Raw genomic sequence first — 52,292 nt, forward strand, 5'->3', positions numbered from 1 at the left:
GCACGCTCGGCACCATCTCGGCCACCAACCAGTCGAAGATGCGCGACGGGTTCGAGCCACTGCTGCCCGGCTTCAAATATGCCGAGTTCAACGATCTCGACGGCGCGCTGGCGCTGATCGACGACAGCACGGCGGGCTTTCTGGTCGAACCGATTCAGGGTGAGGGGGGCCTGCGCACCGCCACGCCCGAATTCCTGACGGGATTGCGCAAGGCATGCGACGAGCATGGCCTGATGCTGGTGCTCGACGAGGTCCAGTGCGGCTATGGCCGCACCGGCACGTTCTTCGCGCACGAACACTATGGCGTGAAGCCCGACATCGTCTCGGCGGCCAAGGGCATCGGCGGCGGTTTCCCGTTCGGCGCCTGCCTCGCGACCGAGGAAGCGGCCAAGGGCATGGTGTTCGGCACCCACGGCTCGACCTATGGCGGCAACCCGCTGGCGATGGCGGCGGGGCAGGCGGTGCTCGACGTGATGCTCGAACCCGATTTCTTCCCCCATGTGAAGGCGATGGGCGACCGGCTGCGTGGCGCCCTCGAACAGATGATCCCGAACCACGACCATCTGTTTCAGGAAGTGCGCGGCATGGGGCTGATGCTCGGCGTCAAGCTGAAGTCGGACAGTCGCCGGTTCGTCGCGCACCTGCGTGACCAGCATCAGTTGCTGACGGTGGCGGCGGGCGACAATGTCGTCCGCATCCTGCCGCCGCTGGTGATCGACGAGAGTCATATCACGCAGGCGATCGAAAAGCTGTCGGCCGCCGCCCGGGTCTATGTGCCCGTCGCCGACGATTGATCTGAACGACCCTCCCCGCCTGTGCGGGGAGGGAGAGGACCTATTCCCATGCGCCATTTCCTCGACCTCGCCTCGGCCGGTGCCGACGGCATCGCCGCCATTTTGAACGACGCGCTCGACGCCAAGGCGGCGCGCAAGGGCTGGCCCAAGGGCCGCACCGATGCCGCCGCCCCGCTTGTCGGCCATACGCTGGCCTGCGTGTTCGAAAAATCATCCACCCGCACCCGCGTGTCGTTCGACATGGCAATGCGCCAGTTGGGCGGCAGCGCGCTGGTGCTCGACGCCGGCACGACGCAGCTCGGGCGCGGCGAGACGGTCGCCGATACCGCGCGTGTCCTGTCGGGCTATTGCGACGCGATCATGGTGCGGACCGACGATCCGGCGAAGCTCGACGAAATGGCGCGCTATGCTTCGGTCCCGGTCATCAACGGCCTTACCGATCATTCGCATCCGTGCCAGATCGTCGCCGATTTGCTGACCGTGATCGAAGCGGGCAAGTCGCTGCCGGGGCTGAAATGGGCGTGGCTGGGCGACGGCAACAACGTGTTGCACTCGATCGTCGAGGCCGCCGCGCTGCTGCACTTCGACGTCGTCGCCGCCTGTCCCGAAGGCTATGATCCGGCGCGCGACGTGATCGAGGCGGCGGGCGGACGCGCCACGATCACCCGCGATCCGGTCGAGGCGGTCCGGGGCGCCGACGTCGTCGTCACCGACACCTGGGTGTCGATGGGGCAGGCGCATGCCGAGGCGAAGCTGGCGGCGATGACCCCCTATCAGGTCAGTCCGGCGCTGATGGCGCATGCCAAGCCCGACGCGGTATTCCTCCACTGCCTGCCCGCGCATCGCGGCGAGGAAGTGACGGCGGACGTGATCGACGGCCCGCAATCGCTGATCTGGGCCGAGGCGGAAAACCGCCTCCACGCGCAAAAGGCGATCCTGCGCTGGTGTTTCGGCCAGATCGGCTGACACACGTTGCTCCCCTCCCTGACAAGGGAGGGGAGTAATCCTCTTTCCCCATCGCAAAACGCTTGCGAAACCACTTGCAGCTTCCCATGTGAGCGATCGATCACAGTTTGCCCGGTCAGCGGGCAAGGGGAGCTTCTCGTTTTGACCGATACCGTCCGCCTGCCCGATCTCGATCGTGCGATCGGGTTCACCCTGCCCGACCATCATGCGCGCGGACGAGTCGTCCGGCTGGGGCCGGCGGCGCAGGCGATCCTCGACGCCCATGCCTATCCCGCACCGATCGAGCGGTTGCTGGCGGAGTCGCTCGCGCTGACCGCGCTGCTCGGCTCGACGCTGAAGGATGCCGAAGGGCAGTTGACGCTGCAGGCGCAGACGCAGGGCGGGATCGTCCGGCTGATGGTGTGCGACTACAAGAACGGCGAGCTGCGCGGCTATGTCGATTTCGATCGCGAACGGCTGGCCCAACTGGGAAAGAAACCGTCGTTGTTCGCACTGTTCGGCAAAGGGTATTTGGCGATCACCTTCGATCAGGTGACGTCGGGCGAGCGCTATCAGGGCATCGTGCCGCTGGACGGCGATTCGATCGCGGCGGCGGCGGAAAGCTATTTCCTCCAGTCGGAGCAGATCCCGTCGCTCGTCCGGCTCGGCCTCGGCTTCGACGACAATGGCGCCCGGATCGCCGGCGGCATTTTCCTCCAGCATCTGCCCGAAGGGGAGGAGGGGCGCGAACGGCTCCACACCCGGCTCGACCATCCCGAATGGCATCATGTCGAGGCGCTGGGCGCGACGATGGGCGCCGACGAACTGGCCGACCCGATGGTGCCGCTCGAAACCATCGTCTGGCGGCTGTTCAACGAGGAACGCGAGGTGCGCGTCCTCGCCAGCACGCCGCTGGTGCGCGGCTGCCGCTGCGACCGCGACTATATCGCCGGGGTCATCGCCAAGTTCCCCGTCGAGGAACGCGCCGACATGGCCGACGAGAACGGCATCATCACCGTCGACTGCGCGTTCTGCGCGACCAAATTTCCGTTGGCGCTGGCCGATGTAACGGCCTGATCCGGGTCGAAGGGGGAAGGCCATGGGGGGTCGTTGGGGTTGGCGGCGCTGGATCGTCACCGTGTCGCTGGCGGTGACGGGTGTCGCGACCGCGCAGGGCACGCGCGCGCCGACGTTGCAGGCGATGCAGGGGGTGACGCCCGGCCGCTGGGAATTGCGCATGCCCGGCTCCACCGTACCGCCGCGGGTGAGCTGCGTCGCCGATCCGGCGATCCTGTTGCGCCTCCATCACCGCGCCGCGACATGCAGCCGCTTCGTGATCGACGATTCGGCGAAGGGTGCTACGGTGCATTACACCTGCCCCGGTGCCGGCCACGTCCGCAGCCGCCTGCGGATCGACACCCCGCGCGTCCTGTTCATCGAAAGCGAGGGGATCGCCGACGGCATGCCCTTTTCCGACGCGATCGAGGCGCGGCGGCTGGGCACGTGCTGAGCGCGACGCCGGCGGTTTTTCGCAAATCGCCCGTTAAGCGGTGGTTTAGCTTAATTATGCCATATCCGTCCGGTATCCCCATGGATGCGCATGTTTCCCTAAGACATGAAACCTCATCCGGGCCGCTTTGCAGCGGCCCGTTCTTTGGGAGCGGTTGCGCCTTTGCCCCGCCCGGCCTAGCTGGCCCGTCATGACTGAAGCACCCCTAAGCGTCGTCCTCGTCTCGGGCGGCCTCGACTCGATGGTTTCGGCGGCACTCGCGCGCGAGGCGGGGCATCGCCTGCTCGCGCTGTCGATCGACTATAACCAGCGCCACCATATCGAACTGGCCGCCGCGCGCCGGATTTCGCACATGCTAGGGGCGGAGCGGCATATCGTTCTGCCGCTCGACCTGCGAGCATTCGGCGGATCGGCGCTGACCGACGATGCGCTGGCGGTGCCCAAGGAGGGCGTCGGTGCCGATATTCCAATCACTTATGTCCCCGCGCGCAACACGATCTTCCTCAGCCTCGCGCTCGGCTGGGCCGAGGCGGCGGGCGCGCGCGACCTGTGGATCGGGGTCAACGCGCTCGATTATTCGGGCTATCCCGACTGCCGCCCCGAATTCATCGCCGGGTTCGAGACGCTGGCCGAACTCGCCACCCGCGCGGGCACCGAGGGCGATCGCTTCCGCATCCACGCCCCGCTCCAGCACATGACCAAGGCGCAGATCGCCGCCGAAGCCGCGCGGCTGGGGATCGACGCGGGGCTGAGCTGGTCGTGCTACGATCCGGTCGGCGCGCGCCATTGCGGCCGCTGCGACAGTTGCCGCCTGCGCGCCAAGGGCTTCGCCGAGGCCGGCCTGCCCGATCCGACCGACTATGCGCAGACGCCCCTCGAGGCGGCATGACCTATTCGGTGAAGGAAATGTTCCTCACCCTGCAGGGGGAGGGGGTCCACGCCGGCCGACGCGCGGTGTTCGTACGTTTCGCCGGCTGCAACCTGTGGACCGGGCGTGAGGTCGATCGGCCACGGGCGATCTGCCGCTTCTGCGACACCGATTTCGTCGGGACCGATGGCGTCGGCGGCGGCAAGTTCGTCGACGCCAATGCACTGGCGCAGGCGGTGGTCGGCCATTGGGACGGCGATGCGGCGCGTCGCTTCGTCGTGCTGACCGGCGGCGAACCGATGTTGCAGGTCGACGATGCGCTGGTTGACGCGCTGCACGCCGCCGGCTTCACCATCGCGATCGAAAGCAACGGTACGATCGCGGTGCATCCCGGCATCGACTGGGTCTGCATCAGCCCCAAGGCCGGCAGCGACGTCGTCCAGCGGCACGGCGACGAACTGAAACTGGTCTGGCCGCAGGCGGGGATCGATCCGGTCGCGCTGGAAGACTGGGATTTCGCCAACCACCTGATCCAGCCGATGGACGCGGTGGGGCAGGAGGTCGCCAACCGCGACGCGGCAGTCGCGCTGGCGATGGCGCGGCCACGCTGGCGGCTATCGCTTCAGACGCACAAGCTGCTCGGCCTGCGGTAAACGTCAGCCCGGCTTGGCCGCGATCGTGATCTCATAGGCGCCAGTCAGCGGATCATGGTGCAGCGGCGCGCGCAACTGCCGCGACAGGCCGAGGATGATCCGCCCGTAGCGCTGCTTGACCAGCGTTTCGAGCGCATCGCTCTCGACCAGCGCGGGGGATACCGCGCGCAGCAGCGCGGTGTCGCTGTCCGCCACCTGCCGCACCGACACGCCGATCGGCGCCTGCGGATTGACCGATCCGGCAAGCTCGATCAGCTCGGTCAGCAGGAACGAGACGGCGACCGCCACGTCCTGCGTCACCAGCACCGGTTCGACGTTGAGGGTGATGCCGATGCTCCGTGATCCGTCGGGCGCGGTGGCGCGGATGTTCGACGCCAGCTCGCCGACCACCGCCTTCAGTTCCAGCCCGCGATTTTCCTCCATCTCGGCATAATGATGGCGATGCACCGCCGCCAGCGCGTCGACCCGGCGCTGGATCGTCGCATAGGCGTCCGACGCCGCCTCGCCATGCGCGCTGCGGGCATGGAAGTTGATGAGGCTGGCGATGACCTGCAGGTTGTTCTTGACGCGGTGGTGCACCTCGCGCGTCAGCTTGGTCTGGCGCACCAGCCCGTCGGCCATCGATTGTTCGTGCCGTTCGACCGTGCGGGTGAGTTCGAGGAACGTCTCGCCCAGGTCGGCGATCTCCTGCGCGGGAATGCTGCCCAGATCGACCGGGGCGAGCGGCTCGCCGGGGCGATAGCGGCCGACGTCGTCGCGGAACCGACGCAACGGCCGGATCAGCATCCGGTCGACGACCAGCCAGCCGATGCCGGTGGCGGCGATCCACATCACCAGCGGCAGCAGCATCGCGACGATGGCCGAGGAGGTGATCGGTGCCTTGCGCACCACCATTTCCAGTTCGAGATCGTCGAGCCCCAGCGGAATGTCGATCCGTTCGAGCCGCTGGAACCCGGATTCGACCGGCATCGTCTCCAGCGGCAGCGCGCCATCGCCGTCGCCGTCCTGCCGGAGCAGCGCCGAGAAGGGCGCGGCATAGCCACTGGGCTGCGCCAGATCGCGCAACATCGCGGCCGGGAAAAAGGCGACGGCACGCGACCGGCCGCCCGGTCCCGCAATATCGACCAGCAACCCCTTGTCGCCCAACTGGGCGCGCAGGCCGTTGGCGTCGGGCTTGCCGCGCTGCGGTGTCGGAATGTCGGTGCCGCAGACCAGCCGCCCGTCGAGGCCCCGGATCGCGAACCGCGCGCCGCTGGTCGATTGCTGGGCGAACACCCCTTCGACGCGCGCGCAGCCCGGCGTATTGGCCGGATCGAGCGCCAGCGCATTGGTCGCGACGCGCAGCGCGGTCATGTCGCCGACCAGTTCGATCGCGATCGCCCGCGACGCCTCGGTCGCGGCGACGCGCAGGCGCGCGCGCGTGTCGAGATCGGCGGTCCGCGCGGTCTGGAACGTGGCATATAGCGCGATCAGCGCCAGCGGCAGCAACGCACCGCTGAGGATCAGCACCAGCTTCGCGCCCGTCGCCATGCGGCGAAGGGCGACGGCCGGGCTGGCGCGATGTCGGCGAACGGAGGGGGAGGTCGTCACGCGGACGACGGCTATTTCAGCTTGCTGAGCAGGTCCAGCATCTCATCGGGTACAGATTCCCCGATCGCGTCCTGATAGACCGCACGCAACGCATTTCCCAAAACGGAAGAGTCTTTCCGGTCGGTCTTGTCGGCCTGCGACGCGACCGTCGATGTCGCGCTGGGCTGCTTCGCCGCCTTTTCACCATCCTGCACGAATGTAAGCCTTCCCCCGGTGCCCGGCCCGATGCCGGCTGAAACCAAACCCGCTCCCCGCAGAGGTCAAGACAGGCTTGGACAAGCTGGTCGGGCGCCCATGGAAACAAAAGACGTGCTCGATGGTTCCATGGGTCGATGCGTTTCGGGGGAGGCGTCCTTCCCGGTCCCGTATCGATCTGTTTTTGCACGCTCGCCATTTGGCCGATACGTCGGACCGGTGGTGGGACGAAGGAGAATTGACTGACCATGTCGCTCGGACAGCAGCTTGCGCCGCACCTCCCTTTCCTGCGGCGCTACGGCCGTGCGCTCACCGGCAGCCAGAGCGAGGGCGATCAATATGTCCGCGCGACGCTGGAGGCGATCGTCGCCGCACCGGAAGAGTTCCCGCGCGACGTCGATCCCCGGCTGGGCCTGTATCGCACCTTCCAGGCGATCTGGGGTTCGTCGCAGCCCGAGGCGTTCGGCGACGGCAGCCTTGGCGGATCGGACAATGAAGTGATCGCGCAGGCGCGCCTGTCGCGCATTGCGCCGCTGTCGCGCCAGGCGCTGCTGCTGACCGCGATGGAAGGCTTCACCAACGAAGATACCGCCTATCTGATCGATTCGACCCATGACGAGGTCGAGGAACTGGTCGCCGAGGCGCTGCGCGAGATCGAGCAGCAGACCCGCTCGCGGGTGATGATTATCGAGGATGAGCCGCTGATCGCGATGGACCTCGAACAGATCGTCCGTGATCTCGGCCATGAAGTCACCGGCGTCGCCGTGACGCGCGACGAGGCGGTCGCGTTGGCGATGCAGGACCGGCCGGGCCTCGTCCTCGCCGACATCCAGCTCGCCGACGACAGCTCGGGCATCGACGCGGTGAAGGACATCCTGTCCGAATTCAACGTGCCGGTGATCTTCATCACCGCCTTCCCGGAACGGCTGTTGACCGGCGAGCGTCCCGAGCCGACGTTCCTCATCACCAAGCCGTTCCAGCGTTCGACGGTGAAGGCGGCGATCAGCCAGGCGCTGTTCTTCGACGAAGCGACGGTGCCCGGTCAGGCATAACGATTACGGACCCAAAACGAAACTCGGGGGTTGGAGCAGGCATGGCAAACGACAATGAACGCATCCATGTCAGCAAGACCGACGCCCGCGCCGGGTCGACCCCCGGCGTCACGCGCTATGTGCTGGCGGTATCGCTGACCGCGGTGATTATCGTCATGGCCTATATCCTGCTGTCCTGACCGGACCGATGTCCCGGCCGCCGCTTTCAATCGGCGGCGGCCGACCCTATGTTCGGGTCGGGCCGTTGGCCGACCGCGTATCGAACGGATAAGAATGACCGAACCCGATAGTGCCGAGAACGCGGATGTCGAGGTGCATGAGCACGTCGCCCTCTCCGACCCGGAATTCAAGAAACAACTGGCACAGGTGATCCCGCATCTGCGCGCCTTTGGCCGGTCGCTGTCGGGCAGCCGCGATCTGGCCGACGATCTGGTGCAGGAAACGCTGCTGAAGGCATGGGCCGCGCGCCAGCGGTTTCAGGCCGGCACCAACATGCGTGCGTGGACCTTCATCATCCTGCGCAACCTGTATCTGTCGCAGATGCGTCGCGCCCGCTTCAAGGGCGAGTGGGACGATCTGGTCGCCGACCGGATTCTCGCCGCGCCCGCCAGCCAGGATCGCCATGTCGAACTGGCTGACATGCAGCGCGCCCTCCTCCATCTGCCGCAACCGCAGCGCGAGGCGCTGATCCTCGTAGGCGCAGGCGGCTTCGCCTATGAAGAGGCGGCGGAAATCTGCAACGTGGCGGTCGGCACGATCAAGAGCCGCGTGGCCCGTGGCCGCGTCGCGCTAGAAGCGTTGATGACCGAGGGTCAGTTGCCGTCGCGCGCATCGCAGCCGGACAATGGCGGACAGACCGTGCTCGACACGATCATGGGCGAGGTCGACGATCTGAGCAGGGATCGCTGATCCGGGCGAGCGATCGTGTCAGGCCGTCGGGCGAAACCGACGACATGATGCTCAGTGGTGCGCGGTACGACCCAACCGCCGCAGACAGTCCTGCCATTCCTCGGGCAAATCCCCCTTCGGATCGAAACTGCGCCGCAGCGCATGGCCGATCCCGTCGGCGCGTGTCGGCCCACGGACGATCTGGTCCGCAATCGCGGATTTGTGCAGGGATGGATCGTTCGGTGCCATAACGGTTTCAACGTCCGCTGTTGCGAATCGTTGCTTGCCGGATCGCAAGACGAAATCATGGTGCCGTGCCATAGCGGGTCCCGGTGGCGCAGGAGACGGCGACGATGCACTTCCCCGCTGAACTGATCGACCGGGTCCGGGCCGGATCGTCGTTCCTTTCGACGCTGCTCGACCGCGAGGCCGCTTTTCTCGACGGGCTTGCCGGATTCGATGTCGATCCGCTGGCGGCGGTCGCGGTGGACGACCCCGCGATGGCGATCGGCCAGCGGCTGCGGATCGAGCGGCGGCGGCTGGCGCTGCTGGTCGCGCTGGGCGACCTTGCCGGGGTCTATGATCTTGCCGCCGTCACCCATGCGCTGAGCGACTTCGCCGACCATGCGCTGACCCGCGCGATCCATGCCGCGATCGAGGAGCGCACGCCGGGCGCCGCGCCGACCGGCTTCGCCGCGATCGCGCTCGGCAAGCAGGGCAGCCGCGAACTCAACTATTCGTCCGACATCGATCCGATCCTGCTCTACGATCCGGCGACGTTGCCCCGGCGCGAGCGCGACGACCCGGCCGAGGCGGCGGTGCGCATCGCCCGTCGCGCAACCGAACTGCTCCAGACGCGCGACGGCGATGGCTATGTCCTGCGCGTCGACCTGCGGCTGCGGCCCTCGCCCGAAGCGACGCCGATCGCGCTGCCGGTCGATGCCGCCGTCTCCTATTATGAATCCGCCGCGCTGCCATGGGAACGCGCCGCCTTCATCCGCGCGCGGGCGGCGGCGGGCGATACCGCGCTCGGCCGCCGGTTTCTGGAGGCGATCCGTCCGTTCGTATGGCGACGCGCGCTCGATTACGGCGCGATCGGCGAGATCCGCGACATCACCCGCCGCATCCGCGACCATTATGCCCAGGGGCAGGCGTTCGGCCCCGGCTTCGACCTGAAGCGCGGCCGCGGCGGCATCCGCGAGACGGAGTTCTTCGCGCAGGTTCACCAACTGGTCCACGGTGGGCGCGACCCGGCGCTCCGCGCGCCTGCGACGCTCGACGCGCTGGCGGCGCTGGCGCAGGCGGGCCGGATCGCCCCCGACGAAGCGACGACGATGGCGCAGGGCTACACGCTGTTCCGCACGATCGAACACCGCCTGCAAATGGTCGACGATCGCCAGACGCACAGCCTGCCCGCGCAAGGCGCAGCGCTCGACAATGTCGCCCGGCTCCACGGCCTGGCCGATGGCGCGGCGCTGCTCGACCTGCTCCGCCCGCACGTCACGGCGGTCGCCTTGGTCTATGACCGGCTCGACGGGGCGGGGAGCACGACGCTCCCCGCCGAGCCCGCCTCGCTCGCCCGGCGGCTGGCGGCGGCGGGGTTCGCCGATGGCGAGGCGGCGGCGCGGCGGATCGGCGACTGGCGCGGCGGGGCCTATCCCGCGCTGCGCAGTCCCGCCGCGCGCGCCGCGCTGGAGGACAGTCTGCCGCAACTGGTCGACGGTCTCGCCACCGCCGCCGATCCGCATGCCGCGCTGTTGCGGCTCGACGCGATGCTGGCGCGGTTGCCGAGCGCCATCAACCTGTTCCGCCTGCTCGAAGCGCAACCGGCGCTCGCCCGCCTGCTCAGCACCATCCTGTGCCACGCCCCAACGCTGGCCGATGCGCTGGCCAGGCGGGCGACGTTGCTCGACGCGCTGATCGATGCCCGCGCGCTCGACCCCGTCGGCAGCGTCGCCGAACTGGTGGCGATGATGCAAACGCGCGCGGGCGAGGGCTATGAACGGTTGCTCGACCATGTCCGTGACGTGGTGAACGAACAGCGCTTCATGCTGGGCGTGCAGGTGGTGGCGGGCACCGGCGATCCGCTGGCGGTGGCGGGCGGCTATGCCCGCGTCGCGCAAGCGGCGGTGGAGGTGCTGACGCAGGCGACCGTGGCCGACTTCACCCGCCGCCACGGGCGCGTTCCCGAGAGCGAACTGGTGGTGCTGGCGCTCGGCCGGCTGGGTGGCGGCGCGCTGACCCATGCCTCCGATCTCGACCTCGTCTATTGCTTCACCGGCGATTTCTCCGCCGAATCGGATGGGGCCAAGCCGCTCGGCGCGGTCCTCTACTACAATCGCCTCGCCCAGCGGCTGACCGCCGCGCTGTCGGTCCAGACCGCCGCCGGGCCGCTGTACGAGGTCGATACCCGCCTGCGTCCCTCGGGCGCGCAGGGGCCGCTGGTCGTCTCGCTCGCCGGGTTCGAACGCTATCAGCGCGAGGATGCGTGGACATGGGAGCATATGGCGCTCGCCCGCGCCCGGCCGATCGCCGGATCGGTGGCGGCGCGGGGGCAGGCGGCGGCGATCATCGACCGGGTGCTGCGTGGCGACCGCCCGCTGCGCGACGTGACCGCCGAAGCGGCGGCGATGCGCGAGGAGATGGCCCGCCACAAGCCGCCCGCCGGCCCGCTTGATGCGAAGCTCGGGGAGGGCGGCCTCGTCGACCTCGAATTCACGGTCCACGTTCTGCAACTGCGCCACCACATCGGCCTCACCCCCGATCTGGGCGCGGCGATCGACGCGCTGGTCGCCGCCGGGCTGCTACCGCGCACGATGCGGCAGGCGCACGACTTCCTCACCCGACTGATCGTCGCGATGCGCCTCGTCGCGCCCGACGCGCAGCCGCCCGCGCCCGCCACCCGCCCGATCCTTGCGGCGGCGCTGGGCGAGCCCGACTGGGCGGCAAGCCTTGCCACGCTCGATGCCACGCGGCAGGCGGTGTCCGCCGCATGGGCCGCGGTACGACAGGGGAGCGACGGACAATGAACATCGGCGACATGGCACCTTCGGTCCGCCTGACCGGCAGCGACGGCACGCCCTTTGCCCTCCACGACAGGATCGGTAGCGGTCTCATCGTCTATTTCTATCCCAAGGCGGACACGACCGGTTGCACCCGCGAAGCGCAGGACTTTTCCGTGGCTGAGGGCGAGTTCGCCGCCGCCGGTTTCACGATCCTCGGCGTCTCGCGCGACACCCCGGCCAAGCTCGCGCGCTTCGCCGCCAAACATGATCTCACCGTCCCGCTGGCGTCGGACGAGGACGGATCGGTTTGCGAAGCCTTTGGCACATGGGGCGAAAAGCAGATGTACGGTCGCACCTATATGGGTATCGAACGCGCGACCTTCGCTGTCGCCGCCGATGGTCGCCTCACCCATGTCTGGCGCAAGGTGAAGGTCCCCGGCCACGCCGCCGCCGTGCTCGCTGCGGTGCGCCACGCGGGTTGATCCGAATCGATTGCGATACCGCTACCAACCGCGCCGTGATGCGGATGACCCGTCCACGCATTGCATCGTTAACGCTTCGCCGCGCGATGGCGGCGGTTGGCCGCGCGCGAACCCCCTGCCCAGTTGCATAAAGGGCACAGAGTCGGTCATTCCCTCGTTCCGTCGAGGCGCGGAGGGGCTGCTGTCGAGACAAGGGTTCACCGAACGTGTCGGGCTACCGGCATGATCGCAACGCTGGGTCGCGAAACCATAATGCCGAATACGTCTGTATCGAACACGAACACCGCGATCGTCAGCCGGTTCCGTGATTTCTTCCGTACCCGCGACTTTCTGTTGCACGACGGCCGCCGCCTGCGCCGCCTGTCGATCCCCGGCCGGGCTCAGGCACTCGCCGCCGGTTTCGCCGCCATCACCGTCGCCTTCTCGGGCTATGGCATGGGCCATGCCGCGCTCGGCACCGCCGCCGCCGCCGGGCTGGTCGATGGCCCCAGCGCCGAAACCCGCGTCGCCGCGATGCAGCAGCAGGTCAAGGCAATGCGCGCCGACGTCGTCCGCCTGCGCGCCGATGCCCGCGCCCATGCCGCCCGGATCGATCGCCGCCAGCAGGCGCTCGCGGCCGTGCTCACCGGATCGGACGACGCCGACCAGCTCGTCCTCGCCGCGCTTGCCCAGCCGTCGGTCGATGCCGCGCCGATCGTCACCCGCCCGTTCGATCGCGTCGCCCGCCGTCAGGCGACGATGGCGGCACAGGCGAAGGCGATGGCCGACGCCCGCTATGCCGATACCGCGCGTTCGATGAAGCGCCTCGGCCTCAATCCGCGCCGCGTCGCCCCGGCGATGGGCGGTCCCTATGAACCTGTCGATGCCGCGACGGCCGCGGCGGCCACCGCCAATGCGCCGACCGCCGATGCCGCCGCCGACGCCCAGTTCCGCGCGCTGTTCCTGAGCTGGAAGAAGCTCGACGGCATCGAACAGGCGGCGATCTCGATCCCCTCGTTCCAGCCGGTGGCACACATGGCGTTCACCAGCAACTTCGGCGTCCGCTCCGACCCGTTCCGCGGCACCGCTGCGATGCACGCCGGGGTCGACATCCCCGGCCCGATCGGCACCCCGGTCTATGCCACCGCCGACGGTATCGTCGCCCGCGCCGAACGCGCCGGCGGCTATGGCAACCTCATCGAAGTGAACCACGGCAAGGGCATTGCCACCCGCTACGGCCATCTCTCCAAGATCCTCGTGTCCGACCATGCCCGGGTGAAGCGCGGCCAGTTGATCGGCCTGATGGGCTCGACCGGCCGCTCGACCGGCAGCCACCTCCATTACGAAGTCCGCATTGACGGCTCGGCGGTGAACCCCGCCCCCTATCTGCAGGCCGGCGAACTGGCGATGGCCGCCGACCGCGCCCAGCGTCAACGGCTGGGGATGGGCGGCCCGGCGAACTGATACCGGCCGATGTCGTTCTTCCCGCGAAGGCGGGATTACAGCCTGCCCGCGTCGCTCCCTGCTGTCCGATAAGCCGTCATCCCCGCGCAGGCGGGGATCCATATACGCCGACGGTTCGGCTCCATTACGAAACATGGCGTCTATGGATTCCCGCCTTCGCGGGAATAACGCTGTCGATGTGGCGGACTTTCGAACGGGCCAAGCTCGCCACCTGTCGCAACCTATAGTTGCCCCCAGCCGTCCCGGCGCTTATCTCCCTCCCATGGACGCCATCCCCGAAGTCACCCTGTCGCCCGCCGCCGCCGCGCGCGTGGCCGCGATCGCCGCCAAGCAGGCGAAGCCCGCGATCCTGCGCCTCTCGGTCGAGGGGGGTGGCTGTTCGGGCTTTCAGTACCGTTTCGGCCTCGCCGATGCGCCCGACGGCGATGACCTGATCGCCGAAACCGACGGGGTGCGACTGGTGGTCGACTCCGTAAGCATCGATCTGGTGCGCGGGGCCGAGGTCGATTTCGTCGAATCGCTCGGCGGCGCGGCGTTCCGCGTCACCAATCCGCAGGCGGCCTCGGGCTGCGGCTGCGGCACCAGCTTCGCCGTCTGACGTGAAGATCGTCACCTACAACGTCAACGGCATCAAGGCGCGACTGCCCCGGCTGATCGAATATCTGACCGAGGAAGCGCCCGATATTGTGTGTCTTCAGGAACTGAAGTCGAGCGACGAAACCTTTCCCGAAGCCGAGATCCGCGACGCCGGCTATGGCGCGCTGTGGCATGGGCAAAAGGGCTTCAACGGCGTCGCGGTGCTGGCCAAGGGGGTCGATCCGGTCGAGCGCCAGCGCGGCCTCGCCGGCGAGGACGAAGATGCGCACAGCCGCTATCTCGAAGCGGAGGTGAACGGGCTGGTCGTCGCCTCGATCTACCTGCCCAACGGCAATCCGCAGCCCGGCCCCAAGTTCGACTACAAGCTGCGCTGGATCGATCGCCTGCGCGCCCGCGCCGCCGACCTGCTGGTTGGGGAGCGTCCGGTGGTGCTGGCGGGCGATTACAACGTCATACCCAACGACGACGACGTATTCTCGGTCCGCGCGATGGCGAGCGACGCGCTGATGCAGCCCGAATCGCGTGCCGGCTACCGCGCCTTGCTGGCGCAGGGCTGGACCGATGCGCTGCGTACCCGCTTTCCCAAGGGCGGGGTGTGGACCTTCTGGGACTATCAGGCGGGATCGTGGCAACGCGACGCCGGCTTCCGCATCGATCATCTGCTGCTCAGCCCGACCGCCGCCGACCGGCTGATCGATGCCGGCGTCGACAAGGCGCATCGCGGCCGGGAACGCGCCAGCGACCACGCGCCGACATGGGTCCGCCTGCGGTGATCCGCGTGCCCGTGGTGGCGCTGGCCGCGCTGCTGCTGCCCGGCGTGGCGCAGGCGCGCGACTATTGCTCGACCCGGCCGAGCCTCGGCCAGTCGGCGTGCGTGCTCGATCCCGGCCGGGTCGCGATCGAAACCGCGCTGTCGGACTGGGAACGCGACGATGACAGCGACACCGTGTTGTTCGGCGACAGCCTGTTGCGGATCGGCCTGACCGACCGGGTCGAGGCGCAGATCGGCTGGACCCCGCTGGGCATCGCGCGCGGCCGTGATGATGGCCGTCGCACGGCGCGCAGCGGCGACGTGACGCTCGGGGGCCGGATCAATCTCCACCATCCCGACGGCAGCGGCCTGTCCTATGGCCTGCAACCCTCGCTGACCATACCGATCGGTCGCGCGCCGATCGGCGACGGCCAATGGAGCGCGGCGCTGATCGCCCCGATCACCTATGATCTGGGCAAGACGTTCAACGTGCAATTCTCGCCACAGGTCGCCGTGACCGACGGCGATGTCGATCCGGGGGCGGTGCTGGGCCTCGATATCGCAATCGGCGAAAAATGGACGACGACGGCGGAACTGCAATGGCAACGCGCCGATCATAGCGGGCAGGCGAGTGCCGCGCTGTCGGTGGCATGGCAATTGTCCGACGACCTGTTCCTCGATGCCGGCGGCGTAGTCGGCCTCAATGCCGCCGCGCCGTCGCTGCGTTGCTACAGCGGTATCTCGCGCCGATTCTGACCTTGACGGCGCTGTCCTACACTCGCGCGCCGCGCCATATCGTCATGGTTGACGGGGCGGGGCACTATTGCGAACGCTACGCAACAAAACGCGGGCAAGTGTAAACTTTGTAAACTTTGGCGGCCGTATGGCTATCCCAACCAATGGCGTAATTCGCCGCGAATTGGTTGCATTTCCCACAGCTACAACTGTAGTCATTATGTAAGCCATTGATTTATAGAGGATCGTAAAACTGGCACGGCAGGTGCAATGCTATGAGCAAGCCCGGTGAAACACCGGACTGCACAGGGAGACAGCATCATGACCACCATCCGCCTCGTCGCTTCGCTCGCCCTCGGTCTCGCCATCGCGACCCCCGCGATCGCCGCCGAACCCGATACCGTCGCGACCACGACGACCGCCGCCACCGCTGCCGGCACCACGACCGCCGCGTCGGTCCTGCCCGCATCGAAGACCCGCTATTGCGTCCAGCTCGACCTGACCGGCACCCGGATCAACCGTTTCCGCTGTGAAACCCGCCGTAACTGGCAGGCGATGGGCGTCGATATTGACGCGATGCTCAAGACCAGCCGCCGCTAATCCCGAAAAAGGACCGATCCGATGGCCTTCTCGACCCTGATCGCGGCGCTGTTCCTCACCGCCGCCCCATCCACCGCCGCGACGGTGACGGTAACCGCCCCGCTCACCGGCGCGATGCGCGACGGCACGCCGCTGTCCGCCGGGACGAAGATTTGCATCCGCAGCCCCCGTCCGGCATCGCACCTCCCGCTCGTCGAATGCCGGCGCTATGCCGACTGGCTGGCCGAAGGCGTCAACCCCACGAAGCTGCGCCGCATCCGCTAAACCCCGCCCGCCGGCACGGGAGCAAAGCCCGGCACCAACCCCTTTATCGACGGAACCCATCCATGCCGATCGCGACCCTGTTCGCGGCGCTGCTCCTCGCTGCGCCACAGGTGGCAACCCCTGCCGCCGCCACGCTTGCCACCACGACGATCCAGCTTGCCGACGGCACGCCGATCCGCCCGACGACCCGCGTCTGTTTCAAGAACGCGCGGACGGGGTCGATCACCCCGACCAAGCTGTGCCGCAGCTACGCCCGCTGGCTGCGCGACGGCATCGACCCCGCACTGGCGCAGCGCATCCGCTAAGCGCCGTCAAAGCTGGCGTTCGTACATCTGGTAAATGCGGTTGATGCGGCTGTCGATCGTCGTCGCGATCGCGTTCATGCCCTGATTGTCGTCGAGCACCCAGCCGATCTCGCCGCGCGACGCGCCGAACTTCGCCACCGCGTCGCGGCGGATATATTCGATCATCATGAAGGCAAGCTGGCTCGCCATGCGCGACGCCTGCAATTTCTTGACCACGCCCATCAACGGCACGCGCATCGTCCGCGCCTTGGGCGCGCGCAGCCACAGCAGCAGCTTGGCCCAGTTGAACGGCAACAAATTGCCCTTCATCGGTTTGAGCGGCTCGTTCATGTCGGGCAGGGTAATCATGAAGGCGACGGGTTCGCCGTCCAGCTCGGCGATACGGATCAGGTCGCCGAACACCAGCGGCTTCAGCTTCTTGCCGACGTCGTCGACCTCGGGCTGGGTCAGCGGCACGAAGCCCCAGTTGTCCGACCACGCATCGTTCAGAATCCGCAGGATGATCGCCGCCTCGTCGGCGAACTTCGACTTGTCGACCCGGCGGATATGGATGCGCGGGTTCTTCTCGCCCGCCGCGACGATGCGCTGGACGATCGGCGGAAAGTCCCTGGTGATGTCCAGCTCATAGGTGACGAGCTGCTTGACGCCCTGATAGCCCGCCGCCTCGATCCATCCCTGATATTGCGGCAGGTGATGGCCCATCAGCACGGTCGGGCTATGGTCGTGTCCCTTGATGAGCAGTCCGGGCTCTTCCCAGATCGACAGGCTGCACGGCCCGATCGCCTTGGTCATGCCCTTGCCGCGCAGCCATTCCTCGGCCGTCGCGATCAGCGCCGCTGCGGTCTCGCCATCCTCCGCCTCGAACATACCCCAAAAGCCGACACCGGGACCAAAGCCCTTGTCGGCGGGCATCGTCAGCGCCAGCGTGTCGATATGCGCCGAAATCCGTCCAACTACCCGGCCGTCGCGCTCGGCGATATGAAGCTGCCCCTCGGCATGGCTGAACCAGCCGTTCTTCTTGGGGTCGATCGTCGCGGCGACTTCCGATTTCAGCGGCGGCACCCAATGCGGATCATTGGCATACAGGCGATAGGGCAGGGCGATGAACGCCTTGCGATCGGCGGCGGACAGGACCGGACGGACGGTGATCGACATGGCTTCCCCCCAAACGACAACGGGGCGGCAATGCGCCGCCCCGGTTCAAACATCAAATGACAAATCGGTCATCCGCGGTAACGCGGGTGCCCCTTGGCGACGCCACCCGACAGTTCGGCGACCTTCGGATATTTCTTCGCGACATCCTCGGTATAGCCGAGGTTGAAGACGGTCGGGCTCTTCTCCGGGCGTTCCGAACGCTCGTAATGGGTCCCGAAAATCTTGTCCCAGAAGAAGTTGGTGATGCCGAAATTGCCATGCTCGTCGTGGAAGTGATGCGCCATGTGCTTGCGCTTCCATGCGACCAGCAGCTTGTTCTTTGGCTTGTAGGCCAGATGCTGGATGCAGTGGCAGAATTCGTAGAAGCAGGTGGTCAGCAGCCCCGTCGCCAGCGCGGCCATCGCGCCGCCGAACCCGCCGATGGCATAGCCGACCGGTGCGGTCGCGATCGCGATCGCCGGCAGCGTGGTGTGGAGCGCACCGAACAGGACCTCCAGATGGTTGGGGTCCTGATGATGGTCGTAATGGATGCGCTTCCACGTCGCGGCGAGCGGCGCGAACTTGAACATCCAGTTGGAATGCAGCACCCAGCGGTGCAGCACATACCACACCAGCGGATAGGCGACGATCGCGATGCCGATCGACGCCAGCGTCGGGACCAGCGGCGCGGGCGACCAGATGAACAGGCCGACCGCGACGACCGACAGCGCCAGATAGGCGATGATCGCCGGATACTGGAAAAACGCGACGACCAACTCCTTGAAGGTCATCTTGTCGAGATGGTGCGACTTCTTCCAGAAGCCCTGCTTCTCGGTGATCGCGGTCATCGGCACAACTTCCTCAAACGATTCCTTGACCGGGCATGTAACGCCCATTGTGATGCTTTGGCGGCGCTTTGCGGCCAAAGTGGGACGGTATCGCGTCTATTCCTCGGTACGGATCAGCACGGCCTCACCGATCAGGAAGAACAACAGGAACGGCGCCCAAGCCGCCAGAAACGGCGGATAGGCACCCAGGTTCCCCATCGCCAGCGCGAAATTGTCCGCCACGAAATAGGTAAAGCCAAGCGCCATTCCAATGACCGCGCGGACGAACAATTTGCCCGATCGTGCCACGCCGAACGCCGCGACCGCCGCCAGCAGCGGCATCAGCACCGCCGACAACGGCCCCGACAGCTTGTGCCACAATGCGCCTTCCAGCGCCTTGGTCGGGCGGCCGGCTTCGGTCAGATCGTCGATCGCCACCGATAGCTGGGTGAACGACAGGCCATCGGGATCGACGTTCTGGAGCGTGAACTGGTCGGGCCGCACGCCGCCGGCGATGCGCAGCGTGCCCAGCCGTTCGCGCAAGCCCGTCGCGACGGTGAAGCGCTCCGCCCCTTCGATCCGCCATGCGCCATCCTCGCGCCGCCCCGCGCTGGCGGTAACGAGCGCGCGGAGCGAGGAGCCTTCGCGAGTGTAGACGGTGATTCCGCGCAGCCGGGTGGCCTCACCCCGACCCGACACCTGCCGTACCTGGATCAGATTGTCACCGTCGCGCACCCATACGTTGGTGCGATCGCCACGGTCGACCGGCATCGGTCCATAGTCGACATTGTCCCATGCGGTGAGCGTCGCGGTGGCGCGCGCCACGACCCGCTCGTTGAAGCCGAACGACAGCGCGGCGACGCCGAAGCTGGCGAGGATCAGCGGGGCGAGTACCTGATGCGCCGACAGGCCGGCGGCTTTCAGGCTGATGATCTCGCTGTTCTGATTGAGCTGCGTCAGCGTCAGGATCGTGCCGAGCAGGACCGAAAAGGGCAGGAAACGGGCGACGATCTGCGGCGTGCGCAGCGACACGTAGCGCAGGATTTCTGCCTGCCCGTTGCCCGGCTGGGCAAGGATTTTGCCGCTTTCGCTGAGCAGGTCGAGCGCCTGCAACACCAGCACCAGCGCGAACAGGATCGCGAAGGTCCGCACGAGGAACAGCCGCGCCATATAGACGGCAATCGTGGTCGAGGGGAACAGCGCGCGCATCACGCCGTCGCCTTGCGCTTGCCCGGCAGATACCGGCCGATCAGTTTGCCAAGCTTGGCGGCACCGCGTTCCAGCCCGCCGATCGGCTGGCCGCCGGGGACATAGGCGACGACATAATAGAGCCGGAACACCAGCGCGGCGAACAGCAGGAACGGCCCCCACAGCGCGATGATCGGATCGATCCGGCCGAGGCCGCCGACCGCTTCGCCATATTCATTGACCTTGTGATAGGTCACGAGCAGCACGATCGACAGGAACACGCCGAGCGCCGAGGATGATCGCTTGGCCGGCACGCCGAGCGCCAGCGCCAGCAGCGGCAACAGGAACATCGTCGCCACCTCCGCCAGCCGGAAGTGGAAATTGGCGCGCGCCGCGTCGCGATCCTCCTCGCTGACCTTGGGATCATGACCAGCCACGGCGAGCTGCGGCAGCGTCTGTTCGAGGTCGCGGCCGCCGCGCGGGCGGAAATTGCCGAACTTGGGCAGATCGATCGGCAGGTCGTGCGCGGTGAAGGTCAGCGTGCGCGGCACGCGGAAATCGGGCGCGTTGTGGATCAGCGTGCCATTGGTCAGGCGAAAGATGATCGTGTTGGGATCGTCGGTGCGCAGGAACTGGCCGCGCTCGGCGGTCACGCCCAGCCACTGGCCGTCGCGCTGGCTGGCCTGTACGAAGATGCCGCGCAGGTCGGCACCCGACCCACGGCTTTCCTCGATGCGCAGCGTCATCCGGTCGCCCAGCTTGGTGAATTCGCCGACCTTGATCGACGCGCCGAGCGCGCCCGAGCGCAGTTCGAAGCGCAGCGCCTCGTAATTATAGCGCGCGAGCGGCTGGACGAAGCCAACGATCGCAAGGTTCGCCGCCGCCAGCACCGTCGCATAGTAGAAGGGCACGCGCAGCAGCCGCCAATAGCTCATACCGACGCCGAGCATTACGTCGAGCTCGGACGAGGTTGCGAGCTTGCGAAAGGCGAGCAGGATGCCGAGCATCAGCCCGATCGGGATGCCCAGCCCCAGATACTCGGGCAGCAGATTGGCCAGCATGCGCCACACGACGCTGACCGGTCCGCCTTCGGCCGCGACGAAGTCGAACAACCGCAGCATCCGGTCGAGCACGAGCAGCATCGCCGAAATCAGCAGGGTCGAGAACAGCGGCACCGCGATCAGCCGGGCCATGTAGCGATCGATCGATGGCATGGGCACGGCTATAGCGGAGGTTGCGGGCGAAGCTAGTCCCGTTGCGAGGGTGCTACTGCTCCCCTCCCTGGCAAGGGAGGGGAGTAGGTCGGATCAGATCGCGCCAACCGCCTTGCCGGCGGCCTCGAACATGCCGATGATCGTCTCGACCTGTTCGGCGCTATGCTCGGCACATAGCGAGCAGCGCAGCAGGAAGGTGCCGGCCGGGGTCGCGGGCGGACGCGCCATGTTGACGTACAGGCCGCCGTCGAGCAGCGCCTGCCACATCGCCACCGCCTGGGCCTGATCCTCGAGGATCACGGCGATGATCGCCGATTGCGGCGTATCGGTGCCGAGCTTCAGCCCCAGATCCTTCAGCCCGCCGTGCAGCCGCTTCGAATTGCGCCACAGATGCGCGCGCTTGTCGCCGGCATGGCGGAGCTTGCGGATCGACGTCGCAGCGGTGGCGACTACCGATGGCGGCAGCGAGGCGGTGAAGACATAGGGCCGGCATACCAGCCGCATCACGTCGAACTTCGGATGGTTGGAGACGCAGAAGCCGCCGACCGTGCCGACCGATTTGGAGAAGGTGCCGACGACAAAATCGACATCCGCCTCGACGCCCTGTTCCTCATACACGCCGCGCCCGTTGGGACCGAAGAAGCCCATGCCGTGCGCCTCGTCGACCAGCACCATGCAGCCGTGCTTCTTGGCCACCGCGACCATTTCGGGCAGCGGCGCGATGTCGCCGAGCATCGAATAGACGCCTTCGAGCACCACCAGCTTGCCTGGCTCTTTCGGCAGGCGCCCGAGCCGCTTGTCGAGATCCTCGACCGAATTGTGGCGGAAGCGCACGACCTCGGCATTGCCGAGCGCGCAGCCGTCGTAGATCGAGGCATGGCTGTCGGCGTCGAGGATGATATATTCGCCCTTGCCGACCAACGTCGAGATGATGCCGAGGTTCGCCTGATAGCCGGTCGAGAACACCATGGCGTGGGTCGTGCCGTAGAATTCGCGCAGCGCCGCTTCGCAATCCTTGTGCGGATCATAGGTGCCGTTCAGCACCCGGCTGCCGGTGGTGCCCGATCCGAACTCGTCGAGCGCCTTCTTGCCCGCCGCGATCACGTCCGGGTCGAAGGTCATGCCCATATAGTTGTAGGTGCCGAGCAGGATCGTGTCCTTGCCGCGGATCACCGCTTGGGTCGGTGACTTCACCTCGTCCATCACGATCGCGAACGGATCGCGCACGCCGGTCGCCAGCAGCGCCTCGCGTTCGGCGATCAGCGCGTCGAACTTGCTGAGTAGATCGCGTTCGGGCGCGACCGGGCTCGGGTCGGCGGGGAGGGCGTGCGGCGTGGCGGCGGCTTCGGTCATGTTCGGGGCCTTATGTCTTCAGGCGGTCTTCAGCTTCTCGACGGCATCGGCCAACTGGCCGACCGTCTCGATCTCGGCCTGCATGTTCATGGTGATGACGATGTCGAATTCATCCTCGACCGCCGCCACGAAATCCATGACGGTCAGGCTGTCCCATTCGAGATCGCCGGCAAAGGTCGTCGCATCGGTGAGCGCCACGCCCTTCTTGTTGAAGGGGTCGATCAGGCCGGTGATGGTGGCGAGGGTGGCGGCACGGTCGCTCATGCGGGTCTTTCCAATATGCGTGGTTGCGCGGGCCTATAGCAGACCATGCGCACGATACCATGCCGCCGTATCGCTAAGGCCGCGTGGCGTGGCGATGCGCGGTTCCCACAGCTCGGCGGGCGGACGGCGTGCCGGGTCGGCGGTCCAGTCGGGATGGGCGAGATAGCGGGCGCGGTCGGGGGTCAGCTTGGCCCCGCTACCCCGAAACCTGCGGTCGATGCGCGCACCCAATCGCAGCAGCCGTTCGGGCAGATGCAGCGGCAGCACGCGCTGCCCGACCGCCCGCCCGATCAGCCGGGCCAGTTCGGCATGGGTCAGCGGGTTGCCATCGTCGACCTCGTACAGATCGTGCGCACCGGGCCGATCGGCGAGGGCGAGCAGCAACCGCGCCAGATCGTCGACCGCGACCAGCGCGAGCCGGCCGGGCGGCGGCAGGAGCGCGAGCCCGATCTTCGCCATGCGGAACATGTCGCGCCATTCGGTATCGCCCGGACCATACACCCCGCTCGGGCGGACGATCGTCCAGTCGAGATCGCTCGCCTCGACCACCGATTCACCGGCGCGTTTGGAAGCGCCATAGGCCGATAGCTGCGGCTCGCGGGCGGAGAGCGAGGAGACATGGACGAAGCGGCGGGAACCGGCGGCCAGCGCCGCATCGACCATCGCCTGCGTGCCGGTCACGTTGCCGGCGGTGAACCCCGCCGCGTCCGGCGCACTCACCACGCCGGCGAGGTGCAGGACGACATCGGCACCGCCGACCAGTTCGTTCAGGCTCTCCGGCCGGTCGAGCGCGCCGCGTACCCAGCTTACGTTCGGCTCGGCCGGTTGCGCCCGGCGGGTAAGCGCGCGGATGTGCCAGCCGGCACTGGCACCCAGCGCGATCACGCGGCGGCCGACGAAACCGGTGCCGCCGGTCAGCGCCATCGTCTTCACAGCAACGCCATATGATTGCGGTGAACCAGCGCCGAACGCGGCGCGTACCCGAGCAGGTCGCCCAGCTCGTCGCTGCGCCGCCCGACGATCCGCGCGGCGTCGATCGCGTCATATTCGGCGAGGCCACGCGCCACGGTGCGACCATCGGTGGCGACGATGCGGATCAGGTCGCCGCGCGCGAAATCGCCCTCGACCGACACCGCCCCGGCGGGCAGCAGGCTGCGTCCCGAAGCAAGGGCTGCGACCGCGCCGGCATCGACGCGGATCGCCCCGCGATCGGTCAGCCCGCCTGACAGCCATGCCTTGCGCGCCGGGGCATGGCGTGGGGCGGCGAACACCGTGCCATGGCCGGTCGCGGCGAAGCGAGCGAGCGGATGGTCGATCCGCCCACTGGCGATGGCAAGCGTCGCGCCGGCGGCGGTGGCGATGCGCGCCGCCTCCACCTTCGACACCATGCCGCCCGATCCCATGCCCGACGACGAGCGGCTGTCCGCCATGCCGAGGATCGTCGCGTCGATCGTCTCGACATGGGGAATGAGGCGCGCATCGGGGTTGGCGTGCGGATTGCTGTCGTACAGCCCGTCGATGTCCGACAGCAGGATGACGCCGTTGGCGCGCGCCGCCGCGCCGACCCGCGCGGCCAGCCGGTCGTTGTCGCCGAAGCGGATTTCTTCCGTAGCGACGCTGTCGTTCTCGTTCACCACCGGCACGACGCCCAGCTTGAGCAGCCGCCCGAGTGTCGCGGCGACGTTCAGATAGCGGCGGCGGTCCTCCAGATCGTCGAGCGTGACGAGCAGTTGCGCGGCGGTGAGGCCATGATTGCCGAGCAATTCCGCCCAGACGCTCGACAGCGCGATCTGTCCGGTCGCGGCGGCGGCCTGCGCATCCTCTAGGCTCGCCCGGCCGCCCCTGGGCAGCCCGAGCCGCCGCGCACCAAGCGCGATCGCTCCCGACGAGACGACGACGACCTGCTGCCCCGCCTTCACCCGTGCGGCGATGTCGGCGACCAGTCCGGCGAGCCAGTCGCGCCGGACCGTGCCGTCGGCCGTGACGAGCAGCGACGAGCCGACCTTGACGACCAGGCGCGGGCCGAACAGGTCGGCGTCGGGGCGGGGGGCGTCGGCTAGACCGGCGACCATTCGCCCGGCTCCCCGTCGGCTTCCCCGGCGTGCATCTCGGACGGGCCGATCGCGGCGAGCAGCCGGTCGAGCACCGCCTCCAGCCCCTGTCCGGTCGCGCCCGACAGCGGGAGTACCGTCGCACCGCTCTCCGCTTCCAGTTCGGCTATCAGCGCGGCAGTCAGTTCCTCGTCGAGCAGATCGGCCTTGTTGAGCGCGATCACCTCGGGCTTCTCGGCGAGATCGGCGCCGTAATTCTCCAGTTCCTGCCGGACGATGCGATAGGCGGCGACCGGATCGTCGACATGGCTGTCGATCAGGTGGAGCAGCACCCGGCAGCGTTCGATATGCCCGAGGAAGCGGTCACCGATCCCGGCGCCTTCGGCCGCGCCCTCGATCAGCCCGGGAATGTCGGCGACCACGAATTCGCGATCGCGGTGGCTGACGACGCCCAACTGCGGGCGGGTGGTGGTGAAGGCATAGGCGCCGACCTTGGCATTGGCGTTGGTCACGGCATTGATGAAGGTCGACTTGCCGGCGTTGGGTAGCCCCACCAGCCCGGCGTCGGCGAGCAGCTTGAGCCGTAGCCACACCCACGCCTCGTCGCCCGGCCAGCCGGTGCCGTGCTGGCGCGGGGCGCGATTGGTCGACGTCTTGTAGCTGGCGTTGCCGCGTCCGCCGTCCCCACCGCGCAGGAACACCTCGCGCTGGCCGGTATGGGTGAAATCGGCGAGAACGGTTTCCTTGTCCTCCGACAATATCTGCGTGCCCACCGGCACGCGGATGACGAGATCGCGACCGCCGCCTCCGGTGCGGTTCGATCCCGAACCGCCCGAACCACGCGGCGCGCGGAAATGCTGGGTGTAGCGAAAATCGATCAGCGTGTTGAGGCCGGCGACCGCTTCGAAAATGACGTCGCCGCCCTTGCCGCCGTTACCGCCGTCGGGGCCGCCATATTCCATGAATTTTTCGCGCCGAAAACTGACGGCGCCGGGGCCACCCACGCCCGAACGGACGAAGATCTTGGCTTGGTCGAGAAAATGCATGGCATCCGCTTAGTCGGAGTCGCGCGATGGGGGAAGGGTGTTCCTTGGGTGTCAGAGCCACCGGTGGAGAACCAGCGCGTCGACCTCGCCCAGCGTCGGATGGTCGAACGCGCCGGGCAGCCGCCCGACCTGTTCGAACCCCAGCGACAACCACAGCCCGATCGCGCGGATGTTGGTAGCGATCACGAAATTATACTGCATCGCGCGGAAGCCGGCGGCGCGGGCATGGTCGAACGAATGCAGCGCCATCGCGCGGGCGATGCCGCGTCCGGTCGCCGCGCCATGCGTCGCATAGCCGCAGTTGGCGACATGCCGTCCGCCGCCGTCCTTGTTCGCCCGGCAGAAATAGCTGCCGAGGACCCGGCCATCGACCTCGGCGACGAACACCGTGTTGCCGGGCGCGTGCCAGAAGGCGAGCGCGGCATCGACCGGCAGGTCGCGGTCGAGCGCATAGCTTTCCCCGGCGCGGACGATCGGTATCAGGATGGCGGTGATGGCCGATGCGTCATCGGGCGTCGCCGGCCGGATCAGCACGGCAGGTCGCCGCGCGTGCGCAGCAATGCGCGGGTCGCCAGGTCGCGCGCCTTTTCGCGCGGCAGGCGGAGCGCCTTCGCCATCGCCCCGCCGAGCAGCGCATCGCCCAGTGCCATCAGCACCAGTTGCAGCGTCTCCTCCGCCAGCGGCAGTTCGCTAAGCGCCTGTTCGCTGCCCAGCCGGTCGACCAGCGCGTGAATCGCATCGAGGATCGGGTCGAGCGCATCGTCGTTGCCCGACAGGATCATCCAGCTCGCCAGTGCGCCGGCGCCTTCGCGATCGAACGCATCGAACGTCAGGTCGACGACCTCGCGCGGATCGTGATCGCCTTCGTGCGCGCGCAGCACCGCCGCGCCGATCGATGCGGTGATCGTCGTCGCCATCCGCTCGGCCAGCGCCTTTTGCAGTCCCGATGCCGACCCGAAATGGTGGAGCAGATTGGCGTGCGTCCGCCCGATCCGAAGTCCGACCGCCTTCAGCGTCACCGCCTGCGGCCCGGCTTCGATCAGCAGATCGCGCGCGGCATCGAGCGCGGCATCGCGCGACGCTTCGGGGGACAGGCGACGGCGAGCTATTGACATCACTGTAAGTAGATCACATTTCGCATCGGTTAGTTGGAGCAGAACCGTGGCGAAAGCAAAGACTCCCGACGATCTGACCATCACCCCGCGCGACGTCCGCTTCGGGCGGGACCGTGCGCCCGGACGCTGGTGGCTGAACGGCGACGCGTACGCCACCGCCTTCTACAACGCGCTGTCGGTCACGTTTCCCAAGGGCGAGGGCTATTTCATCGACAGCGTGCGGGCGTATCAGGATCAGGTGCCCCCGCGGCTGGCGCAAGAAATCCGCGCGTTCGTCCGGCAGGAGGCGATCCATACGCGCGAGCATATGGCGTTCAACCGGCAGGTCACGGATCATGGCTATGACACGTCGCGGCTGGACGCGCGGGTCGACCATGAACTGTCGATCACTCGAGGCAAGCCGCCGATCGCCAATCTGGCGGCGACGATGGCGCTCGAACATTTCACCGCGATCCTCGCGCACGAACTGGTCGCCGATCCCCGCCATCTGGCGGGCGGCGAGCAGCAGGTGGCCGACCTCTGGCGCTGGCACGCGATCGAGGAGATCGAGCACAAGGGCGTCGCCTACGACACCTGGGTCCATGCCACCCGTGACTGGAGCCGGTTCCGGCGCTGGCGGATCAAGGCGCTGGTGATGCTGATCGTGACCGCCAAATTCTTTCGTGGCCGCACCGCCGGCATGCTCGACCTGCTGGCGCAGGACGGATTGACCGGTGCCGGGGTAAAGTGGCGGCTGTTCGGCTATGCGTTCGGCCGGCCGGGCATGGCGCGGCGGGTGCTGGGCGCATGGGCGGCGTTTTTCCTGCCGGGCTTCCATCCATGGAACCTCGACGATCGCGCGCTGATCGGGCTGGTCGACAGCGAGTTCGCCGCGGCACGGCTGGCGACCGCCTGACGCTTGCCTCGCTGGCGGCATCGGCGCAGGGAGAAGCGATGCGAACGGTATCGGAAGACGCGGCGGTCCGGCTCTATCATCTCGACGACGAGGGCGGGGTGGCGACGACCATCCTGTACGGGACATTGTCGGAGGCACTGGCAGCGGCGGCGAATGAGCCGGAAGCGGTTCAGGGCGGGCTGTATCTTCAAACCAGCAGCGACGTCGTCGCCTATCTCGATCTGATCGAAGGGTAGGGGGCGGCGGTCATGGCCGCCCCGATGGTGGCTTACTGATAGCCGCCCTCTTCCTCGCGTTCCTCGGCGGCTTCTTCCTGCGCCTCTTCCATGTCCTTGGGTTCGTTCGGGGTTTCGGGATCGATCATCGGCCGGTTGCCTTTCGCGGGACGGCGGGGGTGCCGTGCGGTATCAACCGCCCGTACCCGTCGCCCGTTCCCGCCGCCGGTCAGGCGACCAGCCGGGGATCGATCGCATATTCGATCGATTCGACATGGCAACCGCGCCCGGCGCTATAGGTCGACAGCGTTTCGCCGGTGGCGGCAAATCCCAACCGCCGCAGCACCGCGCCCGACCCCGGATTGTCGACATAATGTCCCGCCGCCACCCGCTCCACGCCGAGCGCCGCCGCCAGCCGCAGCACCGCGCGGGCCGCTTCGGTCGCATAGCCCCGCCGCCAGGCGCTGGGCGTGATCCAGTAGCCGAGATTGTGCGATATATCCCCGAACGGGCCGATCCCGATCGATCCGATCAGGGCGCATTCGCCCCCGTCGTGCGCGAAGATCAGGAAATGCGGACCGGACGTGGCATAGCCGTTGGCGATCGCGGCCTGCGCATCGGCCAGCGTATAGGGCCATGGCGCGCGCGACAGATTGCGCACGACCGCTTCATGGCCGATCGCGCTGGCCAGGGCAGGGGCGTCCTCGGGCCAGCCGGGGCGCAGGGTCAACCGTTCGGTACGGGCGAACACGGGCTCTCTCCTGAAGCGCGGCACGGATTGTGCGGCGCGGTGGGACCGGAGAGAGCAAAGAAAAAGGGAGCCGGGATGACCCGCCTCCCTCTTGTTGGCTGGTTCCGTTGCCGGAACCCGGGTCACCCTGGTGGGCTACCCGGATAGTAGCCCGTTATTCTGCGGCCTGCGCCTGCATCTCGACATACGCAAACTTGCGGCCGAGCTTGCCTTCCTTGAACGCCACGCGGCCATCGACCAGCGCGAACAGCGTATGGTCCTTACCCATGCCGACGTTCACGCCCGGATAGAACTTCGTGCCACGCTGGCGCACGATGATGTTGCCCGCGACCACTTCCTGGCCACCGAACTTCTTCACGCCAAGGCGACGGCCGGCCGAATCACGACCGTTGCGCGACGAACCGCCTGCTTTTTTATGTGCCATGGTTCAAACTCCTCGTATTCGCTCAGGCGCTTATGCGGCGGCGCTGTCGTCGGCGCGCTGGTCGCCGATCGCGGTGATCTTCAGGATGGTGTGCTGCTGGCGATGACCGTTCTTGCGACGGTAGTTGTGACGGCGGCGCTTCTTGAAGACGATGACCTTCTCGCCCTTCGCCTGTGCGACGATTTCGGCCGATACGGTCAGTCCGTCGACCGACTTCAAGTCGGCACCGTCACCGGCAAGAAGCACGTCGCCGAGCGTCACGCTGCTGCCAGCTTCGCCATCGAGCTTTTCGACGACGATCTTGTCTCCTGCGGCAACGCGATACTGCTTGCCGCCCGTGCGCACGATTGCGAACATGGCCCTTGCTTCTTTCCCAAATGCAATATGTCCGCGTGGAGATACCCCACGCGGCAAGTAGCGCTGGACCTACGTAAAGCGTTCCCGGCTGTCAATGCCGAACACCGATTCGGGTGTAGGAAAGCGTTGTTGCAGCGCGGCAACAGCGCTGTGACATTCGCATGACGCCTCTATCGAGCGGCTTGTATTGTAAAAGCGGGTGCCGGACGCTCAGGGCGCAACGACGATGCGGGAAACATCGTTCGGGGGAGATTTTGATGCGTAACACCCTTTTCAACGCGCTGGTGCTGACGAGCGCACTCGTCGCCATTCCGGCCAATGCGCAGATCGCGACGCCGCCGCCCGCCGATGACGTACCGGCCGGCGAGGAGATCGTCGTCGTCGGCACGCGCGCGCAGGGCCGCACCGTCGCCGAAAGCCCGGTCCCGGTCGACGTCATCACCGGCGATGCCCTGGTCAACGCCGGCTATACCGAGACGAACAAGCTGCTGAACCAGCTCGTCCCCTCGTTCAACTTCCCGCAGCCGTCGATCACCGACGGCACCGACGTGGTCCGCCCCGCCACGCTGCGCGGCCTGTCGCCCGATCAGACGCTGGTGCTGGTCAACGGCAAGCGACGCCATTCGACGTCGCTGCTCAACGCCAACGGATCGGTCGGGCGCGGCTCGTCGGCGGTCGATCTGAACACCATCCCCAGCCTCGCGATCGAACGGATCGACGTGCTGCGCGACGGTGCCTCGTCGCAATATGGTTCGGACGCGATCGCCGGTGTCATCAACGTGCAGCTCAAGCGCCGCGAGGGCGGCCGGGCGACGATGACCTATGGCAAATACGTCACGACGATGGACGGCGTCGGTCAGGTATCGGGCATCGCCACCCAGACGAACGGCCAGCCGCAGGTGCGCGCCGATGGCACCTATGTCCTGAACGAAACCGGCGACGACCGCGACGTGCGCGACGGCCGCACCGTTACCTTCGCCGCCAACATGGGTCTGCCGGTCGGCGAATCGGGCTATCTGAACCTGACCGGCGAATATCGTGATCGCGAGCCGACCAACCGCGCCGGTTTCGACCCGCGCCGCAACTATCCGCTGCAGGCGAACGGCACGGTCGATTCGCGCGAATTCACCTATGACCGGGTCAACCACCGCTACGGCGACGCCAAGACCACCGATTTCAACTTCTTCCTGAACGGCGGCGTCGATCTGGGCGCTTCGTCCGAACTCTACGTATTCGGCAGCTATGGCATCCGCGACGGCGAAAGCGCCGCCTTCTATCGTCGCGCTTCGGGCCGCGATACCAACAGCAATATCCAGGACCTGCGCGACTGCACCTTCACCGGCACGGTCTGCACGCCGTTCTACGCCGATGGCTTCCTTCCGCTCATCACCAGCCAGATGGAGGATTTCGCGGCGGCGGTCGGCGTGAAGGGCGATCTGGGCGGCTTCGCCTATGACCTGTCCTATGTCTATGGCACCAACGCCTTCGACTTCCGCATCGAGAACAGCTTCAACGCCTCCTATGGTCCGCAATCGCAGCGCGCGTTCAAGGCGGGCGGCACGCGCTTCGGCCAGCAGACGGTGAACCTCGACCTGCAACGCGATCTGTCGGTGGGCTTCCTGTCCGACCTGTCGCTGGCGCTGGGCGGCGAATATCGCAACGAGAATTACAAGATCCTCGCCGGCGAACTGCAAAGCTACGCCGCCGGCCCGTTCGCGTTCAGCAACGGCGCGGCCGCCGGATCGCAGGGCTTCCCCGGCTTCTCTCCGAACAGCGCGGTCGATGCGTCGCGTGACAGCATCGCCGGCTATGTCGAGCTGGACGGCAAGTTCAGCGATGCGTTCAACGTCGTCGCCGCCGGCCGGTTCGAACATTTCAGCGACTTCGGCAACACGGTGAACGGCAAGGTCGCCGCCCGTTTCGCCCCGACGCCATGGATCGCGGCGCGCGGATCGATCTCCACCGGCTTCCGCGCGCCAAGCCTCGCGCAGCAGTTCTTCTCCTCGTTCGCGACGCAGAACATCGGCGGCACCCTTGTCGAGATCGGCACGTTCCGCGTCGGCGATCCCGTGGCGCGGGCGCTCGGCTCGCGGCAGTTGGAGGCGGAAAAGTCGCTCAACATCGGTGGCGGCCTGACGCTGACCCCGCTGCGCGGGCTGACGCTGACCGCCGACTATTACAACATCAAGATCAACGACCGCGTCATCCTGTCGGAAAATCTTCAGGGCGCGGCGGTCGTCGCGGTGCTGCGCGGCGCGGGGATTCAGGACATCACCTCGGCGCGGTTCTTCATCAACGGCATCGATACCCGGACGCAGGGTGTGGAAGTGGTCGGCACCTATCGCGTGCCCGATCTCGGCATCGGCAGCGTGACGCTGACCGCCGGCTACAACTACAACCAGACCGACATCACCGACCGTTCGACGCTGTCGGCGATCCCCGGCGTCACGCTGTTCGGGCGGCAGGAATCGCTGCGGCTGACGCAGGGCCAGCCGCGTTCGAAGATCAACCTCGGCGCCGACTGGTCGCAGGGCATCTTCGGGCTGACCGCGCGCACTAACCGGTACGGCAACACGCTGTCCCCGGGCGGGGCGGTGGCGACCGATGTCGTGCTGACGCCCAAGTGGCTGACCGACCTCGAACTGCGGGCGACGCCGGGCCAGTTCGAGCTGGCGATCGGCGCGAACAACCTGTTCGACGTGTATCCGACGCGCAACCCGATCCTGGGGGCAGCGGCGATCAACAACTATTTCATCCCGTACAGCAGCTTCTCGCCGTTCGGGTTCAACGGGCGCTATCTCTATGCGCGCGCCGGCGTGAAGTTCTGATAGAGGGGCGGGCGGGGGACGACCCCGCCCGCCTCAATGGCGATGTTCGCGGCGCAGGCGGTAGCGGCCGCCGGCATAATCGTCGAACAATCCGGTGATCGCCGGATGGTCGACCGGCTCCTCGCTGTCGTCGACGATCAGGTTCTGCTGGCTGACATAGGCGACGTACGACGCCTCGGCATTTTCGGCGAGCAGGTGATAGAAGGGCTGGTCCTTGCGCGGGCGGGCTTCCATCGGGATCGATTCATACCATTCGTCGCTGTTCGCGAAGACCGGATCGATGTCGAAGATCACACCGCGGAAATCAAACATCCGATGGCGCACGACGTCGCCGATCGAGAAACGGGCATGGGCGATCGGCGGCAGCGGCGTGCCGAGGTCGAGGGGCTTGGCGGTCATGGCCTTCATGCGAAATATTTAGGGTGTCGGGGCGATTGCAGCAAGGAGGCGCTTGCAAGTCCCGAAACCTTGGGCTAACCGGCCCCCCTCGCTGACCACCGTGCCGCGCTGACCTGCGGCATGGAGCGAGAAACCTCTGCGGAGAGGTGGCAGAGTGGTCGATTGTACCGCACTCGAAATGCGGCGTGCCTTTACGGGTACCGAGGGTTCGAATCCCTCCCTCTCCGCCAATACGCTGTGCGCCAGCGCGCAGAGGCGTTCACATCCCCTAGAAACGTGACGATTTGTCCCTCATAGAACCGGGACAAATGGTCACATACATCCACCAGCGTTCACCCGATACCATGGCATGCGGCGTGGTATGCGCGGCAAAATCCATGGTATCCATGGTACGGAGAGCGATGCCATGGCTCTGAATGATGCCAAGGTGAAAGCGGCCAAGCCGAAAGAGGCGGCCTACAAGCTGACCGATGGCGGTCAGCTCTTTCTCCACGTCACCCCCGCCGGCGGGAAGCACTGGCGGATGAATTACACCTTCGGGAAGAATGCCGCCGGCAAGCCTGCGCAGAAGACGCTGACGATCGGGGCCTATCCGATCGTGTCGCTCGGCGAAGCCCGCGAGGCGCGCGACCAGGCCAAGCGACTCCTGCTCGATGGCCGCGATCCAAGCGTCGCCAAGCAGCTCGTTCGAAAGGCGCGCGACGTTGCGATCGAGAACACATTTCAGGTCGTCGCCGAGCGCTGGTTCGAAAAGCGCAGCGGCTGGTCTCTCGCCAAGCTGGACGCATGGATCGCGCAGCACGGCTCGGCGCGGGTGCGCGACGCCCACCACTGGACCGATCCGAATGTTCGCGGCTGGTCGGCCGTCCATTCCGACGACGTCCTGAAGTCGCTGCGCCGCGATGCCTTCCCCGCGATCGGCGGCTTGCCGCTGGCCGACATCGACACGCAGCGCGTGCTCGAGCTGCTGCACGCCGTCGAGCAGCGCGGCGCGATCGAGAGCGCCCACCGCCTCCGCCAACGGATCTCCGACATCTTCAATGTCGGCATGGTCGCCAAGCTATGCACCAGCGATCCGGCGCCGGTTGCGCTCAACAAGCTGCTCGCCGACAAGCCGAAGGCAAAAAAGCAGCCGTCGATCATCGACGGGACCGATGACAATGACGAGCGGCTGGCGCGGCTGCGAGAGCTGCTCAAGAAATGTGAGATCGAGCGCACCCGCGCCGGCACCAAGTTCGCGCTGCGGTTACTGGCGCTGACCGCCGTCCGGCCCGGCGAAATCTCCGGCGCGCGCTGGGATGAATTCGAGGGGCTCGACGGGCCAGCCCCGCTATGGCGCATCCCTGCCGCGCGGATGAAGGGCGACAAGGAGCGCAAGGAGGAGGTCGGCGGCGACCACCTGGTCCCACTGTCGCGCCAGGCGATCGAAGTCCTCGATGCACTGCGCGAGGTGAGCGGCCGGTACGAGCTCCTCTTTCCGTCGGAGCGCCGCTCGCACCATTCCATATCAGAAAATACCCTGCGCGCGCTGCTGATCCGGGCAGGCTATTACCAGCGGCATGTGCCGCACGGCTTCCGCGCGGCCTTCAGCACGATCATGAACGAACGCGCGGACCGCGCATGGCGTGAGATCGGTCAGCCCGGGCTGTCGCCGGATCGCGCGATCATCGATCTCATGCTGGCGCACGTCCCGGGAAATCGCGTCGAATCGGCGTACAATCGCGCGGCGTACATGCCGCGCCGGCGCGAGCTGGCGCAGGAATGGGCGGACCTGCTGATCGTCGACCTCGACCCGCCAGCGTCACAGATTAGCCGGCCTGTCCGCTATGCAGCGACGGGGCCGGGGAGGGGCGATGCGTCGTAAGGGTGAGAAGCCGGTCGTCACGCCGGAGCCGGCGTGGTCGGAGGTGCATCCCGTCTATCAGTCGATTCGACGTGGCACCGGCTGGCTCGATGCGTGGCTCGGCCAGTATACGACGCCGTTGCACGTCATCGAGAAGCGGACCGGGATCGCGAGGGATCGCCTTTTCGAGATCATCGACGGCGGCGATCCGACCGACGAGGAAGCTACGCGGCTGGCGCAGCTTTGGTCCGTGACCCCGGCGGATATCCGTGCATCGCGCGCGCTGGAGGTGTCGGTCGGCGCGGATCGCTAGACCAGCGAATCGTTCGTGCTTTCGCGGACGGTGTCACCCGCCCGGCATTTCTCGACTTCCCACGGCGCGGTGTGGCGCTGGCATTCCGCCCGATCGGCGCTGGCGGGGACGCACCCGACCAGCGCCAGCGCGAGAAGAGCGGGCTTCATGGTTCCAACTTCGCGGGCGGGGATTGCAGGGCGGCCCACGCGACCGGAGCCGTGATCGGCTCACCTTCGGCGTCATACCATCCGCCCCACTCCGTGGAGGCGATAGCACGGACGCCGTTCACCCATGGCATCTTGTCGCCGTCGTGACGGTAGACAAGAAGGTCGACGCCCTTCGGTGCAGCGGCCATATCAAAAGACCAATCCCCCACCGCTGCGCGCGGGCGGGCGAGGGCTGCGTATTCCTGCATGGCGCGGATGATGTTGCGGCGCTCGGCTTCATCCCATGTCGACGCGATGGAAAGCGGCACGATGTCGTCCAGCACCTTGCCGACCTCCACCCCATCCCGGGCAGGCGCTACAGCGGAGTGCGGGCGGGCGAGCGCGGCGGCGAGAGCACCCGCCTCCTGTTCGCTGAACGCAATCGCTGGTAGGGTACTGACGCTATCCCAAGCGGCTTGGACTGGATGATTAAGGCAAACCCCTTCGGCTTCCCGATGCACCGGTGGGCGCTCGCCCACCTCGCGAGCATCGGTGTCGCCAACCTGAGTGGGCTGGGTCGCCTGTCCGACCGAGACCGGTCCCTGATCCCCGGATGGGGGCCGGTAACCGAAGGTCGCTTCCAGAGCGCGCATGTTAACCAGAGCGTCTAGGGCGACCTCCATGTGGATCGGGGTGCAATAGCCCTTCCGCAACTTGCTGTTGGCTTCGGCTTCCCGCACCATTTTGGCCGACAGATCATCGCCGGATCGCTCGAATGCCTGTGCAAGAATTTCAACAGCCTGCACCCTGTCCCCGGCAGAAGCTACGTGCGCGATCTGTCCGCCCGTCTGTGGCAGCCGAATCAACCCCGCTCGCAACGCGCGTATGATGGCCCGCGCACCGTCAACGGCGGTCCAGTCCATTTGCATGCTGTCGTCCAGCACTTCGACAAGCCATTCCTCGGTCATGATTTCAGACGCAAGCATGACCGGCCTCCACCATGGCATTGTAGGCGCTGTAGGCATCGGTGCAGGCGTCGGCCGCTTCGACCATTTCGCGGGTGGCGTGCTTCGGCATGGTCACATACCCGTCCACGGCAGGTTCTATGGCAAGGACTGCGAACGCCTCTGCCTGCCGCAGCATATCGAAGCGCGCGGTCGGGATCAGCACGTAGCCGGGGTGATGGACCTCGCTGGTCATATAGTCGTCAGTGATGCCGCGGACGGCGGCACTTACGCTTGCGGGGGCGGAGGCGAGGGCGACGCGCGCGTAGGCCCGCCATATGTCGCGGATCATTTGCCCTTCGGCCTTCCAAAGCGACGGCACGCGCGAAGCACCGCCCAAGCTCCATATCCGCCACATCGCCTCGGCTGCGGCTTCCTCGGCTGGCGTTGCCGGCGGATCGAGCGCGGTCATTGCGCGCGCCCGGGCTGCGCGAAGCGCTTCGTCCTCGCCTGCCGGGTCGCATCCTTCATCGCTGCCGTCACGTCCGCCAGCAAGGGCTCGGGAATGGCTGCGATCAGCACCGTGCCGTCTACATGCCGAATAGATATACAAAGCATCGCTTTGCCGTCGGGAGCGGGTGAGGCACCGAACGCGACATTCGCCGACCCCGCTTCAGGGGGGATGAAGAAGCCGTCAGGCCGCACCACCATGGCGGGTACGCACACCATGAGCGGTGCGGCGACGAAGCCATCATCGGCGGCTGGTGGTGAGCTCATTCGGATACCTTTCCCTTGGTGATCGGCCGGCCGCTGCGCGCCATCACGTAGAACGTCCGCCCTTCGTGGCTCTCGGCCAAGAGGTGCGCCGCGCGATGCGCCGACTTGTGCGTCATGTGGGCGACCTTCGGCGGCGTCTCGCCATCCGGCGACCAGACAACGAACGGCGGCTTCGCTGGCGTATGCTTATCGGGCGGCTGGGTGCTTTCCTTCAGCAACTCCTCGAGCCGATCGGCCGCAGCGTCCAGCGCGACCGCCGTCGGCGCCGACGTGCGGAGCGCGCCGTAGGAGCCAGCGCGTTCGCGAGCGAAGCGCACGATGTCCAGCGTATCCATTATGCGTCCTTCCCCAAGTCGATGTGCAACGATCCTTGATCGATTGCCTGTTCGAATGCCTCGTCGAGCATGCGGTGGACCGGCGTCGTGCCGTCCTCCTCTTCGCGCTCGAGCTCGGCGACGACATCGGCCGCGAAGCCGTCCGGCTGCTCGATGCTCCAGCCCCGATCATCTTCGATCTGCTGCTCCCAACTCGGGGAGCCCTTTACGGCCGTCATCAACGCATCGATGCCAATGCTGATGACGAGGCGACCGTCGACGAGCTCGACCTTCAAACCCTGCTCGCGCGCGGTCATGCAGCGGCCCTCTGCTCGAGCTGCTCGGCGACCCACGCATGCACCTCGAGCTCGCTCCACCTGGTCGAGCAGCCTCCGGCCTTGCACGCCTTCGGGAAGGTGCCAGCCCGCATCTTGCGGTAGATCATCGTCTTGCCGAGGCCGACGATCGCCTTGACTTCGTCAAGGCGCAGCAGCCTGTCGGCTGCCACGATGCGCCCCATTGCGCTCATATCCAACTCTCCACGATTACAGGGTCGTCCGCCGGCTGGCGGCCGAGATTGAAGAGACCCGTCGGCAGTTGCGCGCGGACTTGGTCGAGGGTGTCGCCGACGAAGTGGTCGTCGGTGGCGTGCGGTAGGCCGTCCGCCTCAATAGCGTGTCGACGCGCGACATGACGCCCGGGCAGGTCGGACGGATTGCGCGTGATCGTCCAGATCGACAGCAGATCCATGGTGCCTCCTAGAAATCCGGCTTCGGCCGGCGCGGAATGGCGTGCAGGTCCTTCGTGCGGACCAGCATGCCACCGTGCTCGTCGAGGCGGATATTGGTGGTGCGGCCGTTGTCCTTGACGACGTCGCCGTGCGCACCGCGCGGACCGATGCCGAGAAAGACGACGCGATCGCCGTGGGACAGGCCGCTCTTCATGACACCACCACGCTCAGCGGATGAAAGATGCCGGCATGAGCGTCGCCGTCGAGGACGACATGCGCGTATTGCGTGCTGTCCTTCCCGGGGTGGACGACGGTGCCCGCGCGCCCTTCGAGGTCCTTTCCTTCGCCAGTGATCGTCACGCGCGTGCCGTGCCGGATGTCACGGCCGTAATAGGACCGGACATAGCCATAGGGGTCGGACGCCAGCGCCGGCGCGATGCGCCGTGCCCGCGCGAAGTCGAGGAAGCACCGGAAGGTGATGTCCGACACGTCCGACCAGTCGAGGAAGCGCTGATAGACCGCGGCCCCGCGGCTGGGGGCGGCAATGGCGGATGGGTAGCGGCCGTCGACCGTCACTTCCCACATCGGCCACGCGCTCATTGCAGCCGCCGGCGCTGCTGGTGGGCGCTGCGGCCGTCGCGGCACGGGGCGCAGCGTCCCCTGACCAGGCGGGGGCTATCATAGCCGCATTCCTCGCATTCGCCGGCGACGCCGATCGTGATCGGCTGGCAGGCGGCGCGGATGCTGCGCTGCAGATGTTCCTGCTCGAGCTCGGCGGCGAGATCCATTTCGTCAGCCATCCGGCTGCTCCTTTGGCTGGTGATATTCGCAGTGGGCGGACCGGTCGCCGGTCGCGATCGGGGCGGGGCCGGGGAAGCCGGCCCACCAGCGGTCGGCACCCGCCTGCACCTCGGGCGTCATGCGGACGTCGCAGTCGGTCCGGGTGCAATCGGCGATGCAGAAGGTGCGGTCACGGTAACAGATCATCGCGGCCGGACCTTCTCGACGACGCGCAGGACGTCGCCGACCGTGCCGTCGTACAGCGACGACGTCTGTGCGTCGGAGATCTGCACGCCGAGCTCGTCCTCGATCACGACGACGAGACACATGATGTCGAGCGAATCGGCATGCAGATCGCCGCGCAGGCTGGCGGCTGGCATCACCTGATCGGCATGGGCGCGCAGCTCACGGGCGATGATGCCGGTGATCTGGCCGTCGATAAGCGCGGTTTTAGCCATTGATCGCGCTCCCGCTGCGAGCGGCGCGCACGACATCCATCAAGGCGCTGCCCCGAGTCCCGCCGTTCATCGCAGCCGCCACTGCAAGGATTTCCGGCTTGGAGGCGTTCGTGGACCGCACGACATGCTGGACGACGTCGTCAATGAGCCCGTCGACGTGCCCATCCTTCGCGCGCTGGACCCCGAAAATGATCGCTCCCCGCAGGACCGACGAGGCGATTTCCGTCAGCATCAAGGTCAGATCGTGCGGCTGGAGCACGGTGGCGGCGATGCGGATGCGGCGGTTAAGCACGTCGCTCAGCTCTTCGCAGGCGACTTTGGTCACGTCTTCGCGGACCCTGTTCTCGTATTCTTCGGTCAAGGGGCAATCTCCGTGGCAAGGCCGCGCCGGCGGCCGGAGGGGTGTGCGATCAGCGCGGGCGGCTGGTGCGGGCGAAGGGGGCGCGGGCGTCGGCCTCGATGTGGACGCGCCGCCACCGCTGGTCGGTGCCGCGCGCGACGCGGTGCGGGTCGGGCCTGCCGCTGGCGATCGTGAAGACCCGGCGCCAGTCGGTGCCGATCAGGACGAAGCCCGCCACGGCCGCGCCGGCGCCGAAGGCCAGCATGCTGATGATGACCATCATCATGCCCGGCCAGTCCGATCTGGCCAGCCGGCGACAAAGCCGGCACATGCCCGGTCCGCCTGCAGGCACTGGTCGTCGGACCGCTTCAGATTGTCCTGAAGCCGATCGAGCTCGCGCCGGATCTGGCGGCGATCGCCGTAGGCGCCAGTCGAGGTGTCGCAGAGGTGGCGGAGATAGTCGCCGTGCGGGGCCTTGGTATCAGCGCGGCTGGTGCGCAACTCTGCGTTGATGAGCCGGAAAAGATCGTCGAGCGTCAGCGCCAGCCGTCCGGCGCGCGTGGCGACGTCGGCGGTCAGCGAGGCGATCTCTTCCTCGACCGCCTGCCGATCCGACCCATCGACCAGCGCGAAGTGCTGCGCCGATAATTCACGGATGCGGATGACCGTCGGCGTGAACTCGACGATCGCGGCACGGACGTCGCCGTCGTTTTCGTCATCGGCTTGCGCCGGCGCGAAGAGGCTGGGCAGCTCGCTCATACCAGTGCCCTCGCGAGCATGTCCGCCAGCCAGTGGATGGCGAGGACGACGAGCGCCATTGCGCATGACGTGCCGATGAAGGCGACCAAGAGGATGACGGGAAGGGGGATCGCGTCCCGCTTCGACGGACCGGTGGCGGGCATCACGACCGCGCGCTCCGGCCGGCGATGTAGGCGGCGGCGAGCTCGGCCACCGCGACGGCCGCCGACGCTGCGGTGAATTCCGCCTCGGCCTCGGCGAGGCGGCGCGTCGCGGCTGCCTTGCGGGTCACCGCTTGCTGGACGCGGTCGAGGCGTTCGCGCGCCGATCCGACGCGCGGGCTGGGGACGCGCCGGGCATCATGATCGATCGCGGCCTGCGTGACCTCGAGCAGCGCCTGACCGGTCCAGGCGCCGCCGATGCGCTCGGCGCGCAGATCGAGGAGCGACGTCGCGGCGAAAACGCGCTGCTCGAGAGCGACCCGCTCGGCGCTCCCGCTCGGAAGGCGGACGATCCGGTCGCTGCAGTCGCGGATCTCGCGGGCGACGCTGCGAAAGTCCGCGATAGCCTGTTCGACGTCGGGATCGGGCTCGGCCTGCGCGGCCGGGTAAATGGCGGTGTGCAACAACGGCTGGCTCCCGTCACCCGAGAAGCTGGATGCTTCCCTAAGGCGATGCGGGCATGTTGCGATAATCGGAACATCGCCGTCAACCCTTATGTTGCGATTATCGGAACAGGGGTTGGCTCGGGCTCAAATATGTTCCTATTATGTTCTAACGCAGGTTGGTTAGGAGGTTCATGTGCGTACGATACGGCAGTGGCGGGTGACGTCTTTCGGGAAGCCGGTCGCTCCTTGGAGGAGCGATCGGGACCAAGTGATTCGCGATTTACTGGAGTTGGGGCTTGGCTCGTACGATGAATGGGGCACGCTCTACGTCACCGTCCCGGCCGACATCCAACGGCGCGAAGTACCGATCAGTTGTATTCCGCAATCGGTCACATCCGCGCTGCCCGCCAGATGACCCGGCCGACAACGGTGAAATGATCGTCGGAGCCAATGACAATCGGCTGGTGCCGCTCGTTGGACGAGCACGGCACTAGTCGAGCCGGGTCTGCTTCGAATCGCTTGAAGGTCGCCTCACCATCTTCGTTCAAGATCACATAAAAACGGCCTGGATAGAGCGACCTGTCGTCCGGATCGATGACGATCATACTTCCATCTTCGACCAGCAAATCCATCGAATCACCATCGACCCGGATCGCGAAGGCGTTCGGCGGGATTGAAGCATCAGGCGCGGGCATCGCGCCGGACGCGCGCTGGATCGCCTCGCGCCAGTTCCCAGCCGCCACTTGCCCAATAACAGGAATCGCCCGGAGTTTCGGCTCTTGAGCGGCGGCTGACGGAGCAAGCCATTCTCGGATGCTATCGACCTCCTCGGCCGTGAACCGCCGTTCTCCCTTGAACGCCTTCGTTATTTTGTTCGGTGCCAGCCCCAGCCGGCGGGCAAGGTCTGCCTGACGATAACCACGTAATATCATCAGGTGCCGGATCTGTTCGATTTCCATGCCCCGTTGAAACGTGACGTTACGATTATCGCAATTTCGATTTTCGGAACATGAGGCTTGCGTGGGTGTTCCGATTATCGCAACATAGCGGCTATGGACTCGTTCGCATCTAACCTCATCGACGCCCTCGGCGGCACCGCTATCGTAGCACGAGCCACTCATGCGCCGGTTTCGACCGTGCATAGCTGGCGGGAGAGAGGGCTGACCAAATCCCGCACCGCCCACCTGCGTCTGATTGCAGAACGAGATAGTATCTCGATCGACTGGACCACGGGGCAGCGGATCGAAGATGCGACGGCGAGCGACTCGTACGTCACCCACTGCACGATTTGCGACGCGCGCGCCGAGCACCCGAGTGTCCGATCCTGCGGCTGCGCCGACTGCCCAATGCGCGCGCGGGAAGTCGCATGACGGCGCTCACCTGGGAAATCGTCGACGCGATCGCGACCGACCTCGGCGCCAGCGCGGCGCAGCGCCGCAAGTGGCGGCAGACCGGACGGCAGGTGCCCGATAGCTGGCGCATCCGCATTATCGACGACCTCGCCGAGCGTGGTGTCGAGGTGAAGGCGAGCGCCTTCGATGATCTGCCGCCGCGGCCGGGTCGTCTCGATGTCCATGCGGCTGGAGATATTCCCGCGCGGCGGGTGGCCGCACCGGGAAAGCGCCGCATCGATTCCCCTCCGGGCGGTCGGGGGCGCGGGAATGGCTGACCTCGCGCTTCCGGTCGGCGAGCAGATCCTTGCGCTGGCGACCAAGCACGCGATCCAGGCGGCTGGCGGCCTGTCCGTCTGCGCGAGCGAGACGGACCTTTCGGACAGCCATCTGTCGCGCTGCTCGCTGCCCAATCACCGCGACAGCATCACCATTCGCGACGCGGCCACGATCGAATCGATCGGGCACGGGCACGCCGGACACCCTTTCATCCTCCACGCCCTCGCGCGGGTCATCGGCGGCCATGTCGTCGTCCGTTTGCCGAGCAGTTACGACGACGAGGCGGGACTGGTCGCGTCGACGCTGGAGCTGACGACCGAGCTCGGCGACGTCTCGCGCGCGATCGGCGATGCGATGAGCAGCAGCGGGGCGGGCGGGGCACGGATCACTCCGGCAGAGGCGCGGCTGGTGGAAGAGCGTCTCGACGATCTCGACCGCGCCAGCGCGCGCATGCGCCACCGTCTCAGGGCGATTGCCGAGGAGGGGAAAGCGAAGACGTGATCCAGCCGTAACCGCCGGCGTCCCGGCACACACAGGAGCATTTATGAGCGACGACCATACCGCGTCGGCACCCGCCGCCGCGACCGACGATTTGCGTCCGCCGAATCTGCTGGCGGACGGGGTGAGCCCGAATGTGCGTCCCGGACAGACGCAGGCCGATCCCGTGCGCGAGCCGCTGCCGGACGGAGACTATGCGATCGTCGAGGTGCTGGGGCACCGCACGATCATCGGCCGGGTCACCGAGGTCGAGCGCTTCGGCACCAAGCTGATGGCGATCGAGCCGATCTTCGCGGGCGCGCTGCTCGCGCCGGTACTGGTCGGCGGAGGATCGCTGTACCAGTACACGCCCTGCTCGCGCGAGGTCGCGACGGCGCGGGCGCCGAGCCGGCGCTACGGGCTGCCGTCCTCGATCGCGGCGATGCTGCCGCCCGAGGCCGATGCCACGGAGCCGGCGCTGCTCGAGCACCGCTTTCCTTTCCTCGACGACGATTCGGAGCCGATGTGATGAGCGCGCAGGCGAAGCGGTATCAGCCGCGCGCGCAGCGCGGTCACGGCATGACCGCGATCGAGACGGCCGTCATGGACCTCGACGACGAGGGACTGTCGGTGGCGGAGATCGCGGCGACGCTCGACCGCTCCGGCACGTATGTCCGCGCGATCGTCGAGCGGTATCGCTTCAATCCGGCTGGAGATCGCGCCGAACGGGAAGCGGCGGCGAGGGGCTCGACCGAACTGCTGCGTGCGCAGATCTCGAGCGGTCAGCACTTCCTATCGCCGGCGATGGCGACACTGCTGCACGACGCACTGCGCCTGCAGCGCGCGCTGCAGGCGGTGGCGTGATGACGCGCCGCGCCCCCGCTGGCGATCGTCGCCAGTCGCCCGACCCTGCCATGGTCGCCGTCACGCTGTCGCCACCGATGCGCCGCGCGCTGCGCGCGGCGCAGGAGGACCTCTTCGCGGACCGCGCGATCGTCGCCGGACACGGCATGACGCTGAAGGCGCTGCGCACCCGGCGGATCGTGACGCGCGAGCGTCCGGCCATCCTTACCCAATTCGGCCGGCTGGTGATCGCCACCGGCGAATGCGGGAGCGAGACCGCGTGACGCGGCCCCGCCCCCTGATCCGAAGCCGGCGTGCTCGACACGCGCCGGTGAGCCATTTCCGCCCGTTCGGACCCTCGCGCGCTCCGGGCCTTACCACCAGCACCGGAGCACGTCCGTGAGCCTTACCACCATCCCCCTATCGAAGCTTGTCCTTTCCCCGCGCAATGTCCGGCAGACCCGGGAGGACGACGACACATCGGATCTGGAGGCGTCGATCGCCGCGCACGGCATGCTGTCGCACCTGATCGTCCACAAGGTCGCCAAGCCGCGTGGATCCTTCGGCGTTCTTGCCGGCGGGCGGCGGCTGCGCGCCCTGCAGCGCCTGCGCGACGCCGGCGTGCTGCCAGCCGACCACCCCGTCGACGTCGAGATCCGCGAGGCCGACGAAGCGACGTCGACCGAGATCAGCGTGATCGAGAATACCGCGCGGGTCGCACTGCCGCCGGTCGAGGAATTCGCCGCCTTTGCCAAGCTCGCATCGGACGGCGCCGACATCGCGGCGATCGCCACGCGCTTCGGCACCACCGAGCTGCACGTCAAGCAGCGCATGCGGCTGGGGCAGCTCCACCCGGACATCCTCGATGCGCTCGGTGCCGGGCGGATCACGCTCGACATCGCCAAGATCTATGCGTCGACCAGCGACCTTGCCCTGCAGCGTCGCGTCTTCGACCAGCGGTTGACCCACGCCTTCGAAATCCGCGCCGCGCTCAACCGCGACCTCGCGGCCGCCGGTGTCGAGCGCAAGCTCGCGCTGGTCGGTATCGATGCGTATCACGCGGCTGGCGGGCGGTCGGACGAGGACCTCTTCGGGAATGAGGGACCGCGTCCGCTCGACCTGCTGCTCCTCGGTGAGCTGTACGATGCGCGCGTCGCCGACGAGCGCGAGCGTCTGGAGCTACCGGACAATGTGACGCTGCAGCTCGGCGCGGCCGGAGTCGGCACGCCGATCGAGATCGTCACCGATCTGACCGATGGCCAGCGCGACCGGCTGCGCGAGATCGATGCGCGGAGCGACGCGATCGCCGATCGGCTGGACGTCATCGCCGAGCTGGAAATGGACGGGCCGGCACCACGCTGGGTGGCGCTGGCGGGGGAGAATGGCGACGAGGTCGCCCGGCTGGTCGCCGAGGAGAAGCGGCTGGTCAGCGAAGCGATCGACATCAATGCCATTGGAAATTTCCCCGATGGTCCGGTCATCGCGGTCGCATCGATCAGGGATGGGGCTCTCGCCGTCGACGGTCTGTATCGTCCGCACGGCTGGCGGCCCGCGCCGATCGGCGTGGCAGCTTCGACGTCGGCGGTGCCCGACACCGTCGCCACCACCCGCACCAGCATCCCGACGCCCGCGCCCAATCCCGAGGCCGAAGCCCCGAAGAGGGTGATGAGCGGCTTCCGCTCCGATCGCAAAGCCTATGCCGGGGTGTATCGCATGCCCGAGGACGTCGCGCGCGAAGAGCATGGCCTGACCAGCGACGCGCTGGAGGTGATGCGCTCGCACCACCGCCAGATCCTCGGCGCGGCGCTGCTCGACAATCCAATCGCCGAGCGACTGGCGCATCGCTACCTGATCTTCGTGCTCGCGCGAGGCATGCTGCGCCCGGCCGACAAGGGGGCATATGGGCGGGAAGGGGCCGCCGAGCTGGGCACCGACCGGCTTCCGAGCCACGATCACGATCCGCACATCGCGCAGTCCGATCTCGCGACGCAGCCCGGCGCCGAGGTCCGTCGGGATGCGCTGGCCCGGCTTCGGCGCCAGGCGTGGATGATCGAGCCCGATACCGCGCAGGCGCTGGCCTTTTTCGCCACCGCACCGCACATTGATGTGGAGCGCGCGGCGGCGCTCGTCGCGACGACGATGCTCGCCCGATCGGTCGGGGTCGAAGGCTTTCGCGTCGGGACGCACGACCGGCTGGCCGAGATGCTCAATATCTCGGGCGACGTCCGCCGCTTCTTCACACCCGACAAGGCGTTCTTCTCGCGCCTGCCCAAGGGCGAGATGATCCGCGCGCTCGAGGCGGTCGATCCGGCGGTGGCCAAGCGGTTGGGGTCGAAGAAGTCAGACGATCTGGCCGAAGCCTGCGCTGGTGTCATGAGCGGGCTGCTGACCGATCAGAGCCGCTACGGGCTGACCGATGCCGGGCGCCTGCGCGGGGCCGGCTGGGTGCCGCCCTATCTGTCCTTCGAGCCACCGGCCGACGCTGCCGGCGATGTCGATGACGCGGAGGATGCAGCATGACCGCCGCGACCTTCCCGCGCCCGCGTGGCCGCCGGCCGACGATCGAATGGCTACCGATCGACGAGATGCACGTCGACGACAGCTACCAGCGCTCGATCGACACCCGCGCATCAGGCAAGCTGATCGAGCAGATCGCGCGCGAATGGGACTGGGACCTGTTCGACGTCCTGAAGGTATCGATCCGGCCCGACGATCGCCGCTTCGTCGTCGACGGACAGCACCGGCTCGCCGCCGCCCGCCAGCGCGGGGACATCGACCAGCTCCCCTGCGTCCTGAAGCGGTGCGCCGGCGCGATCGAGGAAGCCAAGCTGTTCATCGCCGCCAATCGCGGTCGCAAGGCGATGAGCGTCCTCGACGACTATCGCGCGGCCGTCGGCGCCGGCGATCCGCTCGCGGTCCAGATCGAGCGGATGGTGACCGACGCCGGCCTGCGCATGGCGCGCGCATCGTCACCCAAGGGGCAGGCTCCTGGCGAGATCGCGATTATCGCACCGATCCGGGGCGCGCTGAAGCAGCGCGGGGAGGCTGTCACGGCGAAGGCGCTCGACCTGATCGGCGCGGCGTTCCCCGACGAGGTGCTGGTCAGCGCGTCGTGTCTCTTCGCCGCGCTGGTCGACCTGCTGGCGCTCACCGATGCCGGCGAGGACGCGCTGCTCCACACGCTGCTGAAGGGCACCACCAAGGATTGGGAGCAGTGGGCGAAGCTGCCGACCCTGCGCGGCGGGCCGGTGCGTAACCGCGCGATGCGCGCCGCGATCGAATCGCGGCTGGCGGTGGCGGCATGATGCGCGCTGGCGACATCCAGCCGGCGGCTGGCGCGATCACGGTCGCACCGGTTATCGCGCGACCGAGGCCGATCGATGCAGCGAGACTGCGCCGTCGCGTCGCTGATGGTGGCTATCCCTTCGTGCATCACCGGACCTGCGCCGAGTGGTCGAGCTCGGAAGGGGGCTGCTGATGGCCAGGGTTCGTCCAACGCGGATATGCGCCGCCGAAGGGTGCGGTGCGACGATCGGAACACAGGGCACGACCGGCCTTTGTCGGCCATGCGCGACCGCAAAGCGCTTCGCCGACCCGGCCTATGTCAAACGGCTGCGGGGCGGGCTGGCTCGATACTATGAGCAGCCGGGCCGGCGGGAGGAGCATGGTGCGCGCCTGGCTGAAGGCGCAGCGCGCTGGCGATCGACGATGAGTCGGGAGGAGCGCACGCGACTTCGCGATCATGGTCGATGGCTGTACCGGACGCATGCCAGCCGTCCCGAGGTCCGGGCGCGATCGCATGAGCCCGATGCCCGCGCGCGAGCAATCGCAGGCTATCTGAAGGCGCGGCTGGGGTGGTGCCCCGACGATCGGCGTGCCGAATATGCCGACCTGATCCTGCGCAAGAAGATACCAGCCGCGGAAGCGCGGCGGATGATCGAGAGCGAGCTGGTGGGTACGGCCGAGCATGGCCGCCGTGAGATCGCCAGTCGCGAGCTGGCGATGCGCCTTCGCCGTGAGCGCGATCTGCGGGACGCATATTGATGCCGCCGCCCGAACCAACGCCTTCGTACCGTGCATGGGCGAATGGCTTTCTTGCCCAGATCGTACCCCGCGCGCGCGATCTGCGGCGAGATCCCGACCGAGGCGCGCAGAACCGTGCAGCCGCGCTCGAATCGATCGCCGCCGATGTCAGCGGCCGGCTGGCGGGCAACGTGCCCGCCGTGCCCATCCGCGTTTTCGCCAAGCCCACGACCCAAATGGACCTATTCGCATGAGCACCGCCGCCCTGACCTGGGCATTCGATATGGCCGGGCTATCCGCCTCGGAGAAGCTGGTGCTGCTGGTCTATGCCAATTTCGCCAATGATCGCGCCTGTGCCTATCCGTCCAATCAGACTGTCTGCCGGTTGTCGGGCCTCAATGAAAAGACCGTCCGGTCCGCGATCGAGCGGCTATGTGCGGCTGGCCTCCTCGACGACACCGGTGATCGCGTCGGTCGGACACAGCAGGTGCGGGTGTATCGGCTGGGCATCGAAAGCCAGCCGGAAACGGATGGCTTTCCGGCGCCTGCTGCTGGCGCACGTCCTGCGAGCTCCACAGGGGCTCGCCAGCACGCGCCGGCGGCAAGGGGTCCGAAATCGGGGGGCTTTCGCGCGGGTGCAAAGACTACCGTTTCCGGCTCGAAAGGGTCCCGAAACCGGGGGGCAGAACCTTCTGGAACCATACCCCTTGAAGATGCTGACGCATCTTCTGCCCCCCAGGGGGCTCGGAAAAAGCGGGCTATGCCGATGGCAGGGGATTGGGAACCCCCAGCCGTCGAGGACCTGCCCGAGCCGGCCCGCACGATCTCCCGCCAGTGGCCGGCTGGGGCCTATGCCTCGGCAGCGGCGGGCCACCGCGCCCATATGACCGGCTCCGGCCGCCGCGCCGTCGACCACGCTGCGCTGTGGGCCGCCCGCGTCGTCCAGCTCGGCGCCGGGCCGATCCGCGACGGCAAGGCGGGGCTGCGATACGTAGAGGCACCGGCCGGCGCGTCGTGCGGAACGCGCGCCGCCCATAGCGAGGCGGATTACGAGCGGACGGCAGCCATGTTCGACAAGATGGGCCGTCACGACGATGCCGCCGCCATGCGTCAATTGGCAGCCGGAGGCCGATGACCAAGCTTACCCCCAGCCGATCGATGTCGTCCCGCCGTCAGCTCGTCCTCGAAAGCATCCGTCGACACTTTCGCGCCGTTGGGGCATCGCCGAGCCACGGCGAGATCGCACAGGCCACCGGCATGAAGCGTCAGCACGTTGGCCGGTGGCTCGACGAGCTGCAGGACGCCGGGCTCATCTGCTATAGCCCCGGTCGAGCGCGGTCTATCGTGCTGGTCGATCGCGCAGCCAATCTCTCCGATTGCGAACTCCAGCTCGCCTGCGCTGGCCGAGGTTGGGCGGTATCGAAACCTGCGCCAGTCGTTCAACCCATCGCATCTGCCTTTTCCGTAGACACAACGGTAGCTGCCTTCACGACGGATCTGATTGCCGAGCTGGAAAAATATCCGGGTACGTCATGATCTCTAGGCTTGAAAACGCAAAATTTCTGTGCGATTTTCCACATAACGCAACAGGGATATGCTTAGTATGGGACAATGCATCGAACGGTTCGTGAGGGCTTGTCCCCGTTCCTTGGTCATCGAACTGCAGGAAGAAGCGGATGCGGCATTCGCCGAGGCCAACCGGCTGGCGAGCACGTATGTCGAGCAACCTGAGCGAAGTAATATGCTTGGGCAGCTTCGCCATGCCCGGCTGGAAGCTGCCCTCCGTCGCGTAGCTGAGCGCAACGGATTGGAAGTCGGGAGTCCGCATACTAATCCGAAGGGCGGCCGCTACAGCGTCGCCCGGGGCGACGGCATCATCTTGATACGAGGCAATGTTCAAGCTCATCGCGGCCCGCCTCGAGCAAGCAAATTTCGAAAACAGATGGCAGAAACGAACCGTTGGCTGAGCCCGACGCAGCCCGACTTTTACATGCCTCACTCGATGCCGCGCGATGACGAGATTTGCGCCGTTCTCGTGGTGGCAGCCAACAAGAAAGGAGATCCATCCATACCCGGTTGGGTAGGCATCGGCTTTCCAAACCACGACTTGGGGTCATGGGCGGATATAATGTCGCTGAACGAGATGCTGGCGCTGTACCATGATGCCGATGTCGGCCAAGGGGCAGCCCGCGAAGCGGTGGTCGAGATCAAAGACCAAGCTGTTCCAAAGCTCAAGAAGGGCAATCGTGGAGAGTAGTTGCCGCGATGCTAGAAGGACAATGAAATGCGTAGTGGTGTGCCGGGGTTTTCTCCGGAGCGGCTTGTCGAAGCGCGAGCAGCGCGTGGCCTTACACAGGTTGCGCTTGCCGATTTAAGCGGACGGACCAGCTCGAGCATTTCGCGTTGGGAGGCCGGCGAACAATTGCCGGAAATGGATGCGCTCGGTGCAGTGGCGCGCGGGCTGAACCTTCCGGTATCATTCTTCCTGAACCCACCGGTCAGTCACGGCAAGGCACCGATGTTCGCTCGGTCGATGGCTGCTGCCACAAAAGCGGTTCGCAGCCGGGTGGAGGCGCGGATGCGTTGGGCGCAGGATATTTCCCTAAAGCTCCAAGAGTCTGTCGACCTCCCAGCACCTACTGTTCCCCAGATCGGTGCCAAGGATTTTAGGGAGATACGAGACGACGATATTGAGCGGATGGCAAGTGAGTGCCGGAAAGCATGGGACCTTGGTATGGGCCCGATCTCCGATCTGCTGCTCGCCATGGAGAACGCCGGAATCGTAGTCGTGAAGGAACGGGTCGATGCGGCCACGATGGACGGCCTGTCCAACTGGTCGGACGTTGACGAGCGGCCATATGTATTCCTTGCGACGGATAAGCAGACTTGCGCACGGTCACGCTTGGATGCTGCGCACGAGCTCGGACATTTGGTGTTGCACGGTGGTCTAACCGAACGATCGCTGTACGATGCAGCGGCATTCAAAGAGATCGAGCGGCAAGCGTTCTATTTTGCTGGCGCATTCTTGCTGCCTGCCGAAAGTTTTGGTCCGGAGGTTTGGTCACCGTCGCTGCCAGCGTTTGTATCGCTTAAAGAGCGTTGGAAGGTTTCTGTCGGCGCTATGATAATGCGTTGTTCAAATCTGGAAATTGTAGGTGACGAGTATAAGCAGCGTCTGTTCAAACATTACAGTGCGAAGGGTTGGAGGAAGTGCGAGCCACTGGACAATGAGCTAACACCGGAAGCCCCGCGGTTGCTCAGCAGATCAGTCCGCTTGTTATGCGACGAACGAGTTTACACGCGGTCCGAATTGCTTGACGCAGTACGATTGCCTGCAAACGACGTAGAGTCGCTCTGCTCGTTGCCTATCGGATACATGTCCAATGAGGGTTCGGTATCGCCGTTGAAGCTGCGCGGGACCGATGGGCAGGGAAATGTTGTTCCATTTCGTCCGGGGCGTAGCTGACCTAGTTGTGCCGGATTGCGGACTATCCTCAACGGCCTGCCTGAAGCACGTACCGTGAACGTCGCGCGGTGCGATGATGGAGGCAGCATGGCACGCGCAGGACGGAAGCGGAAACACGGGAAGCGGCATCCTAGCGGACAACTGGTCCGCACGCCGGCGCGCGACAAGGGCACGGCCGAGCTGCAGCTCCAGCGCATGCGGCGTATCGGCGCGATCAGCGAGGACAGCACCGAGCTCTGGCTGTCCGAAGGCGCCGAGAAGGCACTGGCCGGTACGATGCCGAATCGTGCGGCGCGGCGGCAGGGCATCACCGAAGGTGTGCCGCCGGCGCCGATCGTCGACGCCGAGGAGTCTGTCGATCCCATCGGACGCGCGTGGCTGGCCGGACTGCTCGACGGGATGCCCGATGCGACGTCGAATGACCTGCGCGATGCCGGGCGTCGATTCGCCATGCTCTACTGGCGCAAGCTTCCGGGTACGTCGCCCGTCAGCAGCCTGTATGCCCGCATGGTGTCGGGCCTGGTCGACGAACTGCCCGCCGGCGTCGACCGCGAGCAGCTTATCGAGGATGCCGATGCCCGCGACGAACGCCAGGAGGCGGCGCTCAATCGGATCCTCGCGGCGTTGAAGGATGCCGGGCGCGACGTGCGCAAGGCCACCGACGAGGTGACCCTCGATCCCTTCGCCGATGCCGGACCTCGCTGGCTCGATTGGCTGATCGCCGCCCGCAAGGATGCGCTGCCCGCGCTCAGTGGCGCGATCTCGCGGCAGATGACGCTGCACCACCTGATGGCGACGATGCCGGACACGATCGGCGCAGCGATCAGCAAGGGCGCGCCCGATCGTATCATCGGTATCGGTGACTGGCATTTGTTCCTCGATCAGCGGTTGCTGCTGCGCTGGTCGGACGCCGCGGGGCACCTGAAGCACGCGCTGAGGGGCCTGCGCATCATCTACCATGGTGGCCGCTTGACGATCGGAGGGGCCTGCGCATCATCTATCATGGTGGCCGCTTGACGATCGCTTGATCTTCGGGCATTACCGAAATTCATAGTCGCACCGATGTGTGACCGAAGCCCGCCGCTAACCCGGCGGGTTTCGTC

The 52,292-nt window shown here is 66.8% G+C and carries 74 protein-coding genes and 1 tRNA gene (1 of these 75 cut by a window edge); 38 read left to right on the forward strand and 37 right to left on the reverse strand.

Features of this window, described 5'->3' with window-relative positions; all coding sequences use genetic code 11:
- The 6 genes from LRA89_RS12305 to queE form a co-directional block, all read left to right on the forward strand.
- On the forward strand, positions 1–794 hold the 3' portion of the coding sequence (locus LRA89_RS12305; protein WP_230770404.1) for an aspartate aminotransferase family protein. It extends 397 nt beyond the left edge of the window; the window shows 794 of its 1,191 coding nt (coding positions 398–1,191); its start codon lies beyond the left edge, outside the window; the stop codon is at positions 792–794.
- 48 nt (positions 795–842) lie between these two features.
- Positions 843–1,760 carry an ornithine carbamoyltransferase gene (argF, locus tag LRA89_RS12310; protein ID WP_230770434.1) on the forward strand — a complete coding sequence of 306 codons (918 nt, stop codon included), beginning with the start codon at positions 843–845 and terminating at the stop codon, positions 1,758–1,760.
- 141 nt (positions 1,761–1,901) lie between these two features.
- The gene (hslO, locus tag LRA89_RS12315) at positions 1,902–2,816 is read left to right on the forward strand and encodes an Hsp33 family molecular chaperone HslO (protein ID WP_230770442.1); all 915 of its coding nucleotides are present in this window, start codon (positions 1,902–1,904) and stop codon (positions 2,814–2,816) included.
- A gap of 22 nt (positions 2,817–2,838) precedes the next feature.
- Entirely contained in the window at positions 2,839–3,249 is a 411-nt protein-coding gene (locus LRA89_RS12320) for a hypothetical protein (protein WP_055755385.1), read from the forward strand.
- 190 nt (positions 3,250–3,439) lie between these two features.
- A complete protein-coding gene (queC, locus tag LRA89_RS12325) occupies positions 3,440–4,138 on the forward strand; it encodes a 7-cyano-7-deazaguanine synthase QueC (RefSeq protein WP_230770444.1) in 699 nt (232 codons plus the stop codon).
- Entirely contained in the window at positions 4,135–4,770 is a 636-nt protein-coding gene (queE, locus tag LRA89_RS12330; protein ID WP_230770446.1) for a 7-carboxy-7-deazaguanine synthase, read from the forward strand. Before queC ends, queE begins: the two co-directional genes overlap by 4 nt.
- A 3-nt stretch (positions 4,771–4,773) precedes the next feature.
- Here queE and LRA89_RS12335 read toward each other — a convergent pair whose 3' ends face one another.
- Both LRA89_RS12335 and LRA89_RS12340 read right to left on the reverse strand, forming a co-directional pair.
- Positions 4,774–6,300 (reverse strand): sensor histidine kinase, encoded by a 1,527-nt coding sequence (locus LRA89_RS12335; RefSeq protein ID WP_055755388.1) that lies wholly within the window; start codon positions 6,298–6,300, stop codon positions 4,774–4,776.
- A 71-nt stretch (positions 6,301–6,371) separates the two neighbouring features.
- Positions 6,372–6,554 carry a NepR family anti-sigma factor gene (locus tag LRA89_RS12340; RefSeq protein ID WP_055755389.1) on the reverse strand — a complete coding sequence of 61 codons (183 nt, stop codon included), beginning with the start codon at positions 6,552–6,554 and terminating at the stop codon, positions 6,372–6,374.
- A 249-nt stretch (positions 6,555–6,803) separates the two neighbouring features.
- Between LRA89_RS12340 and LRA89_RS12345 the strand changes: the two genes are divergently transcribed.
- The 3 genes from LRA89_RS12345 to LRA89_RS12355 all read left to right on the forward strand — a co-directional run bounded on the left by LRA89_RS12345 (position 6,804) and on the right by LRA89_RS12355 (position 8,516).
- Positions 6,804–7,607: a response regulator gene (locus LRA89_RS12345; RefSeq protein ID WP_055755390.1), complete on the forward strand. Its 804-nt coding sequence runs from the start codon at positions 6,804–6,806 to the stop codon at positions 7,605–7,607.
- 41 nt (positions 7,608–7,648) lie between these two features.
- A complete protein-coding gene (locus LRA89_RS12350; RefSeq protein WP_055755391.1) occupies positions 7,649–7,786 on the forward strand; it encodes a hypothetical protein in 138 nt (45 codons plus the stop codon).
- A 94-nt stretch (positions 7,787–7,880) separates the two neighbouring features.
- Entirely contained in the window at positions 7,881–8,516 is a 636-nt protein-coding gene (locus LRA89_RS12355) for a sigma-70 family RNA polymerase sigma factor (RefSeq protein WP_055755392.1), read from the forward strand.
- 51 nt (positions 8,517–8,567) lie between these two features.
- On the opposite strand, the gene LRA89_RS12360 is transcribed toward LRA89_RS12355, so the two are convergent.
- The gene (locus LRA89_RS12360; protein WP_230770448.1) at positions 8,568–8,816 is read right to left on the reverse strand and encodes a hypothetical protein; all 249 of its coding nucleotides are present in this window, start codon (positions 8,814–8,816) and stop codon (positions 8,568–8,570) included.
- Positions 8,817–8,848: 32 nt separating this feature from the next.
- On the opposite strand from LRA89_RS12360, the gene LRA89_RS12365 reads away from it, so the two are divergent.
- From LRA89_RS12365 to LRA89_RS12405, 9 genes are all read left to right on the forward strand, one after another.
- Positions 8,849–11,524, forward strand: coding sequence for a bifunctional [glutamine synthetase] adenylyltransferase/[glutamine synthetase]-adenylyl-L-tyrosine phosphorylase (locus tag LRA89_RS12365; RefSeq protein WP_230770453.1), 2,676 nt, complete (start codon positions 8,849–8,851; stop codon positions 11,522–11,524).
- A complete protein-coding gene (locus LRA89_RS12370; protein ID WP_056493003.1) occupies positions 11,521–11,982 on the forward strand; it encodes a peroxiredoxin in 462 nt (153 codons plus the stop codon). The genes LRA89_RS12365 and LRA89_RS12370 overlap by 4 nt, the downstream gene beginning before the upstream one ends.
- 252 nt (positions 11,983–12,234) lie before the next feature.
- Positions 12,235–13,425, forward strand: a complete 1,191-nt coding sequence (locus LRA89_RS12375) for a M23 family metallopeptidase (protein ID WP_055755394.1) — start codon at positions 12,235–12,237, stop codon at positions 13,423–13,425.
- 262 nt (positions 13,426–13,687) lie between these two features.
- Positions 13,688–14,023 carry a HesB/IscA family protein gene (locus LRA89_RS12380; protein WP_230770460.1) on the forward strand — a complete coding sequence of 112 codons (336 nt, stop codon included), beginning with the start codon at positions 13,688–13,690 and terminating at the stop codon, positions 14,021–14,023.
- Position 14,024: 1 nt separating this feature from the next.
- Positions 14,025–14,795, forward strand: a complete 771-nt coding sequence (gene xth, locus LRA89_RS12385) for an exodeoxyribonuclease III (RefSeq protein ID WP_230770462.1) — start codon at positions 14,025–14,027, stop codon at positions 14,793–14,795.
- Entirely contained in the window at positions 14,792–15,529 is a 738-nt protein-coding gene (locus tag LRA89_RS12390) for a transporter (protein WP_230770464.1), read from the forward strand. Before xth ends, LRA89_RS12390 begins: the two co-directional genes overlap by 4 nt.
- 300 nt (positions 15,530–15,829) lie before the next feature.
- Positions 15,830–16,108: a hypothetical protein gene (locus LRA89_RS12395; protein ID WP_230770466.1), complete on the forward strand. Its 279-nt coding sequence runs from the start codon at positions 15,830–15,832 to the stop codon at positions 16,106–16,108.
- Positions 16,109–16,129: 21 nt separating this feature from the next.
- The gene (locus LRA89_RS12400; protein ID WP_055755399.1) at positions 16,130–16,372 is read left to right on the forward strand and encodes a hypothetical protein; all 243 of its coding nucleotides are present in this window, start codon (positions 16,130–16,132) and stop codon (positions 16,370–16,372) included.
- 62 nt (positions 16,373–16,434) lie between these two features.
- Entirely contained in the window at positions 16,435–16,677 is a 243-nt protein-coding gene (locus tag LRA89_RS12405; protein ID WP_056492988.1) for a hypothetical protein, read from the forward strand.
- Positions 16,678–16,683: 6 nt separating this feature from the next.
- On the opposite strand, the gene LRA89_RS12410 is transcribed toward LRA89_RS12405, so the two are convergent.
- From LRA89_RS12410 to LRA89_RS12460, 11 genes are all read right to left on the reverse strand, one after another.
- Positions 16,684–17,832: an N-acetyltransferase gene (locus LRA89_RS12410; RefSeq protein ID WP_230770474.1), complete on the reverse strand. Its 1,149-nt coding sequence runs from the start codon at positions 17,830–17,832 to the stop codon at positions 16,684–16,686.
- 68 nt (positions 17,833–17,900) lie between these two features.
- Positions 17,901–18,659: a sterol desaturase family protein gene (locus LRA89_RS12415; protein WP_082447975.1), complete on the reverse strand. Its 759-nt coding sequence runs from the start codon at positions 18,657–18,659 to the stop codon at positions 17,901–17,903.
- A gap of 96 nt (positions 18,660–18,755) precedes the next feature.
- A complete protein-coding gene (gene lptG / locus LRA89_RS12420; RefSeq protein WP_230770482.1) occupies positions 18,756–19,847 on the reverse strand; it encodes an LPS export ABC transporter permease LptG in 1,092 nt (363 codons plus the stop codon).
- Positions 19,847–21,040: an LPS export ABC transporter permease LptF gene (gene lptF, locus LRA89_RS12425; RefSeq protein WP_230770485.1), complete on the reverse strand. Its 1,194-nt coding sequence runs from the start codon at positions 21,038–21,040 to the stop codon at positions 19,847–19,849. Before lptF ends, lptG begins: the two co-directional genes overlap by 1 nt.
- A gap of 93 nt (positions 21,041–21,133) precedes the next feature.
- Positions 21,134–22,393 carry a serine palmitoyltransferase gene (gene spt, locus LRA89_RS12430; RefSeq protein WP_230770493.1) on the reverse strand — a complete coding sequence of 420 codons (1,260 nt, stop codon included), beginning with the start codon at positions 22,391–22,393 and terminating at the stop codon, positions 21,134–21,136.
- Positions 22,394–22,411: 18 nt separating this feature from the next.
- The gene (locus LRA89_RS12435) at positions 22,412–22,657 is read right to left on the reverse strand and encodes an acyl carrier protein (protein WP_055755404.1); all 246 of its coding nucleotides are present in this window, start codon (positions 22,655–22,657) and stop codon (positions 22,412–22,414) included.
- Between the two features lie 33 nt (positions 22,658–22,690).
- Positions 22,691–23,581, reverse strand: a complete 891-nt coding sequence (locus tag LRA89_RS12440; RefSeq protein WP_230770839.1) for an NAD-dependent epimerase/dehydratase family protein — start codon at positions 23,579–23,581, stop codon at positions 22,691–22,693.
- Positions 23,582–23,586: 5 nt separating this feature from the next.
- A complete protein-coding gene (proB, locus tag LRA89_RS12445) occupies positions 23,587–24,729 on the reverse strand; it encodes a glutamate 5-kinase (RefSeq protein WP_230770508.1) in 1,143 nt (380 codons plus the stop codon).
- The gene (gene obgE / locus LRA89_RS12450) at positions 24,714–25,754 is read right to left on the reverse strand and encodes a GTPase ObgE (protein WP_230770510.1); all 1,041 of its coding nucleotides are present in this window, start codon (positions 25,752–25,754) and stop codon (positions 24,714–24,716) included. The genes proB and obgE overlap by 16 nt, the downstream gene beginning before the upstream one ends.
- 51 nt (positions 25,755–25,805) lie before the next feature.
- Positions 25,806–26,288, reverse strand: coding sequence for a GNAT family N-acetyltransferase (locus tag LRA89_RS12455; RefSeq protein ID WP_230770529.1), 483 nt, complete (start codon positions 26,286–26,288; stop codon positions 25,806–25,808).
- The gene (locus tag LRA89_RS12460; protein ID WP_055755409.1) at positions 26,282–26,869 is read right to left on the reverse strand and encodes a TetR/AcrR family transcriptional regulator; all 588 of its coding nucleotides are present in this window, start codon (positions 26,867–26,869) and stop codon (positions 26,282–26,284) included. The genes LRA89_RS12455 and LRA89_RS12460 overlap by 7 nt, the downstream gene beginning before the upstream one ends.
- A 46-nt stretch (positions 26,870–26,915) precedes the next feature.
- Between LRA89_RS12460 and LRA89_RS12465 the strand changes: the two genes are divergently transcribed.
- Together LRA89_RS12465 and LRA89_RS12470 are read left to right on the forward strand one after the other, a co-directional pair.
- Positions 26,916–27,764, forward strand: a complete 849-nt coding sequence (locus LRA89_RS12465) for a metal-dependent hydrolase (RefSeq protein WP_230770539.1) — start codon at positions 26,916–26,918, stop codon at positions 27,762–27,764.
- Between the two features lie 38 nt (positions 27,765–27,802).
- Entirely contained in the window at positions 27,803–28,000 is a 198-nt protein-coding gene (locus LRA89_RS12470; RefSeq protein ID WP_055755411.1) for a hypothetical protein, read from the forward strand.
- A gap of 208 nt (positions 28,001–28,208) precedes the next feature.
- Here LRA89_RS12470 and LRA89_RS12475 read toward each other — a convergent pair whose 3' ends face one another.
- The 3 genes from LRA89_RS12475 to rplU form a co-directional block, all read right to left on the reverse strand.
- Entirely contained in the window at positions 28,209–28,730 is a 522-nt protein-coding gene (locus LRA89_RS12475) for a GNAT family N-acetyltransferase (protein ID WP_156351260.1), read from the reverse strand.
- Positions 28,731–28,884: 154 nt separating this feature from the next.
- Positions 28,885–29,154, reverse strand: a complete 270-nt coding sequence (rpmA, locus tag LRA89_RS12480; protein ID WP_055755412.1) for a 50S ribosomal protein L27 — start codon at positions 29,152–29,154, stop codon at positions 28,885–28,887.
- A gap of 30 nt (positions 29,155–29,184) precedes the next feature.
- Positions 29,185–29,511 (reverse strand): 50S ribosomal protein L21, encoded by a 327-nt coding sequence (rplU, locus tag LRA89_RS12485; RefSeq protein ID WP_055755413.1) that lies wholly within the window; start codon positions 29,509–29,511, stop codon positions 29,185–29,187.
- A gap of 257 nt (positions 29,512–29,768) precedes the next feature.
- Here rplU and LRA89_RS12490 point away from each other — a divergent pair, with 257 nt between their 5' ends.
- A complete protein-coding gene (locus LRA89_RS12490; protein ID WP_230770551.1) occupies positions 29,769–32,339 on the forward strand; it encodes a TonB-dependent receptor plug domain-containing protein in 2,571 nt (856 codons plus the stop codon).
- A 33-nt stretch (positions 32,340–32,372) separates the two neighbouring features.
- On the opposite strand, the gene hspQ is transcribed toward LRA89_RS12490, so the two are convergent.
- On the reverse strand, positions 32,373–32,738 hold the full coding sequence (hspQ, locus tag LRA89_RS12495; protein WP_443024970.1) for a heat shock protein HspQ: 366 nt from the start codon (positions 32,736–32,738) through the stop codon (positions 32,373–32,375).
- 140 nt (positions 32,739–32,878) lie between these two features.
- Here hspQ and LRA89_RS12500 point away from each other — a divergent pair.
- The 3 genes from LRA89_RS12500 to LRA89_RS12510 all read left to right on the forward strand — a co-directional run bounded on the left by LRA89_RS12500 (position 32,879) and on the right by LRA89_RS12510 (position 34,894).
- Positions 32,879–32,968: transfer RNA gene (locus LRA89_RS12500), tRNA-Ser, on the forward strand.
- 131 nt (positions 32,969–33,099) lie between these two features.
- Positions 33,100–34,602: a tyrosine-type recombinase/integrase gene (locus tag LRA89_RS12505; RefSeq protein ID WP_230770557.1), complete on the forward strand. Its 1,503-nt coding sequence runs from the start codon at positions 33,100–33,102 to the stop codon at positions 34,600–34,602.
- A complete protein-coding gene (locus LRA89_RS12510; RefSeq protein WP_230770560.1) occupies positions 34,592–34,894 on the forward strand; it encodes a hypothetical protein in 303 nt (100 codons plus the stop codon). Before LRA89_RS12505 ends, LRA89_RS12510 begins: the two co-directional genes overlap by 11 nt.
- Here the strand turns inward: LRA89_RS12510 and LRA89_RS12515 are convergent.
- The 19 genes from LRA89_RS12515 to LRA89_RS12605 form a co-directional block, all read right to left on the reverse strand.
- On the reverse strand, positions 34,891–35,043 hold the full coding sequence (locus LRA89_RS12515; RefSeq protein ID WP_230770562.1) for a hypothetical protein: 153 nt from the start codon (positions 35,041–35,043) through the stop codon (positions 34,891–34,893). The genes LRA89_RS12510 and LRA89_RS12515 overlap by 4 nt on opposite strands.
- Positions 35,040–36,008 carry a hypothetical protein gene (locus LRA89_RS12520; RefSeq protein ID WP_230770565.1) on the reverse strand — a complete coding sequence of 323 codons (969 nt, stop codon included), beginning with the start codon at positions 36,006–36,008 and terminating at the stop codon, positions 35,040–35,042. The genes LRA89_RS12515 and LRA89_RS12520 overlap by 4 nt, the downstream gene beginning before the upstream one ends.
- Positions 35,995–36,438 carry a hypothetical protein gene (locus LRA89_RS12525; protein WP_230770567.1) on the reverse strand — a complete coding sequence of 148 codons (444 nt, stop codon included), beginning with the start codon at positions 36,436–36,438 and terminating at the stop codon, positions 35,995–35,997. Before LRA89_RS12525 ends, LRA89_RS12520 begins: the two co-directional genes overlap by 14 nt.
- Positions 36,435–36,743, reverse strand: coding sequence for a hypothetical protein (locus tag LRA89_RS12530; protein WP_230770573.1), 309 nt, complete (start codon positions 36,741–36,743; stop codon positions 36,435–36,437). The genes LRA89_RS12525 and LRA89_RS12530 overlap by 4 nt, the downstream gene beginning before the upstream one ends.
- Positions 36,740–37,078: a hypothetical protein gene (locus tag LRA89_RS12535; RefSeq protein WP_230770575.1), complete on the reverse strand. Its 339-nt coding sequence runs from the start codon at positions 37,076–37,078 to the stop codon at positions 36,740–36,742. Before LRA89_RS12535 ends, LRA89_RS12530 begins: the two co-directional genes overlap by 4 nt.
- Positions 37,078–37,374 (reverse strand): hypothetical protein, encoded by a 297-nt coding sequence (locus LRA89_RS12540; protein WP_230770577.1) that lies wholly within the window; start codon positions 37,372–37,374, stop codon positions 37,078–37,080. The genes LRA89_RS12535 and LRA89_RS12540 overlap by 1 nt, the downstream gene beginning before the upstream one ends.
- Positions 37,371–37,586, reverse strand: a complete 216-nt coding sequence (locus LRA89_RS12545; protein WP_230770579.1) for a helix-turn-helix transcriptional regulator — start codon at positions 37,584–37,586, stop codon at positions 37,371–37,373. Before LRA89_RS12545 ends, LRA89_RS12540 begins: the two co-directional genes overlap by 4 nt.
- Positions 37,583–37,807: a hypothetical protein gene (locus tag LRA89_RS12550; RefSeq protein ID WP_230770581.1), complete on the reverse strand. Its 225-nt coding sequence runs from the start codon at positions 37,805–37,807 to the stop codon at positions 37,583–37,585. Before LRA89_RS12550 ends, LRA89_RS12545 begins: the two co-directional genes overlap by 4 nt.
- An 8-nt stretch (positions 37,808–37,815) precedes the next feature.
- Complete coding sequence (locus LRA89_RS12555; RefSeq protein WP_230770583.1) at positions 37,816–38,001, reverse strand: hypothetical protein; 186 nt, start codon at positions 37,999–38,001, stop codon at positions 37,816–37,818.
- Positions 37,998–38,387 (reverse strand): hypothetical protein, encoded by a 390-nt coding sequence (locus tag LRA89_RS12560; RefSeq protein WP_230770591.1) that lies wholly within the window; start codon positions 38,385–38,387, stop codon positions 37,998–38,000. Before LRA89_RS12560 ends, LRA89_RS12555 begins: the two co-directional genes overlap by 4 nt.
- Positions 38,384–38,587 carry a conjugal transfer protein TraR gene (locus LRA89_RS12565; protein WP_230770594.1) on the reverse strand — a complete coding sequence of 68 codons (204 nt, stop codon included), beginning with the start codon at positions 38,585–38,587 and terminating at the stop codon, positions 38,384–38,386. The genes LRA89_RS12560 and LRA89_RS12565 overlap by 4 nt, the downstream gene beginning before the upstream one ends.
- A complete protein-coding gene (locus LRA89_RS12570) occupies positions 38,580–38,774 on the reverse strand; it encodes a hypothetical protein (RefSeq protein ID WP_230770600.1) in 195 nt (64 codons plus the stop codon). The genes LRA89_RS12565 and LRA89_RS12570 overlap by 8 nt, the downstream gene beginning before the upstream one ends.
- Positions 38,771–39,025, reverse strand: a complete 255-nt coding sequence (locus tag LRA89_RS12575; RefSeq protein ID WP_230770602.1) for an acyl carrier protein — start codon at positions 39,023–39,025, stop codon at positions 38,771–38,773. Before LRA89_RS12575 ends, LRA89_RS12570 begins: the two co-directional genes overlap by 4 nt.
- Positions 39,018–39,386: a hypothetical protein gene (locus LRA89_RS12580; RefSeq protein WP_230770610.1), complete on the reverse strand. Its 369-nt coding sequence runs from the start codon at positions 39,384–39,386 to the stop codon at positions 39,018–39,020. The genes LRA89_RS12575 and LRA89_RS12580 overlap by 8 nt, the downstream gene beginning before the upstream one ends.
- A gap of 49 nt (positions 39,387–39,435) precedes the next feature.
- Entirely contained in the window at positions 39,436–39,651 is a 216-nt protein-coding gene (locus tag LRA89_RS12585) for a hypothetical protein (protein WP_230770612.1), read from the reverse strand.
- A complete protein-coding gene (locus tag LRA89_RS12590; RefSeq protein ID WP_230770614.1) occupies positions 39,648–40,124 on the reverse strand; it encodes a hypothetical protein in 477 nt (158 codons plus the stop codon). Before LRA89_RS12590 ends, LRA89_RS12585 begins: the two co-directional genes overlap by 4 nt.
- Positions 40,121–40,270 carry a hypothetical protein gene (locus LRA89_RS12595; RefSeq protein WP_230770616.1) on the reverse strand — a complete coding sequence of 50 codons (150 nt, stop codon included), beginning with the start codon at positions 40,268–40,270 and terminating at the stop codon, positions 40,121–40,123. Before LRA89_RS12595 ends, LRA89_RS12590 begins: the two co-directional genes overlap by 4 nt.
- Complete coding sequence (locus tag LRA89_RS12600) at positions 40,267–40,731, reverse strand: hypothetical protein (protein ID WP_230770619.1); 465 nt, start codon at positions 40,729–40,731, stop codon at positions 40,267–40,269. Before LRA89_RS12600 ends, LRA89_RS12595 begins: the two co-directional genes overlap by 4 nt.
- A gap of 368 nt (positions 40,732–41,099) precedes the next feature.
- On the reverse strand, positions 41,100–41,669 hold the full coding sequence (locus LRA89_RS12605) for a LexA family protein (RefSeq protein WP_230770622.1): 570 nt from the start codon (positions 41,667–41,669) through the stop codon (positions 41,100–41,102).
- Positions 41,670–42,076: 407 nt separating this feature from the next.
- On the opposite strand from LRA89_RS12605, the gene LRA89_RS12610 reads away from it, so the two are divergent.
- The 14 genes from LRA89_RS12610 (at position 42,077) to LRA89_RS12675 (ending at position 52,206) form a co-directional block, all read left to right on the forward strand.
- A complete protein-coding gene (locus tag LRA89_RS12610; RefSeq protein WP_230770625.1) occupies positions 42,077–42,379 on the forward strand; it encodes a hypothetical protein in 303 nt (100 codons plus the stop codon).
- Entirely contained in the window at positions 42,372–42,881 is a 510-nt protein-coding gene (locus LRA89_RS12615; RefSeq protein ID WP_230770627.1) for a phage regulatory CII family protein, read from the forward strand. The genes LRA89_RS12610 and LRA89_RS12615 overlap by 8 nt, the downstream gene beginning before the upstream one ends.
- A gap of 43 nt (positions 42,882–42,924) precedes the next feature.
- Positions 42,925–43,386 carry a hypothetical protein gene (locus LRA89_RS12620; RefSeq protein WP_230770629.1) on the forward strand — a complete coding sequence of 154 codons (462 nt, stop codon included), beginning with the start codon at positions 42,925–42,927 and terminating at the stop codon, positions 43,384–43,386.
- Complete coding sequence (locus LRA89_RS12625; RefSeq protein ID WP_230770631.1) at positions 43,386–43,721, forward strand: hypothetical protein; 336 nt, start codon at positions 43,386–43,388, stop codon at positions 43,719–43,721. Before LRA89_RS12620 ends, LRA89_RS12625 begins: the two co-directional genes overlap by 1 nt.
- Positions 43,721–43,984, forward strand: coding sequence for a hypothetical protein (locus tag LRA89_RS12630; RefSeq protein WP_230770633.1), 264 nt, complete (start codon positions 43,721–43,723; stop codon positions 43,982–43,984). Before LRA89_RS12625 ends, LRA89_RS12630 begins: the two co-directional genes overlap by 1 nt.
- Before the next feature lie 115 nt (positions 43,985–44,099).
- A complete protein-coding gene (locus LRA89_RS12635; protein ID WP_230770635.1) occupies positions 44,100–46,220 on the forward strand; it encodes a ParB/RepB/Spo0J family partition protein in 2,121 nt (706 codons plus the stop codon).
- Positions 46,217–47,005: a DUF6551 family protein gene (locus LRA89_RS12640; RefSeq protein WP_230770637.1), complete on the forward strand. Its 789-nt coding sequence runs from the start codon at positions 46,217–46,219 to the stop codon at positions 47,003–47,005. The genes LRA89_RS12635 and LRA89_RS12640 overlap by 4 nt, the downstream gene beginning before the upstream one ends.
- Before the next feature lie 403 nt (positions 47,006–47,408).
- Positions 47,409–47,744, forward strand: coding sequence for a hypothetical protein (locus tag LRA89_RS12645; RefSeq protein WP_230770655.1), 336 nt, complete (start codon positions 47,409–47,411; stop codon positions 47,742–47,744).
- Positions 47,744–47,977: a hypothetical protein gene (locus LRA89_RS12650; protein WP_230770658.1), complete on the forward strand. Its 234-nt coding sequence runs from the start codon at positions 47,744–47,746 to the stop codon at positions 47,975–47,977. The genes LRA89_RS12645 and LRA89_RS12650 overlap by 1 nt, the downstream gene beginning before the upstream one ends.
- On the forward strand, positions 47,974–48,858 hold the full coding sequence (locus LRA89_RS12655) for a helix-turn-helix domain-containing protein (RefSeq protein WP_230770660.1): 885 nt from the start codon (positions 47,974–47,976) through the stop codon (positions 48,856–48,858). Before LRA89_RS12650 ends, LRA89_RS12655 begins: the two co-directional genes overlap by 4 nt.
- Complete coding sequence (locus LRA89_RS12660) at positions 48,855–49,259, forward strand: LexA family protein (RefSeq protein WP_230770662.1); 405 nt, start codon at positions 48,855–48,857, stop codon at positions 49,257–49,259. The genes LRA89_RS12655 and LRA89_RS12660 overlap by 4 nt, the downstream gene beginning before the upstream one ends.
- Positions 49,260–49,371: 112 nt before the next feature.
- Entirely contained in the window at positions 49,372–49,980 is a 609-nt protein-coding gene (locus LRA89_RS12665) for a hypothetical protein (protein ID WP_230770664.1), read from the forward strand.
- A 27-nt stretch (positions 49,981–50,007) separates the two neighbouring features.
- Positions 50,008–51,189 carry an XRE family transcriptional regulator gene (locus tag LRA89_RS12670; RefSeq protein WP_230770666.1) on the forward strand — a complete coding sequence of 394 codons (1,182 nt, stop codon included), beginning with the start codon at positions 50,008–50,010 and terminating at the stop codon, positions 51,187–51,189.
- A gap of 87 nt (positions 51,190–51,276) precedes the next feature.
- Entirely contained in the window at positions 51,277–52,206 is a 930-nt protein-coding gene (locus LRA89_RS12675; RefSeq protein WP_230770669.1) for a hypothetical protein, read from the forward strand.
- The last annotated feature ends 86 nt before the right edge of the window (positions 52,207–52,292 follow it).

Source organism: Sphingomonas sp. Leaf4 (genome assembly GCF_920939515.1).
In the GTDB taxonomy this organism is placed as follows: domain Bacteria; phylum Pseudomonadota; class Alphaproteobacteria; order Sphingomonadales; family Sphingomonadaceae; genus Sphingomonas.

Coding starts and splice junctions, on each gene's coding strand:
- LRA89_RS12460 (WP_055755409.1), bottom strand. CDS start 26,869: ATGTCAATAGCTCGCCGTCGCCTGTCCCCCGAAGCGTCGCGCGATGCC.
- LRA89_RS12400 (WP_055755399.1), top strand. CDS start 16,130: ATGGCCTTCTCGACCCTGATCGCGGCGCTGTTCCTCACCGCCGCCCCA.
- LRA89_RS12525 (WP_230770567.1), bottom strand. CDS start 36,438: ATGACCGCGCTCGATCCGCCGGCAACGCCAGCCGAGGAAGCCGCAGCC.
- LRA89_RS12505 (WP_230770557.1), top strand. CDS start 33,100: ATGCGCGGCAAAATCCATGGTATCCATGGTACGGAGAGCGATGCCATG.
- LRA89_RS12625 (WP_230770631.1), top strand. CDS start 43,386: ATGAGCGCGCAGGCGAAGCGGTATCAGCCGCGCGCGCAGCGCGGTCAC.
- LRA89_RS12470 (WP_055755411.1), top strand. CDS start 27,803: ATGCGAACGGTATCGGAAGACGCGGCGGTCCGGCTCTATCATCTCGAC.
- LRA89_RS12605 (WP_230770622.1), bottom strand. CDS start 41,669: ATGGAAATCGAACAGATCCGGCACCTGATGATATTACGTGGTTATCGT.
- rplU (WP_055755413.1), bottom strand. CDS start 29,511: ATGTTCGCAATCGTGCGCACGGGCGGCAAGCAGTATCGCGTTGCCGCA.
- LRA89_RS12440 (WP_230770839.1), bottom strand. CDS start 23,581: ATGGCGCTGACCGGCGGCACCGGTTTCGTCGGCCGCCGCGTGATCGCG.
- LRA89_RS12520 (WP_230770565.1), bottom strand. CDS start 36,008: ATGCTTGCGTCTGAAATCATGACCGAGGAATGGCTTGTCGAAGTGCTG.
- LRA89_RS12660 (WP_230770662.1), top strand. CDS start 48,855: ATGACCAAGCTTACCCCCAGCCGATCGATGTCGTCCCGCCGTCAGCTC.
- LRA89_RS12375 (WP_055755394.1), top strand. CDS start 12,235: ATGCCGAATACGTCTGTATCGAACACGAACACCGCGATCGTCAGCCGG.
- LRA89_RS12570 (WP_230770600.1), bottom strand. CDS start 38,774: ATGATCTGTTACCGTGACCGCACCTTCTGCATCGCCGATTGCACCCGG.
- LRA89_RS12380 (WP_230770460.1), top strand. CDS start 13,688: ATGGACGCCATCCCCGAAGTCACCCTGTCGCCCGCCGCCGCCGCGCGC.
- LRA89_RS12670 (WP_230770666.1), top strand. CDS start 50,008: ATGCGTAGTGGTGTGCCGGGGTTTTCTCCGGAGCGGCTTGTCGAAGCG.
- LRA89_RS12620 (WP_230770629.1), top strand. CDS start 42,925: ATGAGCGACGACCATACCGCGTCGGCACCCGCCGCCGCGACCGACGAT.
- LRA89_RS12675 (WP_230770669.1), top strand. CDS start 51,277: ATGGCACGCGCAGGACGGAAGCGGAAACACGGGAAGCGGCATCCTAGC.
- LRA89_RS12415 (WP_082447975.1), bottom strand. CDS start 18,659: ATGACCGCGATCACCGAGAAGCAGGGCTTCTGGAAGAAGTCGCACCAT.
- LRA89_RS12510 (WP_230770560.1), top strand. CDS start 34,592: ATGCGTCGTAAGGGTGAGAAGCCGGTCGTCACGCCGGAGCCGGCGTGG.
- queE (WP_230770446.1), top strand. CDS start 4,135: ATGACCTATTCGGTGAAGGAAATGTTCCTCACCCTGCAGGGGGAGGGG.
- LRA89_RS12560 (WP_230770591.1), bottom strand. CDS start 38,387: ATGAGCGCGTGGCCGATGTGGGAAGTGACGGTCGACGGCCGCTACCCA.
- LRA89_RS12615 (WP_230770627.1), top strand. CDS start 42,372: ATGGCTGACCTCGCGCTTCCGGTCGGCGAGCAGATCCTTGCGCTGGCG.
- obgE (WP_230770510.1), bottom strand. CDS start 25,754: ATGCATTTTCTCGACCAAGCCAAGATCTTCGTCCGTTCGGGCGTGGGT.
- LRA89_RS12590 (WP_230770614.1), bottom strand. CDS start 40,124: ATGAGCGAGCTGCCCAGCCTCTTCGCGCCGGCGCAAGCCGATGACGAA.
- LRA89_RS12490 (WP_230770551.1), top strand. CDS start 29,769: ATGCGTAACACCCTTTTCAACGCGCTGGTGCTGACGAGCGCACTCGTC.
- LRA89_RS12535 (WP_230770575.1), bottom strand. CDS start 37,078: ATGGATACGCTGGACATCGTGCGCTTCGCTCGCGAACGCGCTGGCTCC.
- LRA89_RS12335 (WP_055755388.1), bottom strand. CDS start 6,300: ATGGCGACGGGCGCGAAGCTGGTGCTGATCCTCAGCGGTGCGTTGCTG.
- argF (WP_230770434.1), top strand. CDS start 843: ATGCGCCATTTCCTCGACCTCGCCTCGGCCGGTGCCGACGGCATCGCC.
- queC (WP_230770444.1), top strand. CDS start 3,440: ATGACTGAAGCACCCCTAAGCGTCGTCCTCGTCTCGGGCGGCCTCGAC.
- LRA89_RS12320 (WP_055755385.1), top strand. CDS start 2,839: ATGGGGGGTCGTTGGGGTTGGCGGCGCTGGATCGTCACCGTGTCGCTG.
- LRA89_RS12360 (WP_230770448.1), bottom strand. CDS start 8,816: ATGGCACGGCACCATGATTTCGTCTTGCGATCCGGCAAGCAACGATTC.
- LRA89_RS12410 (WP_230770474.1), bottom strand. CDS start 17,832: ATGTCGATCACCGTCCGTCCGGTCCTGTCCGCCGCCGATCGCAAGGCG.
- LRA89_RS12435 (WP_055755404.1), bottom strand. CDS start 22,657: ATGAGCGACCGTGCCGCCACCCTCGCCACCATCACCGGCCTGATCGAC.
- LRA89_RS12405 (WP_056492988.1), top strand. CDS start 16,435: ATGCCGATCGCGACCCTGTTCGCGGCGCTGCTCCTCGCTGCGCCACAG.
- LRA89_RS12355 (WP_055755392.1), top strand. CDS start 7,881: ATGACCGAACCCGATAGTGCCGAGAACGCGGATGTCGAGGTGCATGAG.
- LRA89_RS12610 (WP_230770625.1), top strand. CDS start 42,077: ATGACGGCGCTCACCTGGGAAATCGTCGACGCGATCGCGACCGACCTC.
- LRA89_RS12350 (WP_055755391.1), top strand. CDS start 7,649: ATGGCAAACGACAATGAACGCATCCATGTCAGCAAGACCGACGCCCGC.
- LRA89_RS12345 (WP_055755390.1), top strand. CDS start 6,804: ATGTCGCTCGGACAGCAGCTTGCGCCGCACCTCCCTTTCCTGCGGCGC.
- hspQ (WP_443024970.1), bottom strand. CDS start 32,738: ATGACCGCCAAGCCCCTCGACCTCGGCACGCCGCTGCCGCCGATCGCC.
- LRA89_RS12395 (WP_230770466.1), top strand. CDS start 15,830: ATGACCACCATCCGCCTCGTCGCTTCGCTCGCCCTCGGTCTCGCCATC.
- LRA89_RS12555 (WP_230770583.1), bottom strand. CDS start 38,001: ATGAAGAGCGGCCTGTCCCACGGCGATCGCGTCGTCTTTCTCGGCATC.
- LRA89_RS12585 (WP_230770612.1), bottom strand. CDS start 39,651: ATGATGATGGTCATCATCAGCATGCTGGCCTTCGGCGCCGGCGCGGCC.
- spt (WP_230770493.1), bottom strand. CDS start 22,393: ATGACCGAAGCCGCCGCCACGCCGCACGCCCTCCCCGCCGACCCGAGC.
- proB (WP_230770508.1), bottom strand. CDS start 24,729: ATGGTCGCCGGTCTAGCCGACGCCCCCCGCCCCGACGCCGACCTGTTC.
- LRA89_RS12540 (WP_230770577.1), bottom strand. CDS start 37,374: ATGACCGCGCGCGAGCAGGGTTTGAAGGTCGAGCTCGTCGACGGTCGC.
- LRA89_RS12550 (WP_230770581.1), bottom strand. CDS start 37,807: ATGGATCTGCTGTCGATCTGGACGATCACGCGCAATCCGTCCGACCTG.
- LRA89_RS12530 (WP_230770573.1), bottom strand. CDS start 36,743: ATGAGCTCACCACCAGCCGCCGATGATGGCTTCGTCGCCGCACCGCTC.
- LRA89_RS12515 (WP_230770562.1), bottom strand. CDS start 35,043: ATGAAGCCCGCTCTTCTCGCGCTGGCGCTGGTCGGGTGCGTCCCCGCC.
- lptG (WP_230770482.1), bottom strand. CDS start 19,847: ATGCGCGCGCTGTTCCCCTCGACCACGATTGCCGTCTATATGGCGCGG.
- LRA89_RS12545 (WP_230770579.1), bottom strand. CDS start 37,586: ATGAGCGCAATGGGGCGCATCGTGGCAGCCGACAGGCTGCTGCGCCTT.
- rpmA (WP_055755412.1), bottom strand. CDS start 29,154: ATGGCACATAAAAAAGCAGGCGGTTCGTCGCGCAACGGTCGTGATTCG.
- LRA89_RS12370 (WP_056493003.1), top strand. CDS start 11,521: ATGAACATCGGCGACATGGCACCTTCGGTCCGCCTGACCGGCAGCGAC.
- LRA89_RS12365 (WP_230770453.1), top strand. CDS start 8,849: ATGCACTTCCCCGCTGAACTGATCGACCGGGTCCGGGCCGGATCGTCG.
- LRA89_RS12630 (WP_230770633.1), top strand. CDS start 43,721: ATGACGCGCCGCGCCCCCGCTGGCGATCGTCGCCAGTCGCCCGACCCT.
- LRA89_RS12640 (WP_230770637.1), top strand. CDS start 46,217: ATGACCGCCGCGACCTTCCCGCGCCCGCGTGGCCGCCGGCCGACGATC.
- LRA89_RS12565 (WP_230770594.1), bottom strand. CDS start 38,587: ATGGCTGACGAAATGGATCTCGCCGCCGAGCTCGAGCAGGAACATCTG.
- LRA89_RS12645 (WP_230770655.1), top strand. CDS start 47,409: ATGAGTCGGGAGGAGCGCACGCGACTTCGCGATCATGGTCGATGGCTG.
- LRA89_RS12575 (WP_230770602.1), bottom strand. CDS start 39,025: ATGGCTAAAACCGCGCTTATCGACGGCCAGATCACCGGCATCATCGCC.
- lptF (WP_230770485.1), bottom strand. CDS start 21,040: ATGCCATCGATCGATCGCTACATGGCCCGGCTGATCGCGGTGCCGCTG.
- LRA89_RS12655 (WP_230770660.1), top strand. CDS start 47,974: ATGAGCACCGCCGCCCTGACCTGGGCATTCGATATGGCCGGGCTATCC.
- LRA89_RS12650 (WP_230770658.1), top strand. CDS start 47,744: ATGCCGCCGCCCGAACCAACGCCTTCGTACCGTGCATGGGCGAATGGC.